A 57,671-nucleotide genomic window follows, 5' to 3' on the forward strand; every position below is an offset into this window, starting at 1 on the left:
GGTACAAGACAAGGGATGGAAATATCTTCACCCATAAAACCATCATGGACACTCTGACCAATGAAAAGTATATTGGTACACAGATTTATGGTAAAAGGAAATGGTTTAAGGATGAAAATGGTAAGAAGGTGTCAAAACCTGCTCCTGAAAGTGAATGGATAATTTACCCTAATGCCCATGAGCCTATCATCATTCCTGAGACTTTCCAGAAGGTTGCTGACAAGTTGAAGGACAACAGGATTGTGGATGTTAACTCCAGAAAGAGAACCTATGGTTTGACTAATGTTATCAAGTGTGGCATTTGTGTTAGGAACATAACATTCTATAAAGATAGCAATAATGGAAAAACCTACATGAAGCCATGTGCCAACATAGACTTTACTACTGGAAAAAGGTGTCCTAATGGTGCTGTTGCATTGAGTATTATTGATGATTTCATACATGACAAACTATTGAATGAGGTCAAACCAGTCATTGCATATTATAATATTGTTCAGGCAAGTGAACTAAAAATGATGGATACAACAACTGCAAAGATTAAAGACCTAAATGATGAAAAAAAGGAAATAAATAAGCAATTGGATAATCTTTTGGATTTACAGCTTGCAAGGGGTGTTGACCAAAGGTTAATTGACCAGGAAAACAAATTGAAGTATAGTCTGCAAAAGGTTGAGGAACAGCTTGCAAGCATAGATGTTGATACAGATAGAAATGGGTTTATGGAAAAACTGGTTGAACTACACAAAGACTTCCTAAATCAGCCTTACAACTGGCAGAGTGAGGATTGTGAAGTAAAGAATATGACCATCAAGAAATACATTGACAAGATTGTGTACACAAGAGAAATTAGTAACCTCAATAAGCCTAAGCTGGAAATCCACTATACAGATGAAGTTAAGCAGGGAATGGAACTTTTTAAACAGGCACAAGAGAACAGCAAGGCATCAACTAAGATTTATACTTTTGGGTAAAAAAGATTATTATGGGATGGGTGAAAGTTGCCTATCCTTTCTTTATGTTGTAAACTGTAGAATATGCTATATTAGCAGGTTATAGCAATATGTATTCAGAGGGGATGCCATCAGTGACAGGTGGAATAGCCGATACTTAAAAAAATTGGCTTATCCTCCAAGGTTGCTTTTTCAAATGCTTCGTTTCTCCATGGGTACCAATCCACAGGGTTATGGGCATGTTGGAGCAAGTAGCACTCCACTTAATATAACATATTTTAATATTATTTACGATAATAGTTGTATTAAACCTTTTTGTGAGGTCCATTGTATAGTCTATCCAGTATAAATACTGATAGATACATCCAGAAAATTTTTATAGTAGTGACAGACAAAAACCAGCCTTCTTTAATCCAAATTAAATTTTGTTTGTAACCAGTATAGTAAATTGCGTAAAGTATAAATATAATCAAAGATTTATATCTCAATTTAGGTTTCAAAAAATAAATCAACATCATAAAAATTGATGACAGTGAATAATACACCAAATATAAGCTGTAACGGCTAACTTTCGGATTATTAAACAATGTCGTAGTAAATTGCATAAATCCTGCTACATCTAAACCCCACAATAAGGTAACAACATAAAGTGTAAATAATCCCATGTAAATATATCCATAGTAAGTTATTGGTTTTATACCTTGCAAAATCTTTGAGTGCATCTTTTTACTACCCAAATGAGAATAGGAAAACCAAGCACAGTCATCCATGTCTGATACCAGTTATGGCTATATATACCTAATGCTATAAAAAGTTCTTCGATAATACCATAGATACAACCAAATATAAAATACCAGTAATACTTTAAATCAAGGATAGAAACTAAAAGAGCAGTTGTTGAGACAGAAAATTGTGAAAAAAGATTTCCCGCAAGTACATCATTAAATGGGTCTGAATGCTTTTCTATTATCATTGGGTAATAAGCATACGCTCTAAAAAAAATAAGAATTATCGTTTCAAAATATAGAGTTATACCAACTGTGGTTAGATAGAGGGCAAGTGTTAGCCTTCGTCTTTTCGCTTTAACCATAACAAAAACTAACTGGATTAAAGTCAAAATCCCTAAAAGAATATACCATATTGTGTTTGTCCAAAATGTTGAATTCATAAGTACTCCAAACTAATTTAATCAAGCAGATTTTTTTTAGTTTCTATAACGATTATTATTTGCGTTTTCTATGACTTTTATTTATTTTCATGAAAACATTTAATGCGACAGGCGAAAAATGCTGTTAAATTGATGACGTGGCACCAATGACAAGTTCTTTTAATACAGGTCAGCTATAACCAATAGACAGGAAGATAGGTTTATCTTCTGACTTAGCCTTTTTAAAAGCTTCATCACTCCAAGGAAACCAGTTTACAGGGTTATAGGCATGTTGTAATAAATATGGAGATTTCTCATGGATTAGTCTATTGGCTTGTTTATTAGTTGACATGTGGGCATCACCTTCCTTTCATAATTGTATAGTTTTTTGTGTATAGTAAACAGTTATTGTTATTTACCACCAAACTATTATTTGAAAGAAAGTAATTATATATTCAACTTTAGCTGTGATTGATTTAGGAAGCTCGAGGAGATAAGATATTTTAAAAGTGCCCAATGTTGTAATAATTCTCCAATACATGTGGCTCGCAAGCAGAAATATCGGAATGCACAGAAAGTTGCGAAACTGTTAATAGACCAATGTAATATTCACAATAACTGTTGATGCTGGAAAGTGCTTGATGATTGACAGTTATTTAGGGTATAATAATTCTGGAGGTTGATAATCTATGGAAGAGAAAATCTTAAAAGCAATTGAAGCTTTAACTGGAAAAGTAGATAATATGGCTAAAGATATTGAAGCTATGAAAACTGATATTAGTATGACGAATACTGATATTGGTATTATGAAAACTGATATTGATATGATGAAAACTGATATTGATATGATGAAAACTGATATATCAGTAATAAAGCAGAAGGTTGATGCTATCAATGACCAAACTGCTGACTTGACGGAATTCCGTACCGAAACAAGGCAAAAGCTAGAATTGATTGAAAACGGCATCGAAGTATTGGGTAAGGAAGATTTTAAAAACAAGGTTGAGTTAGTTGAGATAAAAAAGAAAATTGCTAAGTAATATTATATTTATTCATTTTTAAAATTGCTATTAATAACTGACATGTCATCAATGACAAGTCGACCATGTACCCTACTACGAATAGCCCACGGACAAGAATACAGCCTTGCACTTTGAGCTTTTTGATATGCTTCTTTACCCCATGGATACCAATCTACAGGGTTATAAGCGTGTTGGAGTAAGTAGGGCGACTTTTCATTTATCAATCTGTTAGCTTTTCTTGCCTTTGCTTGTTCTTTTTCAGGTAATGTCTTTATTAAATACTCCAATCTTCGTATTTGGTTTTAGTATACCAACATTCCAATGAGAGTATTCAGTAACAAAAAACACCAGCTTATTAGCCTGACGCTCTCTTATTTGTAATATCGCTAACAATATCATTAAATGTGCTGGCAAATTGTTTTAATGCTGTTTCAGAGTCTTAAGCTGGAAGTGATAATAAATCTACTTATCTTAATTATTTTTATTTCAATTAAGAATTTTTGTTGAGGGTTATAAAAAAATTTCAGTTTATAGGGCATACATAATAAAAAATAAGGCAATATTTTTTTCGGGTGATGCTATGTTTAAAAACCATCGAATTAAAAATACTAAAAATACCTTAAACAATAATGAAGCTACTAAAAATTCAGAAAAAGATTGTCTAGTTAAATCTCTAGAGTGAAAGATCAAACGAAGGTACACATAAAAAACAGCGGCATTATTTCAAAATCAGTTCAAGAAGGTGATTAGCAAATATGCTTATACTTGTCATTATAGTATATTCATTATTAGCATTTTTTGAATTTAGGTTCTTATACAAAAAAAACGGTGGAATGACTTTTGGACAAACATAGTATTGGGGAGAAAAAGTGAAGAACAGTGTTTTAAATGCATATTCCGGCACGGATGCAGCCGAAATACCCACTAAGGTTATCCAAGAAACTACAGGAAAAGCTGAATATAAAACAAATTATGTAAAGATAGTAAACATACAATAATGTCTTAATGGAATACTCTCAAAAATGTGAGGGTATTTTTTTAACTTTAAAGTTTTTCTTAACTAAAGAGGTAAAGTGCATATTTTTTAAAATTCAGATAAATAGCAGGTTTGAAGGTTGTTGCCTTTGCAGTATTTACACAAATGACATGTTCTTTGAATACAGGTCAGCTATAGTCAATAGACAGGAAGATAGGTTTATCTTCTGACTTGGTGCATACAAAACCTGATGATAGTACAAATGATTTTGAAAGAATTCAGAAGTCAGAAGTTCATCAATAGTGGCAGATTTATTGAAGTTGACAAAAAGGCAAAAGAGAAAAATAATTGCTCATACATTGAATATTTATAGAAAAAAGAGAAGAGAAAAAAAGATCTCAATAGAGAGTTACCCCTATTAAGACCTAATTTTATTAATTATTTACCACCAAACTATTATTTGAAAGAAAGCATTTATATATTCAACTATAGACAGGAAGATAAGTTTATCTTCAAACTTGGCTTTATCAAAGGCATTCTGACTCCACAGGTACCAGTTAACAGGATTATTTGCGTGTTGTAGTAGATATGGCAACTTTTCTTTCTCTAATCTATTTGTTTTTCGATATTCTTCATTTTTTCAATCATATTTTACCATCCACCAGAACAATGTTAATATCTTTAATCATATTATTTTACCCTGATAAACAGTATATATTAAGTTATATATGCATAAAACTTTCAGATGTTTTTATTAGGAATTTTTATTTAATTTCTCTTGTATCATATTTACATACTCATCTATTACATCTTTTTGGCCATATAATTCTATATATTGTTCCGCGTATAACTTTATCCATTTGATAAACTCTTCATTTGATACTATCGTTTTAATATCCTCATTAAAGAAAGGAGCATATCCAATAAATTCTATATTACCATCGCCAATATAAGATCTCTCTTTTTTTTCATCTTTATCATACCATTCCGACATTCTAACACAGCAATATTCACTAAGACCATATGAATATCTACCTTGCTTACTCAAGTGTCTTAATATTGTATCAACACAATCTAATGGTGAAAAATAATTCTCTATTAATTTTACTTTTTCAGTATCATTATTTATAATTCTACACATATTACCCTCCTATTTGATTACTGGATGAAAATTCGTCAAATTACCAGCATCATCTAAATACCCTAAAAATTTTATATTATTTATTGTTCCTGTAACATATCTTCCAGAAATATTTCCCTTTGCTATTTGATCTTCAAGAAGATGTTTTCCCATCGTATATATCTCTGCATCAGAATATATCTTGGGATCATATACCGTTTTTACATCATTTGCAGGTTTTGACTGTATTACCCCATCATCATATAAAACTTTTATTGGGTTAGTATTACCATTGACTTTAGGTATATCATATTCAACCTCATATATACCATCAACATTTAAATTTCTAGTAATTCTAATGTTATAAACTCCACCTACAGATTTACTTCCATCACCCACAGCTTCGCAAAATTCTTCATAACTACAAAAATCAAGGCCTAAGCTATTTGCATCTTCCTTGAGTGCTTTATAAAATTCCTCCATATTGTGAGCCCCCTTGACTTGGGCACTTTTTCTAATAAGACCTTCACCTTCAACTAGATGTTGATATCCTGGTAATACATTAGGATCAATACCAGCACTTACTAAATCATCAACAGAATATCCCATTTTCATCAAATCATTAGGTGTCTTACCACATTTAAGTAAATTTTTTATAGTATCATTTAAAATAGCCTTTACTATATCATCTATGTCTTTATCATCTACTTTAGGCAAAACCTCAGAAAATATGTCATTTAATGCCGCTTTCATCTGCACACCATTCATTACTTTAAGTCTTTCCTTAATATCTTCCTCCATACTTTTAATACTGCGTTGGTCTTTATTTTTATAAAGATCAGTCAATACTTCATTAAGGCGACATTTTTCTCCTGATACCGCTTGGTCTCCTACAGCCATATTATCCCCCCTAAAATTCGTCTTTTACTGCTACCTATTTTTTCCTCATATATTTTATCATAATGGCAATCTAAAACAAGATATATTAATTTTGGGGATTTGCTTTTATAATTATTATAGTAAATAAAAATAAAGATGTCGACAATTACGAAAAATGAATTTTTCTATATTTACTACTATATTTCTTGACCTCTCAATTTACATTTATTAAAATATCATTATAAATTTAACAATATTATATGTAAAATAAGGTAAAAGTGTTACAATAAATTGAATGGTAAACTGGTTATTGTAACACATATATATTAAAATCAATTAATCTTTTACATTTATCTATCGCAAAATACCGTTAAAACGTTCGTTATTTTGCTCTGCTAAATGTAAGATTAATAGTGATTTTAATATAGTTAATGAATAAGCTGCAGGTCATCCATAATTGCACAAGTTATGGTTTATAAAAAGGAGGGCTTAATATGAAGAAGTCTGAGGCTTTGCAACACTTTTACGACAATTATATTTTCAAAATAAGAGATAAAAAGTTAAATGAATTAAAACTTTATTTTGAAACAAATAAAGACACTCTTGCAAAAGAAATGACTGAAGCATTTAGAAGAATTTGCATTAAAGTTAAAAAATTGCAACTTGATAGCATTAAAGATAAAATTGCCCATATAGAGTTTTCTTTGTTGAGAATAAGGATATTGGAAAAGAGATATAGTTACCTTATTGATGCCTATAGCGGCTTATATTACCTAGATAAAATAGAATGTACATCAGAATATGATGTTACCTGGGCTTTTAAATATCTGGAGGAGTTTCTTGAGGAACTGGAGCAAACCAGGAAGCTCTATATGAATAAAATACTAAGGCCTGATCTCGAAAGAATCATGTTAAATGAAATATCCCATTACAATGAGTATATTGTTAAGCTGGCAAGATATGCACTTCCCGAATCTGTTAAAATTGCCGAGTATAATGATTTGGATAGAAAACAAGTAGTTAATATTTATGTTGGCGATTATAGAACATCTAATGCTATAGTATATCGGGAAGATAACAGGATTAAAAATTCTGGGGATATTAAGTCATGGCTTGAAGGAAAGTATGAAGACGGGTACGAAAGCGAAATTTTAAAAGAACTTGACCTATCGTACGGAGACTATGAGAGCATCAATCTAAGTAACTGTAATTTTAGCGGAAGCAATCTTTCAGCAAGCAATTTAAAAAACTCGTTATTGGTAGGTGCAATTTTTAATAATACTAACCTTGAAGGTGCTAAATTCGAAAACGCCAACCTTAGTTATAGCGATATGAGAGGAGCTATACTAAAAAATGTTGATTTTACAAGGTCAAATTTAAAAGAAGCCATCTTTCTTAGAAATGATATACAATCATTGACACTTGATGACGAACAGAAAAAAAATATAATTCTCGTTTAATAAAGAAACACTTTCTAGTAGTTGCCTTAAGTGACAGTTGGAATAACCTATTGATAAAAATTAGGTTATTCTCCTTATGGCATTCTTAAACTTCTTTTTCATTATTTTCTTGGCAATTCTAATCAAATCAAATATATAATTAATTTCTCAAATGAAAAATAAATTTTCATTAAAAACCATGTTGACATTGACGCTGCGTAAAGGTGTATAGTAATATTGTCAGGAGGTGAGCATATGGAATATACAGTGCAAAAGCTGGGAAAAATGGCTGGAATCAGCACCAGAACACTGCGGTACTATGATGAAATCGGGATTCTTAAGCCGGCAAGGATCAATTCTTCAGGGTACCGTATATATGGGAAGCAGGAGGTCTCACAGCTGCAGCAGATACTTTTTTACAGGGAACTGGGCGTTAGCCTGGAAAACATAAAAATTATTCTGTCAGCACCGTCATTCGACAGTAAAAACGCATTGAGAGAGCATCATAAAAATCTTCTGGCAAGACGGGAACAATTGGACTTGTTGATTGCTAATGTTGAAAAAACAATAGCGGAATCAGAAGGGAGAATTATTATGAGTGATAAGGAAAAATTTGAAGGTTTCAAACAAAAAATGATTGATGAAAATGAAGCAAAATACGGCAAAGAGGTCAGGGCAAAATACGGAGACGAGCAGGTTGAGAAATCAAATAAAATATTTAAAAACATGACAAAAGAACAATATGATGACTTTGAAAAACTCGGTGCAAGTGTTCTTGATACATTAAAGGCTGCATTTGAAACAGGCGATCCAGCATGCGAGCTTGCACAAAAAGCTGCAGATTTGCACCGTCAGTGGTTAAGTTTTGCATGGGGCAGCTATACAAAAGAAGCTCATGCAGGTATTGCTCAAATGTATGTAGATGATGAAAGATTTACAGCCTACTATGATAAAGAGCAGCCTGGTTTGGCAGTATTTTTAAGAGACGCTGTTCTCATTTATACAGGAATGAAAGAATAGAATAAGTATCTTTAGGCGATTGGTAAAAACCAGTCGCTTTTTTTGTACACTTTATTCCACTATTTCCAACCCAATTATTTCAGGTTGAATAAAACATCAATGTCACTTATAATCCTAAATCGAGACATGAACCTGATAGTTGCCTAATCCTTAAATAATCTAAGGAACGGGGGATGCATCTTTTCTTGGGGTTAATCAGCTTTAATTTAAAGCAGTAGGGATACCACTCATCCCGAACCCGTCAGCTAACCTCGTAGGCATTGAGAGGAGGAAATCATTGTGAAAAAGAAGTTTTTTATCATGTTGGCTTTTTTAGCCATGGTGTTGACTTTTACCATTAGTAAAGCTCACGCCGATTATTATACCAATAGCATTTTGCTTTATGAAGGAAAAAGCGGTATTGAGGTTACAAACCTGCAAAGGGATTTGAAAAATCTAGGATACTTTATTGGCGAACCAAACGGGTATTTCGGAAGTTATACCGAGCAAACAGTTATGAAGTTTCAGAAAGATAACTATTTAGCCCAGGATGGCGTTGTAGGACGTAAAACCGCACGAGAAATAAAGGTTGACAGAGTAGCACAGACTGCAAAAACGTATATAGGTGTCCCATATTTATGGGGCGGAACTTCTCCGTCAGGCTTTGACTGTTCAGGCTTCACACAATACGTTATGAAAAAAAACGGTATATCGATATCAAGAACTACCGCTATCCAATATAATGAAGGTATATGGGTTGGGAAAAGTAGTTTGCAGCCCGGTGACCTAGTGTTCTTCTCAACCTATAAGCCAGGCCCTTCACATGTAGGTATTTACTTGGGGAGTAACAAATTTATTCATGCAAGTTCAAGTATGGGAGTGTCAATAACAGATTTCAGCAACAGCTACTTCGCTTCGCGTTATATTGGTGCTAAAAGAATATTAACATAAAATATTCGGTAAGGAGTATGTATGCTATCATGTCTCATCTCCTTACCTTTTACATACTAAAGCTGTTTTTTATCATTTCATCTTTCTTTAGCTACATTTCATAGTAAATTTAATTCTCCGATGTCTTTGAATGTTATTATTTTTGTATAAACAATGATCAATAATGTTTTGTGGTTATGAGAGGAGGATTTAATATGGGAAAGGAAAATCTAGTCATTAAAGGTAAACTTGTTGGAAATAATATTGACTTTGCAAAGGACAACCTTTCTGTATTTGCAGTATCAGAGAAAAACAGAATAACCAGTGCAAAAGTAAATAAGGACGGTACATATGAGCTGACAGTATCAAAAGCTGATGATCTTGAAAGCCTTGAAATCAAAGTACTTCCCGAAAGCATGAAAAATACAGGAAATATAGCAAGCCTTAGCAAGACATTATCAATCAGTGATATTAAAAACCTTATTTCTCAGGAAGATAAGGTTCACAACCTTGATTTTTATATTCATGATAACCTCATTAATTGGTTCAGGCTGATTACCAGGAAATATCGTATGCACGGAACTGTATTCAGTACTGTATATGAGGATGATGGCAATGGTACACAAGTTCCAATTTCGGTAAATCCTGTACCTATGGTAAAAATTGAGTTTTATGAAGTTGATAAGCCTGTCATTAAATTTAAAGCTAGTGAAGAATATATAGGCGAAACTATAACTGATCCAAATGGAAATTATGAATTCAACTTTACATTTACTTCCTTCAGATATCGTAATAGAATTCTGCCCCTTTTGTATGATAGTGTTCCTGATATCCAGGCAAGATTCTATCAATTCATAAACGGATCATGGATCATAATACATGAGGATAAAGTAGACTGGAATATCGGCCAGGATTTCAACCGCTCATATTTTATCGATTCAAAGAAGGTAACACCAGTATCAGTTGGAGCTTCTACTAGCCCACAAAGCGGCTTCCGCTATTTACGGCTTGGACTTATTCCGATTGACGATGAACATTTTAAAGAAGGGTATGTAACAACCAAGCCTGGAGATCCTATTAAAGTTTCTCATCAGCCTTTTTGCGGCATATTGAGAATATATGGCCTTTTTGCAAAGAACAGTAATGTCGTTAAGTACAAGGTTATGTATGCAAAAGCAAGTACAACCAATGTTACAAGTCTATGGAACAATGTTACAGATACTGTTTACAACTGCAAATGGAACAGTTCTACTAGTATCTGGGATATAAAAGCGTTAGGTCCTGACCCGTTAACTGGAATGTATCAAAACATTGATACAGAACCTGAAGGAGATTGGTACGATCACGCCTTAAAGATAACTTGGAATTCTGCAAATCATGCAAACGGTTATTATAAACTTAAAATTATAGGATATGATTCTTCCGACAAACCTGTAGGAGAATACGAAATGCCTATAATAAGAATTGACAACAACGCCCCGGATATTTCCCTTGAGGCTTTGGGAACAAGCCTTGGTGGCGTTACACCTTGTGGATATCTAAAACTAAATCCCGCTGACAGAAAAATCAAGTTCCGCATTAAAGCTTTTGATATTGACGGACATGTTCTAAGATACAGCCTCTCAGGCTCAAGAGGCAAGGATGGACATCCCGCAGGCTCTTCTATTGTTAAGTACAGACCTGACACTAATGCGGGTTGGCAAGGCGAGAATTCAGCAGAGGTGGAATTTACTGTAGATACACTACCAAACGGAATATCAGCTTGCCCCGCTGTAGCATATGGCTTCTGGCTTGAGGTCTGGGGCTTGGCAACTAACGGTTATTCCTCTGTAGTCAATTCACAATACATAAACTTCCATATGAATCTGGTAGTAGCAGAATAAACCGGAATAGAAATTATAGATAGGGACATAGGGTAAGCACGGAATTTCCATTAGTAAGAAAGCATGATGGAAATTCTGTGCATTTTACAGTGTTTTAGAAATTATCATTTTGCCGATATAAACCCCAACCAAGCACAAAATTACATTTAAAAGTACGTTTAGAATACTTGTAATAGTTTTTCCCTTTAAGAATAATTCCACCGTCTCGTTGCTAAATGTTGAAAATGTCGTTAATCCGCCCAATATACCTGTTGTTAAAAAGACTTTCATATTGTCGGATATATTTCCATACCTATAGCTCATCTCCATTATGACGCCTATTAGAAAGCATCCTATTACATTTACAATAAAGGTTCCATATGGAAAGTTGCTTGGCAGTAGTTTTGTTGAGGCTATGGATATAATGTATCTTGCAGATGCTCCTATAAATCCCCCGCAGCCTGCCAGTAAAATTTTGTTCATTTTGTGCTCCTTAAAAATTGTTATACAATCACTGTAGCATCATAATATTTTAAACTATCTAAGTTTGCCTTAATATGCACTATAATAATATAATTATTGTATCAAAAAAGCTTATGAATTTACACCCATTTCTGTTCTTTGATCTTTGATCGAATCGAAGTATATTGATTTATTGATTTATGATTGATCTGGAAATAAAAAAGCACCTTATTTTTAAGATGCCCGTTTCTATAAATCAAGAACTTATTATTAACAGCTGGCTTTAACTTTACTATCTTGGTCCATATTCATTTTATACCACAAAATAAGTTTGCGAAGACCGTACTTCAAGCTTTCTGAAGGCTTAAATCCAAGTATTCTTTCTGCTTTTGAGATATCGGCAATTGAATGTTTTATATCTCCTATCCTCTCCGATTCATATAGTGGTTCTATATTAACTTCAAGGATATCGTTAAACAACATCACTAACTCATTTAAACTAATACTTTCACCCCTGCCTATATTTATCACTTCTGAATTACCTGTCCATTTGCATAAAAGTGCCTGCAAATTAGCAGTTACTATATCTTCTACAAAAACAAAATCCCGGCTTGTAGAACCATCTCCAAAAATAGTTGGTCTTTCTCCCCTAAGCATTTTTGATAGAAAAATCGAAACCACACCTGAGTATGGTGACTTTGGATCCTGCTTCGGGCCGAATACATTAAAATACCTCAACGAGACAATTTCAAGATCATATGAGCTATAAAAGGCTCTTGCATAATATTCTTGCATCAGTTTTGCAGCTGCATAAGGAGATACCGGCTCAGGTAACATATCTTCTTGTTTGGGCAGCTTGGGATTATTACCGTAAGCGGCAGCTGATACAGCTTGAACAATGCGTTTAGTGCATCCGCTTTCAACAGCAGCTTTAAAAAGGTTAACGGTTGCTGTAACCATGCTTTCATTCGCCTTAATTGGATTTTCTATAGAAAATGGCACTGAAGGAATTGCTGCCTGATGTATAATATATTCCATCTTCTCCACTGCTCTTTTGGCAACAATGAAATCTGCCAGGTCACCTTTAATAAATTCTATATCATTAATAAAATCATTTATATTCTCAATCTTTCCTGTGGCAAGGTTATCAACCACTCTTACCTTGTGACCATCTATCACTAACTTCTCTACAATATTTGAGCCTATAAAACCGGCTCCTCCGGTAACTAAGTAGGATGCCATATTTAATCCTCCTTTGTAAGTATGAATTAACTAAAACTCATCATCAACGTTGTATTATATCGGTATAATGACACTAACTAAATTGTTCATTTTATCACTATTCTCTAGTTTGACCTAAGAATTCAATTATACTCAAGCTATCAGTCCTGTGGTTATAAGACCTGACCCTATCTCTTTAAAATTCTTCTTATTTTGTTTTTCAACTTGTAAATAAAAGGCCTTTTTCTAAAATTTTCAACAGCTTTATTGTATCCTGATTTTTGGTATGAATTCCAAAAGCTAATTCTGTCATCTATAGAATAGCATGGTGTAGGTTCATACAATTGTGGTTGATTTACTTGTTCAGGTTTCACTTCTACTATAGTTAAACTTTCTTTATTTATATTTTCAAAGATTCTTTCTCCCTTTTCGGTATTAATTAGTACTGCCGATACACCTTTATTGTCATCAAAATTATCCAATACCTCTTCAATTCCCCAAAAATCTCCTAATGTTATATCTCCTACTCTATTTTTATTAGCAAATTTACATGAATGGCATACAGGTTTTGAAATTATACTGTCTAAGAATAATTGATAAAATTCATCACTTTTAGAAGAGTTTATATATGTTGCACCAGTTTCAAAATCTAATTTTATATTTGTAATTGCTTCATCATTTTTAAATCTGAAGTTAACATTTTTAATTTTTGACTTGTATTCTTTTTCAAACTTATTTATGTATTCCTTAAAAATTAGTGGACTAGGTGTACCGTGACATATTATATCGCAGGTTATTAAACCAGAAATATCTTTCCCTTCCAAAAAAGTTTCCAACCCATAAATTTGACAAGGTGTTCCACTATATAAAACTAGTTTTTTTTCATTTAAATATTGTTCTACTTCCCTATATGTATTTTTTGTATTGCTTTGTAAATACTTAGATCCACTAAATAATTTACATTCTTCTAAACTTTCTGCCTTATCATGAATAACAGAAAAATCATTATCAAATTTTGCTCCAAAAACTATGCCTTTATTGTCTATAACAAATTTTGCCAATGCCCTAAACACTCCACCTGAACTACTACTTTTTCTTATTTCTTCATCTTTATTTTTTATAGCATATGCAGCCTTTATAAAATTTTTATTATTATCTCTTTTCTTTATTGGACATACCTTTACACATAGTTTGCATCCATTACATAAACTTTCATTAATTTCAGGATGTAAAAATCCTTCTTCGTCTTCTGCCATACTAATTGCATTTTTAGGACATATATTTTTACAACCTCCACAACCATAACACTCTGTTTTTGAATTATAAACATTTTTCATTTAAAGCACCTCTTAAGAAATCAACAGATTTTTCTCTTTCAATTTCCAGCTTTTTATTCACAGTTTCATAATTAATATTAGGTTCTAGTTTATCATTAATTGAAAATATATCCCTATTAATTCCCAGTAAACTCTGTAATGAACTTGTTCTACATCCATATGCTTTATGCGGAAAACAATAATACTCTTTATTAAATATTATTGAAAAAGCAGTTCCATGAAAAGATACAGTACAAATAACTTCAGCATATTTTATTAAGCCTAGAAATTCTTTTGGACCTGTAGAATTTCGTACATTTATCATTCCATCTATATTTTTTGAGCTTAGTAATATTATTTTCAAATTTCTTTTTTTTGCAATTCTTTTAGCATAATCATAGATTAATTGATCTTCATCAAAGGCATAAATCAATAAATATTTATCATCCTTAGGCCTTACTGCTATTTTTCCCCATTCTTCTGACTTCAAAAGTAACGAAGGATCTAAAACATTAACTGCTTTTACTTTATATTCATTATTTATGTATTGTGATAAACCATTTTCTCTTATACCTATATAATCAAATTTTTTTATAAGCTTCCCTATTTTTGAATATAGTTCTTTTGGAATTTCATTTCTTCCATTGCTAGCAGCATATGCAATTTTTATTGCATCATTTTTTACAAAGTTGCAGAAATACACATCTTCAAATTCTCCAGTTAGAGATTCATTCCAAATCTGGTCGCTTCCACAAATATAATAATCATAAGTTAACTTTTCCAGCTCTTTTTTATCTCTATAACACTTTTGGGAAATTCCTATATCATTTAACATAAATTTGTGGTACTTCATAGCTTTATTTTGGGGATTATAATAAAATTTTAATAGTCGTTTGATGAACTTTAAATTTCCTTTTAGTACTCCAAACCTTTCAATTAAAAAATTATAATTTTCTATTCTACTCCATTGATCTATATATTCTAATCTATAATCTATTACTTCACTATCATATCCTAATTTTTCTACTTTTTCTCTTAAGGCATATGCTTGCAACATTGCACCATAATTGTGTGCCATATGGAAAGTTAAAATGCCCACCTTTTTATTGTTCATTTTAATAATTCCTCCACTGCATTTATTGTGTTTTTTAACTTATTATCTTTTGTTTTATTTATTAACTTTTCTTTATATTCTTTGATAATTCCAGGTTTCTCTAAAATTTCTTTCATCTGCTTATACAACCCTTCTTCAGAATTCTCTACAATTATTCCGTCTGTTTTTTCATCGAATATTTCTGCAGCCCCCGGACAATTAGTCATAATAACTGGAACATCTAGAGTTAATGCTTCCTGAATTGCCAATCCAAAACTTTCACTTATTGAAGCACATATAAAGCAATCTGCTTTTTTTACGTATGGATATGGATTTATTTTATCTCCCAAAAAAAATATACTATCATTATTGTTTTCATCAACCAAATCTATTAACTTTCTTTTATATTCCTTATTATTAGTACCACCTATAATATAAATTTCAAAATCATATTCCTTTATCAACTTGTTATAAACTCTAATTATTCTTTCTATTCCTTTTTCAACACATAATCTTCCGACTGTAATAAAAGTTAATTTGTCGATTGACGGATAAAAATCAACTTTTTCATTGGATTTATCCAAAATCATATTTGAATCTATTGGATTATATATAACGTTTAAATTTCCCGGATCACCTATTTTTTCTATAATACTGTTTTTTACCACATTTGTTACACATACTACACTAGAAAAAGTTTTCATACATTTAACCTCATTAATTGCATTTCCGAACACATATTCCGTCCAATATAAATCATGGTAGTTAACATGTACCCATCCAATTTTTCTTTCTATATTTAGCGTGGATACAAATTTCATACTTTCTCCTTCTTTTATAGAAATTGCAATATTATATTTTTCATTTTTTATTTTCTTAATTAATTTAGAATAAAGAATTTTTTTCAATATTCTGTTCACTTTCTTTATTATGTTTGATTTATTTTGCACATTATCAAAAAAATCCATATGCATATACTTTATAGTGTTAGGGTATGTTTCATAAAATCTATTATCTTTTATATCTGTTAAAATAGTTATATCGTATTTATCGGCGGGCAAATTAGTCGCCATATCAAACATTACTTTTTCTACTCCGCCACTTAATAACTTATCGTTAACAATAAGTATATTTTTTTTCATTTTTTTACTTCCTTTAATTTATTTATAACTATATTTTTGAAAAACACTCTTTCCTTTTTATCTAAAACAACAAAAATATTAATTAAACTACCAATTCCTGCAGAAGTACAACCATAAAATACCAGCTGCATCCAAGAAGTAATATTTACCAAAGAATTAAATAAAACACCACTTATAATAATAACTAAAAAAGCAATTATGCTTCTACCGATATCCGGGAAAAACGCATACCATTCCAATTCCAAACATTTTGCTCCAAATGGCAAATAAAAAAATATCGATACAACTAATGAACCTATTAAGCTAACACCAGCTATAGCATATAACCCTAAAGACGTATACTTAACAGCAAATAATGTAATTAAACAATTTACTACACCATACACTAACATAACTTTAGAACTTGTCTTTACTCTATTAGCTATTGTTATTATTGAATATATCGGTTGTAGTGGGCCAGTTATGCAACTGTTAACAACAGTTAATATTGATAAAACCTGAATTAACCCTGCATCCTGAGTTGGAACCCACAATGAAAAAAATTCATATCCAAAAGCAATAAGTGTAGCATTACTAATCGCAGTAGTCATAGAAATAAATTTCATAGATATTTTTATTTGCCCTACTAATTCTTGTTTTTGTTTTAATGCATATAATTTTGTAAGATCAGGGTTAAAAATATTAGCAAGTGTTGAATTTAACAAAATTATTACATTTGGAACTGTTTTAGCTATAGATAATACTCCCATTTGAGTTGCTCCAATTAACACATTGGACATCAACAAATCCAAACCTGAGGTCAATATCTGACTTAACTTTGTAATAACATTCCAAATTCCAACTGCCAATAATTCTTTTATTTTTGATATCTTAAAGTATTTTTTGTCTAAAACTACTTCAGGTAGATTCTTATTTTGAAACTCTATATTTTTTATTAGAGAATATATAGATGCTAACAAAACAGCTAAAACTGCAAAAATAATTTTTGGTTTAAAGCATAAATACAAAAAAATTATAACTACTGCTTTTAATAATGTAGACTTTATAGCTATTACAGAGCTTTTATCCAATCTATTTCTTATAAAAAACCCTATTGTGTACATTGATGTAAATATACTTATCCCAAAATTTATAAAGACTATTGCAAAAGTCAATTTTACTTCGCTAACTAAATTAGCAGGGATTTCAACTATTCTTTCCAGGTAAACAGTCAAAATTATTGCTACGCTTAAAAGTAGTGATACTAAGAATATATTTGCAAAGAAAGTTGAATTGTAATATTCATTTGCTGATTTTTTATCATCTCTGAATAAGTTTATAGCAATAAATCTACTTGCCATTGCATTTAATGCAAGTGTCATTAATGATGCGTAATTCACAAAATCATTAGCCAAACTAATAAATCCAAATGCTTCACTTCCCAATCTTCGAACAATATATGGTGTTAACAAAAAGCTTATTCCCATTTGCACTGTAAATGCTATGAAACTCGCTATTAAATTAATCATTAATCTCTTTTTATTGTTCATTAATTATGTGCCCCTTTTGCATTTTAACTCATTATAAAAATATTTGTTTCATTAAATACGCAATTGATATTTTAATTTAGTCTGTCCATAAAATATATTTTAGAACTATTATAAATGACATCAATATTTAATCCTTTGAAATTGGAATAATGCTTTTAATAAATAAAGAGACATTAATAAAAATTGCATTTTTAGTCTGCTTGCAATTACTGAATAAACACGTAAAAACCACAGTAAATTTACTATTGTAATCTAGGTATCATCTTAATTTACCCAACTTTATGACGCTTGCTATAAACAATATTAACTACTAAGATTTATGTTAAACACTTCGTTTTTCCACGTTTCCCTTTATTAACTTTATCGCCTTATAGTACATTTTAAAAGCAATATTCATTACATCAGGCATAATACAGCATAACTTATACCGAATTTTTAAATTAGAGTTATAATTTCCTTCTCGAAGTTTTAAGTTCAAAATTTTAAACTGGCTCAATAAGTCTTGATCATTCTTTAATTCATTATTCATTTTTTTATATTTAACAATCTGCAAATAGATGTATATAGCAGTTTTATATGTTTTATTCCTCAATTTAGTTAATCCAACTTCATTTAAGAAAGCTGCTCTTTCAATAATAGCATGGGTTGCATAAATTCTGTTACTAACATTAAACCCAACTCCCGTGATACTATCTTTTCGTTGCCAGTAATATAACATTTGTTCCGTAGTAAAAACAACCTTTTTTGCCTTAAATAATAAATGATGAGCAATATACTCATCCTCATGAACTTTACCAACAGGATATCTGATTGTCCTAAACAAATCCTTATGATAGATCTTTCCCCACGCTACAACTAATGGAACGTAAAATTTTCCTGTCAATTGTTCCAATGCCTCAATATTTGAAAACTCATGTATCTCTATGTTTGATGTATTTAGAGAAATGTCCTCCCTTGATGTACGAATGAAATTACATGCAGCTATGTCTGATTCTGTGGAAATAAGTAGATTGTATAACTTTTCAATATACTCTTCATGAACCCAGTCATCACTATCAAGGAATGTTAAATACTCTCCTGAAGCAATTTCAACTCCTGCATTCCTTGCATCCGAAAGACCACCATTTTTCTTATGGATTACTCTGACTCTTCTGTCTATTTTGGCAAATCCGTCGCACATTTCACCACAACAGTCTGGTGAACCGTCATTGACCAATATGACTTCCAGATTCCTGTAAGTTTGTGCCAGAACGGATTTAACACATCTATTTAGATACTCTTCTACCTTGTATACTGGTATAATGACACTAACTAAATTATTCATTTTATCACCATTCTCTATTTTGAATAATCACACAAATAATTTATAGAAAGTATATTTAATATGACTTATAAACCCCTGCTAAATAAGTTTCTTTTAAGAACTTTGTCCATTTTATATTTATTCTTATCGGACATATGACTTGCATAAATAACATCAAAAACCTTCCATAACTCATAAAATGTCTTTGATAACTTTGAATGGAAGAAATTATTTCTATTTAAAGTTTGATAACAAAATAACAACTTGATATTGCAAAATTCCACTTTTTGGCTAACTTCTATATAATTTCAGTCCCTGCATTAATCAACAATCATATATTTCAATTCGCACTATTTTAAAGTCTATATCCATGGTTATTATATTTGCCATTTGTAATAATTCCTTTTTTCAATGATATAATATGGTGCACATACTGTCAAGTCATATACCTAGCAGATTTGGACAAACAAATAAATGCGCATTTACATATATAGCTTTTAATTATTACGTAAGCCTTTCCACTAATTTCTTAACGTGACTTTTAAAAGTAAAGAATAAATAAATTGACAGATACTGTTTTAGATAAATCAAGGTGATAATAATTTTATATTGAATTCCTAACTTAGGTTTAAATCTAAGACTATTCTGAACCTGATTATCTGTGATTATCTCTTTGATTTGGATTACTTTATTTCTGAACGAAAGTTTACTATTGTTATGAAATAGGTTATTTAAACAGCAAAAAATACTCCTAATATAGTAGAATCTTATATTAACCTCATTTTCCATTGACATTTTATCATTCTCATGCAAAAACTGATAAAGTTTAGAAAATAATATTTGTTGAATACTAAAAAAATCCTTTTTATAGTTTAGCATTAATGAACTTTGATTATGATTGATGTAATTGTAATAAACTTCTTTAGTTATATATATCCTCGAAGATTTATTAATCACTTCGAGATTGAATATCAAATCTTCGCCTATGCTTATATTCTCGGGAAAACTTAATCTATAACCTTTTATTAAACTGGCGGAATATAATTTATTTACAGGCGAGTTAACAATTAAGTTATTTAAAAACTTACCAAAATTATTTACAAAATCATCCTTGGTAAATTGTCCCCAAAAAATTGGTTGGATTTCTTTTGAAAGAAATCTATTTTTGCCTCGTATTTGCTTAATTCTATATCCGCAAATAACCAAGTCAATATTTTTTCCCATTAATTGTACTAACCTTTTGGTCATATTTTCATCGATGGTATCGTCTGAGTCTACAAACTGAATAAAGCAACCTGTTGATACTTCAATCCCTTTGTTCCTTGCAGCAGACACCCCTTTATTTTGTGTATGTATAACCTTAATACGATTATCTATTGCACAAAAGTTGTCACAAATACTTCCGCTTTTATCCGTAGAACCATCATCAACTAGTATAATTTCGATATTCTTATATGTTTGCTTTATTAAACTATTTATGCAGTTTTCAATATATTTTTCAACGTTATATACTGGTACAATAACCGAAACCATTCCTACATCCATTTGAACACCTCTTTATACTTGATGAATTTATTGTATACATTTTTGTGCGAAATGTATCTAAAAAGCATAACAAAATAGGTAAACATCAGTTTGAATCTAAAGTTATTCCACTGAATAAACTCTTCATGGAAAAGCTTTAAAAATCTACCATTTTTAAAATAACTAGTTATTTTATCATAGATTCAAAAGCCGAATAATTTTTCAAGTTTGAAATATTAAGTTCCTTTAATGTATAATTATTGAGCTTGTCCTCTGAGAAACCTTTTGACGCTGCTTTCATAAACATAATTTTTATTGTCTGGAAAAATATCTTCAAATCCATTAAGATAGAATAATTTTTAATATATAACAGATCAAACCTCAGTTTATCCCGCGGAGTTGTAGTATATTTGCCCATAACCTGAGCTAATCCGGTTATACCTGCTTTAACAGCCAGTCGGTATTCAAAGTTTGGAATATCTTTTGTAAACTGGTCAATAAAGAATTTACGTTCGGGCCTTGGTCCAACAATACTCATTTCTCCTTTTAATACATTAAAAAATTGAGGAAGTTCATCTATCCTTGTGGCCCTAAGGAAAGCCCCAATAGGTGTGATTCTTGGGTCTCTTTCCGACGCAAGTACAGGGCCTGTCATTTGTTCTGCATTAATTACCATTGTACGAAATTTATACAAATTGAATTCCTTGTTCCAACGAGTAGTCCTTTCCTGTGAAAAAATCACAGGTCCACCATCATATAATTTTATAATAATATATGTTAGAAGCATTATTGGTAAAGATATAATAATACAGATTAAAGAAATAATAATGTCAGTAATACGTTTTATTAGCTGCTGTTCAACTGATAGCCCCAGTTTATCTACGCAAAATACCGGTAAATCATCAAATTGAGTAAGCCGGGCATTAAACATAGCAATTTCAAAAAGTTCAGGAATTATATAGACATTTTTGTTTAAAGCCATACATTTTGTGAGGATCTCTTCCTTTTGGATATTGCTTAGTTCTGGGCTTATAATTACTGCATCAACATTTTGTATTTCATCGTTGCAAAAATCTTTTTCAATATTTATGAGGCATTTCACTTTAAGCCTGCTCAATCCCTTTTCCAAAGCCTTTATAGCCACTGCAAGAGTTTCTTCCCCAACTCCAATAATAGCTACATCCTTAGGTTTATTAAATATAGGAAATGTCTTAAAAACCACCATCTTCCATATAAGTAGTAAAACAATTTGAAATATAAATGCAATTACAAAAGTAATTCTCGGTACATTAAATCCCTTTACAAAAAAAATCATAGCCACAGATGATAGATCTACAAAAAAGGCAGACAGAACTACTGAAAAGATTGTGTCTATAAAAGGTTTTTCTCCACACTTGAACACACCATAAACACTAAAGAAAATAAAGGAAGCCAAAGCAACCAGAGGTATTACTTCAAAATAAGGTTTGATATTTATAAACTCAATCCCAAAAAAGTAGTTATACACAATATACGCCAGATTGAATCCCAAACAAACAAGTGTAACATCGATAAAAGCCTGCACTGAAGAAAAAATTCTGCTGTCCCTCTTCATGCTTCTTCTCATCGTATCACCTCCAATGGTATATTAATTCTGTATTTGTAGATTTTTTATCAGTTATTTGTATTTACTGCATTAACCTGATCATTAAGATTTCGTTTTTCCCTTAAAAAAAGACTGTATACCAATTTTCTCAAGCTTACCGGAAGTAATCTTACCAAACCACGTGTTACGATATTGTACGTGAGTTCTAAAACTGAAATAAAATTGAGCTTTAATAATTCTTTTTGAAATCTTACCTCATTTATAAATACATTAAAGCCTCCCCTTCTTTTAAACATTGATGTACCAGTCCTTACATAAACCAAAACCTCAGGAATATTAACAGCTTTATGATTTTGAATAAGCATTCTAACCCATAAATAATAATCCTCGTACCATAAAAAACTCTTGTAATTTCCTGCTATTATAACAGCACTTTTCCTGAACATTACAGTTTGGTGATTAAAGGGATTTCTATATCTTGCTTTAGTTGCTATATCACCAAATTCGCAAGGAACTTTTCTAATAGACGTTATTTCATCAATCCTATTTTCAAATTCTGCAATAAATGACCCTGTAATATCAATTGAAGTATCTTTCTGCAAAACGCTCATCTGCTTTTCAAACCGAAGAGGCAAGCAAACATCATCTGAATCCATACGTGCAACTATTTCATATGTACAATGTAGTAAACCGATTCTTAAAGCCTCCCCTAAACCTACATTCTTTTCTAACGCTATAATTCTAAATATGTGTGGATATCGGCTTGAAAATTGACTGATTACTTCCTCAAGTTCGTTTGTAAGTTCTCCATCCTTTACTAATACTACTTCACTTGGCCTCAAGGTTTGTTCAAAAACGCTGTTTAGTGACTGTTTCAAAAAATCCGGGTTTTCCTTATAGTAAATTGATATAAGTACCGAAAATGTATTATCCTTCATAGTCTTCCCACCTTTTTTATCTTTAAAGACAAACTATCAATTCACTAAACCTCTACGCTTTGATATAAAATTCCTCTAGATTACTTACTTCTGACTTAATTTCATAACCGCTTTCTTCTATTTCTTTTTGGCAATTCTTTCTGTTATACCCGTTATAATATTTTAATATCTCGTCTGCCCAATATTCTGTGGAATTCTCCAGCGAAATAAAAGTGACCAAATCAGTAATTTTGGCTTCAGAAGGTATACTACTAGAAGCAAAACATTTTAATCCTGCAGCCTGTGCTTCTATTAATACTATACCAAGACCTTCATAGAGTGACGGTAGAACAAATACATCCATCCCTTGAAGAAGTAAAGGGATGTCCGATCGCACACCCATAAATATTACATTTTTATCTAATTTCATCTCGTGCACCTTTTGTTTTACTTCTTCCTCTAAAGGCCCTTTACCAATAAGCAATAATACTGAGTTACTCTTTCGGTTTACTATCTTTCTAAAGATATTAAGTAAATATTTATGGTTTTTTTGAGTTTCAAATCGTCCAATGTGACCAATTACAAATTTCCCTTCCAACTCCAAAACCTGTCTGATCATCTCTCTGTCTTTTTCATTATAAATAAATTCAGATGAATCAATAGCATTATTCAATACATTGTAACCTCTTGTGTTTATGATCTTTTCGCCAAAATAAAATTTTGCAGCAGCATCTGAACACGAAAAAAGCCTATCGGTATACTTGAGCATTAATTTCTTTGATTCTTTCTCTATAAATCCTTTTATATTTCGAGGAACATTAGTATTATGAGCATGTGCTATACAACACTTCACACCATATTTTTTTGCAATTTTTAAATACATAAATGCTGTTGAAGTTAGATGCCCGTGAACAATCTTGTACTCAGAATGCTCTTTAAAAAAATGTTCTAATGATTTTCTATAAATAAAATAGTTATGGGGAACCGTTTTCGGCATAATAAAAATCTTGCCCCCAAGACGTATTATTTCTTCGTCATAAGCCCCAGGTTCGTTGTAATGCACCAGAAAATCAAATTGCACCTTGGATCTGTCTATATTACGATAATAGTTCATAATCATCGTTTCCATCCCACCACGATTCATTTTTCCAACAACATGCAAAACTCGAACAGGCTCTATAATACTCACTCCCTTTTATTTACTTTATGTGGGGGGGGTAAAATTACCCAACAATCTCTCCAATATGCTTGAGATATAGGTTAAAACGTTTATCCCAGGTGTTCCCCGCAAGTAACTGATCAATATTTTCAAAATTCAATTTATAATCTATTAACTTAGCTTCAGATTCTATAAAAATAAATTTATCGTTTTTATATCGTTTTACCTCGGGAATTGGCGTGGAAATCACTGGTACACCAGCACCTAAATATTCAAAAAGTTTTGTGGGGTTTACACCTTTGGTGAACTCGTTAATTTTATATGGTATAAGCCCATAATCGATTTGTTTGAGGTATTTTGGTAATTCACTTTTAGGCACCTGTCCTATCATTTGAACATTGGAATAGTTGAATAACTTTTCTGCCGTCTTATCTACAATTCCACCAACTATCACAAATTCCAAATGTTGATTAATTTCTATCAATTTAAACAAGTAGTCATAATCTATACAATAATGTAAATTACCTATATAACCAATTTTTGTGGGGACATTACTTGATTTATCTTCTTTAGCTTTAATCAAATTGTGGTCATAGCCCTGTGGAATATAGAAAATTTTCTTAGCTGAAGTTTTATAATCATCATAAGTTGCCATATTGTCTACAATTACAACATCGGCTTCAGAAACTGCCTGTTTTTCCAACTGACGCATTTGACTGCTAATCTTCATATTGCTCTGACGTCTCTCTGCCAAATCTATAATTTTAAATTTTGATTTCTTAAAAAATCTATATATTGTTGGATTTATATATGTTGACCAAAAAAAGTTATTATCTGAAAGCTTAATTTTTCGTTTTAACAATTTATAATTCATAACAGAAGAAATAAGGTCAAATCTATGTATATACAGGGAATCAATAAACTTCATATTTGGATGCACTGCATTCCTATTATTTGTAGATACCTTTTTTTTGTGTCGTTCCAATACTTTGTTAAAAAACTCTTTTGAGAAAAAATTATAGCTAACAAGACCCAATGGAGAAAAAATATTGATTTCTCTATCAATTTCTTTTGCAAACCTATAGATCAGTTCATGCTGTCTTTCCCATGTATGAGACCACTGCTGGGCAGGAAAAAAAGTAAAACTTTCGTACTGCCTAAACATATATAACCACCTCTTAGTGAGTTATTAAAAGTTACTAACTGATTTTACCGATAAATTCTTTGAAATTCTTCTTTGTCTTAAGAACTTTGATATTAATACAAATCCATTCTGAGGCCTACTCGAAATAATATAAATTAAACCATACATCACATAAAGGTAAGATACAGCATGACCAGCAAGTGACATTCCATTTATAAGAAAAGGTACCATTACAACTAAGGCTTCAAAACTGGACTTTCTTAATATTTGTATCCAAAAAATACTTAAGAACAGTAATCCAACAACTCCTGACTCAATTAAAAATGCAATAATAAAGTTATGAGCACCTATACCAAAATACTGAACCGTATTGCCAAATCCTACTCCAAATAGAATATTGGTAACACTGGCATTTTTGTAAAAGTCAAAAGTTTTCTCGATAATATAAAATTTCGAAACAAAACTTCCATCTTTTGCAAAAAGCGTAAATACTAACAATGCAGCTAGTGCTAATATATTTATGGATACAAGATACATATATATCCTTTGTCCCTTTCTCATACTTCTGATGATTAAATTAAACCTGAATATAACCCAGAATACCAGTAATGCAACTATTGAAGCTCTTGAAGCTGTTAAAAAGCATAATACTAATAGTAAAAAAAGTGTTTTAAAAGACCTTTTTCCTGTTTTATGGTCAATATATAAAAGAAAAAAAAACATGGTTACAATAAATATTCCAACGAAATTTGAATCCTGATACATTATGCTATTAAATTTATATGCATAAAATTTTAAGTCTTCATTATTCATTGCTTTTTCACTGTAATTGAATACTGGATGAGTGATTCTCCAAAAAGCTTCTACCATCAGTAACAGTATAGAACATATGAAAAATCGGCTAATAATTATATACATTTTGGATACATCCATGCAATAACAAACGATAATAGTTAAAATCAAATACAGTATTGAAATAATCACATTAAGAATTACATTAAATTCTCCACCAACAAGTGCTTGGCTTATAAATAAATATATTATGTATGCAAATGATAAGCTAATAATTGAATTTTTAGGAAACTTACCAATTAATATAAATATAAACACAGAAATAAAAATTGCAGCACAAAAAGCAAAATATATAGGACTTAAGGCCAATTTAGTTATATAAAAACCTGAAAAAACAATTATAATATTAGCTACAAGATATCTCATTTAATTTATCTGCTCCTAAATAATAACTATACTATTTTGCTATTTTACTCCGTCTCTACTATATTATCCTTACTATAGTTTCTTTTCCAATACTCCATAAAAAAGACTACCACTAAACTCAAGATTAAAGCTGCTGCAAAAGCAATTAACAATTGAAATTTATATGAAAAACTAACATTTTGTGCAGTTGTAATCACTTTTATTGCATCAAATATAAAATATTTATTATAGTATTCATCAACTGTATCATTTGTAATATCAACCCAATTTTTTAATTTATCCGCAACATCCGGAATCATTTTTATTACCTGTTTCTCTGCGATAACCTTTTGAGATTGTGTAACACTGTCACTTTTAAATTTTTCTATTTCCTTTTGGTAATACTCAATATCGTGTTGAGCATTTTTAGATTCTACGCCGGAATTAGTATACCTTTCGGCAAGCTGGTTATAATAATCATCTGTTTTGTTAAATTCAAACATTCCTGTTTCACTATTCATATCTGCCGAACCAGGGAGCATCACCAAATTTTTATCCTTCTGGTATTTTCCCAACATATCAGATACAATTTTGGCTTCATCATCCTTTTTATTCTTCAGAAGCTCATTTTGCTTAATTCGATATTCATAAAGTTTTATAAGGTTATCCTTGTCTTTTGTAAGGTTATATGCCCCGATGATTGCATCCAATCTACCTATATCTGTTTTGTCTATAACATCAATGGTACCGATAATATCCGAAAATGATACGCCATGTTTTGTACTTCTGAAAATATCCCCATTCCTTTGTTTTAACTTTGCTGTGAGATAGTTTTCAAGTATATTAATCTGGTTATGCATAACCGCTGTTATTTCGGGATAATCATATTCATCATATTTTATTTTTCCGATAGAATTCGCAATTGCATTTCTGTCTGTGTATGTTTGAAAGAAATAATTTGCGTATTCATGTATAACCTCATCCAGTATACTTTTAGCTGTGCTTACGCTTATTTTTGAGTTTTTACTAACGTTGAAACTAACAATATATGTATTCGGGTAATAGACAAAATCTTGTTGATCCTTAATATTTTCACTTTTTGCTTGTTGAATTTTTTTTATTTTTTCAGAAATATCACCTGGAATAATAGGCTGTATATCTATGTTTGGCACTATGTTTCCGATATTTATACCTTTTTTATCTAATCCAATTTTTTTAATAACTTCATTTATAATAGAAGGTGACTTGATTATACTAACATCAAAATTCTTTCCATTAGGGTCCACTCCTTTTTCTATACCTTCAAAATTAAATGATATAATTGTCTTAGCAACAATTGGAGCAGTAAATTTTAAGTACCCAAAGACAACTGAAGGTATTAGAATAACAGCTACCACAATTATCCACTTACCTTTTAGAATGGTATTAATTATATCCCTTAAAGATATTTCCCCATCATCCTTTTGCTCAGTCTTTAAAATCAATTCAATTTTATCTTTTGAATTATTTATGTCCATTTTCTTCCCCCATTTGATATATTATTTCATATATCTTTTATAAATTTCCTTAATCTCATTTACTTCTTTCTCGGTCAAGCGTGAATAAACAATATTCTTTGCCCTTTGTTTTTCTTCTTCTGTTATACCACTCGTAATCATCCCTTTTAATTCATTTATATCATTAATTTCTAATTTACTTATAAGCATCAAGCTGACCTTCATTCTATCTGAAAAAGTAACACTATTCTTTATTTCTTTTAATTTTTTAACAGATATCACTTGTGCTTTGGTTGTTTGTTGCTTGGTATCATTTGTATCCCCTGTTTTTGGACTTGCATTTTTACTTGATGCATTATTACCGTTTTTACCAGATTGAGTTGAATTATTCAGAGGATGCCCATATTTACTTTTGCTGTCATCCTCCTTTTGCTCATCTGAAGAATTTTTGTTATTTTCTTCCTTACTACTATTTTTATTTAATTGCACTTGAATTTCATCATCGTTAATCAACTCATACGTTCCTTTATTAAGCTCTTCTTCAATAGCTGCTTCAATGCCCATATCAATTACCTTATTACTTAAATTATACAAAAATACACATGAGGATATTAAAATGATTAAAATAACTGCCGCACAAATAAAAAATACTTTTTTCATAGTTGCACCATCCCCTAAATATTCTCTTCCCCATGAGGTAATTCTAGATTAGTGAGTTTAAAGACGGGCAGATTTGCATCTGCCCATCTTTGAAACTATTAGTTATTATTGTACAATCTATAGATAACTGCAGCAGCCTCTGCTCTAGTCATCTTACCATTTGGATCTACTATATTTCCTGGTTTGCCTGATATTAAACCATATTTTACACAAAGTGCAATAGGCTTAACCGCATAATCTGCAATTGATGACTTATCATTAAAACCTACAAGCTTACCAGCATTGGATACTTCAGTTTCTTTTAATGCTCTTGCCATAATAACAGTAATATCCTGCCTGCTTATTGTTTCATTCGGGGCAAACGTACCATCCGGCCTACCCATTATAATACCCGACTTAACAGCAGATGCTATATATGTATAGTAACTGCTGTTTTTAGGAACATCCTTAAAGTTCGCAACAGCTGTAGGGTCTACCATATTCAATGCTATAGACATATACTTAGCAAACTCCGCTCTAGTTATATTGGCATTTGGCATAAATACATCCTGTGAATTTCTTCCTTCCACAATACCCTTTGCAGCTAATCCTTCTATATTGTCCTTAGCCCAATGATCAGCAGGTACATCTTTAAATTTAACAACATTACTTTTGATTACATATTTACTAAAGTGATCTGTTAAGAAAGTTACGGTTTTTAACTCACTGTCAAATTTTCCTGACATATTTGTTTCTTTTCCATTTACTCCAATATACATAACTGTAATCTTATCTGCATTTTCTCCTGCTTTAAGTGTATAAGGAACTTCTACCCTGATTTTATTCTGAAACTGGCTTAGCTGTTTTTGTTTCCCATTTGTATCTGTCATTGTTGCAGTTAAGTTAATTACTGTATTATTTCCTTCTAGTGTCTTACTTGCTTCGAGTGCAACGGATTTTGCAGAAGTCTCTTTCATGAAATTCGGCTCAACAGCCAATTTAGCTACCCCTGTTGCTATTTCCACCTTTTCTATACCCTTTGATTTTACACTGGTAAGAAGTAATGCAGGTAATTCAGCTTGTACATTATTTATTCCCTCTTTTACAGGTACATCAATTGTCACTTTTTTCTCTACTGTTTTATTAATACCGCTGTCTTTCATTTCTTTCTTTAAATCTTCAGCAACTTCTGCAGCTTTCTGAGCCTTTTCAATGATTGCTTTTGCTTTTTCCTCTGTAACTTGTGCAATTGCTTTATTTCCTTTCACATTTGCTACAACTTGCTCCTTGGAAACTTTTTCTACAACTTTTTCAGCAACCTTAACCAACTGGTCGGTTACTTTACGTGATTCGCTCCCTGCCATATCGGCACCTTCTGTCACCTTTACAACTGCTTTTGCAATACTGCTTACCATATCTATAGCTTTTTCAGGTGTAGTTATGTTTGATACCAGATCAACAGTTCCAGCAACAACTTCCTTAACCGATTTAGCTAATTTTTGAGCAACATTCTTGGTTTCAGCTGAAGCTAATACATCTGCGGTTCTATCAACTAATGCAGCTACCTGCATAGCAGCAGTAATTGCATTATCCTCTGATTTTACATTCTTGAGCATATTTGCTGTACTTGACAGAACATCTGCTGTTTTGTTCTGGATGTCAGTTTTCAATTCAGTACTTCCAGCAGCTTTTGCTACACTGTCAATATTATCAACAGACTTAATTACTGAATCAATGATCTGCAACGTTGAGGTTTCTGTTTTTGCTTTTCCAGCAACTACTGAAATTGAAGATAAAACATCTGATACTTTTTGAGCAACCTCTGCTTTTTGTTTACTATCAGCTGCTGAAAGTAAACTACCTGCATTATTTATCAAACTGCTTAATGAGTTTACGGCAGTAACAGCATTGGATTCTCCTGTAACACTTTTAGCAGCTTCGGCAATTTCAGCATATGTATTTGTAGCAGCTTTAATTATTTCTGTTTTTGAAGCCGCATCAGCTACTTTTTGTGTAATGTCAACTACATTGTTTATTGCAGCTGCAGCCGCCGCTAGATTGCCAGTAGTTGTATTTGCATCTTTATTTGAAATATTAGTCTGTATAGTATTTAGAGCACTTACAATTTTATCTGCCTGTTGGACTCCTATGCTATCCTGTTTAATTGTAGTGTCCAGTTCTACTAATTGACTGTTAATTACTTTATCTGCCGGAGGCGGTGTAGGTCTTGCTTCAACAGTAGGTTCTGCTATTTTGGTTGCCGTGGGTGTTACGGAAGTTGAAGCATTAACTGTTGGTGTTGCTGCTACTGCTGTTGGAGTTGCTGCTACTGTTGTTGGTGTTGCTGCTACTGCTGTTGGAGTTGCTGCTACTGTTGGTGTTGAAGATGCAGCTGGAACACCACCACCACCTGATGAATTACCGGATGTTGGTGTTGGTGATGCATATGGCGTACTTTGGAAATCTATTCCATTGCTAACAATGTATTTTTTAAAGTTATATATTTCATCGTTAGTATTTTTATTTATAAATTCCTCCAAGTAGTTCAGCAAAGTACCGAATGCATTAGGATCATTTGATGGAGAAGGTACATCCTCTCCTGTTATTAAATTTAATAGAAAATTTGCTTGATTTATTACATCTGTTGCCAATTCATTCATTGTACTGTTTTGTGCATCATAAACCAAATCAATCTTATATGGATTAATTGCATCATTTCTGCATATAGGTGAGTCAACACCAATCTGGGCCATTTTTATTGCATTGATCATAACATACAAGCCATCGTCGTCATTCATGTCATTTGCCAACATCATATTAACTGCTGTTCTGATTGTTGGAAATCCACTAGGTTCTATAGCTGTTAGTTGTGCAGTAACCATACTTATAACTGCTGGTTTTTTTGTATCGCTAATATTTGCAAATGTTTGTAGTGCCTCTTTAACCCCGCTTTTTTCCATTACTTTTAAGCAATTGATAGCATATGCTTCATCAACTAAACTATCGGATACAACACGAATTGATCCATCATAAATTTTTTGTAGAATGCCGCTAAACTGGTTCTTTTGAGCATCATCTGCATTCATTATACTTCTGAATACCTTTTGCAGCGAATCCTCACCTACCGCACTGCTGACTGGAGCTAGTGTTAAAATTATACACACAGCAACCAACACACTTAAAACCCTTCTACTAATACTCATAACATTATTACCCCTTTCATAGCATCATAAATTTTTATTATTTTTAATGCAATGCTAAATACAATTACTCCCACTTTTGAGCTTTTACTGTGTATTTCTTATTTATTTCCTTTTATAGGAAATCCACTAACATTTTGATAATTAATAGTGACACGCTTAATATCGTCAAAGCTTTTTAATAACTTAACAGTTTCTCCTCAATTTTATTTGTATTTTTTCAAGTAAGGGAATGAACCCTTTTGACAATAGGAGTAAGAGCTGAATATAAGAAGTAAAAAATTATTATAATTTCCTAGACATAAAAAAAAGCCTGCCCTTTTACAGGAAGGCTTCTGAATAGTTTCAATCATACCTTAGCTTCTTTTGTATAATATATAATACTCATCATCTGTGACAATCCTATAATTAATGTCTTTTCTAAGGTACTGATATAAATCATAATTTAAAGAAGGGTTAACCAGTATATATTGGAAGTCATACTTTTTAAATATTTCCTCATAATTCTCAGGATTTACCATTATCTCATCATAGTCCTTGAGCACTGTGCACCCAGAGTTGAATTGGGATGTATAAAGGTCCGCTCTTGAATCAATAAAAACCTTTATACCATTAAACATAAGAAATCCGCCATCGTCATAATCATTAAACAACCGGATATTCTTATAATCAAGGTTATTTTTTATATATTCAGCTGCTTTTACAGGATAAAGCTGAAATAATGTTGTTTGCCACATGCCTAAGACGGTTTTTATAGTAATGCCGGCAATAATAATAAGCACCAAAACTCCTGCGGCAGGCTTGGATTCCAGAACCCTTGCAGTCTTTTCTCCAAAAGTATTTTCCTCAGCTGCTTTTTTTGCCTTAATCCTTTTTGACTCTTTACCAAAATCAGTTCCTAACTTCTCCAACAATATCAATCCAACAAAAGTCATATAGTATGTGTAAAACCTAACAGCGTACAATGTCATTATTGTAAGTCCTAAAAACATAAGTATTGATTTTACTGTAAATCTCTTTTCAGTAAGAGCAAACTGTATAATAACAATAACGGTAACTATTATAAGGCTCAGGCTTATTATAGCACCTAAATTGGAGCCAAAGTTCGGTGATTTCCATTCAACTATATTTTTAGTAATTTCGGAATTGAACATGGAAGTAAAATAGAGTATTTTCTTTACACCATATGGGTTAAAAATACATAACGGAATCAATGGTATAAAAAACATCAACAGGGTTTTAAAAAGCTTGCTTCCATCTTTCTTAAAATATCCTAAACGGATCTTGAAAAAATCCGCTTTCACCAATGAGTCCGCCAAGTATGGTAGCATCAGTACAAAAAACATTGGAAATGCACCTATATGGAAATTGGCAAGAAGCACACACAAAACCGGTAAAAATAGCAGTGCTTTAAAGTTACGCTTCCTTAAATAAGTCTCAAGTATATATATCTCCAGTGCAAACAATAATATGGTAAAAATTTGCGGCCTGATTCTTATAAATGTATTTTGAAATAGCCATACCGATGCTATAGCAAGGAAAAGGGATAAATACCTTTTATTATCGCTGACAAGACAATTTATTTTATAAACAACAAATATTATTAAAGCTGCAACTAAAATCTGAAAAACATATAGACCGGTAAAACCAAAAAATTTATATATTAGAAAGAATACAACATCCGACAGCCATTGCTGTGATGAAAAATTCAATTTATGCATTGAAAAGGGATCAACGGTTGTAAACCCGTTTTCCATAATATCTCTTCCTACAGACAGATGAAAAAATGTATCTATATCAGTTACATGGGAAAAATTAAATGCCATTACAGCTGCTGCTATCCATAGTAATACAAATATAAGCCCTTTCTTTGCCTTTCCCTTTACACCGTTCATATCGGGTATATCATTAATAGTTTTCTTTTTCGGGTGGTTTTCCAAACCGATTTTAGCATTCTCATCCATACCCCAAAATCCCCCTAATAACATCATTTATTAAAAGTTCTTGATATTTACTTAGTCATGCTTTATCTTTTTTGAAATTAATTTTTCTAAAAGAGAAAAACTTTATGGCAGGATAGTTAAAAAACGTAGTCAATCCTATTGATGCAAGTCTTGTTAATGTCTCTGCCTGTTTGTCGGTAATAAAGCTAATATTCAGACTATAGTATGTAATCATAAGAATATTGGCTATTCCAGATGCTATTGCTACTGAAAAAACTAAAATCACAGCAAATTTAACAATCTGGCTGTAAATCTTTTCATCAAATGCTTTAAATGTAATAAGCCTGTTTAGTATAAAGCTTGATATACTCCCTGCCGTGAATCCAACCCAAATGCTTATAGTATAAAAGTACTTACCCGGAAAAGCTTGTCTAAATAGAAAACCTGTGAAAAAATTGAGAGTCGCCGACATTCCTCCAATAATAAGGAATACGATAAACTCCTTAGAAAGAAAAAGTTTTTTGACCTTTTCCAATGCAGTTTTTATCATTTTAATTACCTTTACCTTTAACCTAATTTTATATGGTGATTATCTGTCTGCGATAATCTTTATGTAAGCCTTTCTGCTTCTTGGTCCGTCAAATTCACAAAAATACACTCCCTGCCAGGTCCCCAGAAGCAGCTTCCCATTTTGTATAATGATTTGATCTGAAAATCCAAACAAACTTGCCTTAATGTGTGCAGCTGAATTACCTTCCATGTGCCTGTAACCATCATTAAAAGGTATGACCTTGTTTATTTCTTTCAGAATATCGGTCTTTACATCTTCGTCAGCATTTTCATTTATAGTAACTGCTGCAGTAGTATGAGGTATAAATATAACACATATACCTTCCTTAACTCCACTTTCACTGACAACCTTTTGAACCTGACTGGTGATGTCAATAAGCTGAGTCTGCATGTCCGTTTTTATGTTTAATGTAGAGTTCATAAATACCTCCAATATGCCTATAGATAGTAACAATAACAACCTATTTAATTCTCGCACAAAAAGTACGAACTTTCAATCACAAATTTAGCAATTATCAATGCTGGATAAACATTAAAGCCATATACAACACCTCACATGCAGAACAAAAACACACCGACCAAATTAAAGTAGCATTAATATGGACGATGTGTTTATATAATTTTCTAATATTTATTCATTACCTGCCTTTTACCGTCTCATAAGGCCAGTCAATTATTCCTCCCAGGTTATAAACATTCCTATAACCCATTTTTACAAGTGCCTCTGAAGCGGTTACACTTCTTCTGCCGCTTCTGCAGTATACAAATATATCTGCATTTTTGTCTGTGAGTTTTGATCCTGCATCCTTTTCTATTACGTCTACAGGTATCAGGAAGCTGCCGGGAATATGTTTTTCTTCATATTCCTCCTTAGTCCTTACATCAAGAAGCACTATATTTTTTTCACTATCAAGCCTTTTTTTAGCATCCTGGGGACTTATATTCATGTATGTTATATTTTCCATGCTATCACCTTTTGCTGCAGTATTATTATCCATTTGACTATCACTCCCAACCTTGCTGGAGCCACATGATACGGTAAAAACCAGTAACACTGTCAAAGCAATACCTATAAGAAATGTCTTCATATAGTATACCCTCCTAGAAAACATTATTTATGAGCTATGTAAACATAAAATAAAACGTATGTTATATTTTATGCCTTCCTATTCATAACATACCCCTTACAGGTATATCTTAAACCAAGTTTATAATAAAATAAAAAAACAGGCAATAATCACTACCTGGTTCAATTCACAGATTGCACCAAGAATATCTCCTGTAACACCGTCTATTTTACCTGACAAAAACTTGACAGTAATAAGTGCTGTAGCAATGGATAAGATACATAAGCCCATCCCATAAAACCTGTAGGCTATGCCAAAAATTATAATAGAAAAAAACAGCCCTAAAGCCAGCTGTTTCAACCCGCAGTAATCTACAAAAGATTTTCCAAGGCCATTGTTTCTTGCATAATTTGAAACAGATGCACCTATAAGAGTTGCTGTTCTGCCTGCTACAGGAAACAGTACCAACACCACTGACATATGTTCAGGTGGTATCTGTGACAAAAATCCGTAGTATAACAAAAGCACACTAACAATTGCCAACACTGCATTTGTTCCCAACCTGCTGTCTTTCATTATCTCAAGCATCCTTTCCTTTGGCCTGTTGGAAAAAAGCCCGTCAAATGTATCTCCAAGCCCGTCCAAATGCAGTCCTCCCGTCAAAAGGATATATTCTATTATAATAATAATTGAATTAATTGAGGCTGGAAATATAGACTCTGTAAAATAATAAGTTACAGCAAGTATCCCGCCTATAACAAGTCCAATTATGGGAGCAAATGCTAGCGCCTCTCCATAATCTTCCTCTGAAACATCTAAACTAATTTTAATTGGTATAGTTGTAAGAAATTGAATCATTAATACCAATCTCTTGATCACAATCACAATATCCACCCACCTGTAAATATGAAAAATAAGTATCTTATTAATAATTATCCTTTTATTTTTACCGGTATTCCCGATACACACAAATACACTTCATCTGCAGCTTTAGCAAGCTGTTGATTAACCCTTCCGGCCAAATCACGGAACACACGGCCTGATGGAAATTCGGGTACCACTCCCATTCCAATCTCATTGGTAACTAATACAAATGGTACATTGCCCTCTCTTATAACGCCTATAAGATTACCAATTTCCTTATTAACCATCGCTTCTATACTATCTATTTCTAAAATGGTCATGTTATTCCAGTCAGTGCATTCCTCATACATAATGTTTGCTACCATTATGGTTATACAGTCAAGCATAACTACATCCTTATCAGACATATGCGTATGAAGTATATTATCAAAATCCCTGAAAGCCTCAAGGGTTTCCCACGTTGAAGGTCTCTGCTCCTTATGTTTTTTGATACGATGCTTCATTTCATCATCAAAATCATTTGCTGTAGCTATATATAAAACCTTTTGCCCGGTTTTTTTGACTAGTTCTTCAGCAAAAGTGCTTTTACCGCTTCTCGCACCACCTGTAACTAAAATTAGATTTCCCATAAGCCTATCCTTCCCATCTTCATTTCATATGTCCATGTATCTCCATACTGCTATAGCTATTTTATCCTCTATAACAAAAAATAACAATAATGTTTATAATAAATTCCAAAAAAAAAAGCCCATAAGGGCTATTAGGGGAGTAAACTTTAACTTACTCATTATTATTATCGACAATAATTTAAGATACTTAACACTTATTTTAAAAATTTTTTTAAATTTTAGTATTAATCATATGAAAAAGTAATATGAATTTTTGAGATACTCAACATTCTGGGCCTCTGCACATTTTAACAAATGACTCTTAATTGATTTTAAGCCTTTGCCATTCTCGGTATAATCCTTTATAAGTCTATTAAACCTTCTTTTTTCAGCTTCCTTACAGTTTTTACCCAGATATCCCCATACATGCTGAGCTGCATTTATCTCTGCACCTTTATCCTCTGGCATATGTAAGGCTAATTCAATCTTTCTATAGAATTCGATTATATTCATAACCTTTTTGTCTTTCAAAAGTTCCCTTACCTCTTGATAAACTTTGGCTGACCGACTTAATACAAAATATTTATACTTTGCCCACTCCTCTTCAATATCCTTTATACTCGTTTTGTCACAAGTTGAATTAATACATTTTACGCAAGAAATATTTTTATCTTTTACCTCAAGCATTATGTCAATGCTTTTGTCGTTAAGATTGTTATAAAACTCCATAAACTCTTCTATATAAATTGTCTCTGAATGGGAACCCGCTGCTGCCCCTGTTTTTTGCTGGGAATAGTGTATCTTCTGTACCCCATCTTTCCCTTTCCACGTAGATGCACATATATCAATCCATTCCTTCTCAGATAGTTTTTCATGAGATGGATTCAATTTATTATGGAGATTGTCAAAAATAACAGGTATATCCAGAACCCTTGAAATACAAAGTGCATCCTCCAATGTATAATTTTTATCGTCATTTTCAATTACCATTCTTGCCTTTATGTTATCTGGAAGTTTTAAATAGTTTGATTTAAATACTTCTGCCGATTTTTCCTTATCGCCATATACTCCGCCTATGTGCAGTATTAACTTGTTACTTTCATTCACACCTAAAGCATCTAAAAATTTTGTATGATATATTAAGTCCGACACGGCATTATTAACCACTTCAGGTTTTGTGGAATTTAGTACGGTATATTGCCCTGGATGCATTGATACCCTCATCCCTGAATCAGCTATTTTTTGCCCAATTTCAAGCAACTTTTCACCATACTCATCCCACCATAAAAGCTTGTTTACAGGGTGTGATCCAAAGGGTATAATATCCGAGCTGATTCTGTAAAGCTTTATTCCCTTGGCAATGTTATAATCAATAGCTGCCATTAGTGCAGCAAGATTGTTATTGGTAATTTTCCTTAAGTTATCTAGTGTGGCATTACCAATAATGCATCGAGATACTTTTGTCCCCTCTACACCTATTGTTATACATGCATAGCCGATAGCCAAAATCTCATCTCCTTATAATTAGTAGTCTTAGTGGCCAAATGATATTATAGTATTACCCATTTTTACCGCTGCATAGCAGCTAAAATTTTAAAATAAAAGTTCTCCAGTTGAGAAAATTGTGATAAAATTTCAAGTTGAAGGATTTTATAAACCGTTAAGACAGATAAATATAAAGTGTTAAGATTTAATTATGAAAGGATGTGCTTATATTGAAAGTTTTTGTTATTCTAACAGATGGCTGTGAAGAAATAGAAGCTGTAAGTCCTATCGATATTTTAAGAAGAGCAGGAATTGATGTAACTACAGTATCAATAACAAAGAAAAAACAGGTCAAAGGTTCCCATGATATAATAATTGAAGCAGATGCAATGTTTGAAGAATGTGACTTTAAAAAAGGTGACATGCTGGTTATTCCCGGTGGACCTGGAACATCCAGCTATGGCATTCACAAAGAACTTATCGGTTTATTGACAGATTATTTCAATAAGGGAAAATGGATTGCTTCCATTTGTGCCGCTCCTACAATTTTAGGAAAACTTGGGCTTTTGAAGGGCAAAAAAGCAATCTGTTATCCAGGTATGGAATGTGATTTAGAGGGTGCAGCAGTTGAATATGATTCCAAAGTAGTGGTAGATGGCAACCTTATCACTTCAAAAGGCCCTGGAACAGCTGTTGATTTTTCACTTAAAATAGTTGAGTGCCTTCTTGGAAATGATGCAGTCAAAACACTTAAGGAGAAAATGGTTATAGGTTAGAAGCGTTTTTTCAAATTCCATGTATTATTTTCCTCAAATTGATAATAATAATGATATAATCGGAATTTGTAATTTAGAAATAACGCTAACAATTCCTCCTTATAAATATAGAATGAAATCAGGGGCAGGTATGTCCCTTTTTTCTGCCCCCATTAAATTTAATTTTACAGATCTTCTAAAACAATTTTCCACTTATCAAATTTTTCTAAAAACGCTGCAGTATAAGCAGGACTTGTGGAAGGAAGCCTGCGGTATTTCAGATCTCCCTTTTCAAACTTTGCTTTGACATACCTTTTAAAAAGAGTTTCTGCAGGAGATCCGTTAAAATAAATAGATTTGATCCGCGGATAGTCGTTAAATAAGCTTACAAAGTCATTTGCCTTTGGGTTCTTTATATCTGAATCAAGGCTTCCCTCCCTATCACATGCCTCAAGAACGTCCCACAGTGCTATATGATGCTCAAGAAGAAATTTCTTTTTCTCATTATAGTCAATAGCAAGCTCTTTATCAAATAGAGAATAAATTATCCGCCAAAATGCATTTTGTTTGTTCCCGTAGTACTCTTGTTTCCTAAGTGATTGTACTCCGGGCATTGTTCCTAAAATAAGTATTTTACAGTTTTCATTTATTATTGGTTCAAATGAATATATCATATTAAGCTGCTTCATTCCTCTTCAATTATTGCAACCGCCCTTACCCAACCTGCACTTGCTGCCTTTATTTTAACTGGAAAACAAGAAAATATGAATCCAAATGGTGGCAGCTGTTCCAAGTTTGTAAGCTTTTCAAGATGACAATAACCATGCTCAATACTTGCAAAATGCCCCTCCCATATTATAGATGAGTCACCTGTTTGAGCAAAGTCCCTTGCTATTATTGGAAGAGGTCTGTCCCAGCTCCATGCATCCGTTCCTACAACATTAACACCCCTTTGGCACAGCCAGAGCGTTGCCTCTTTTCCCATTCCACAGCCTTTAACAAGATATTCCGGTTTGCCCCAAAATTTATCTGCCCCGGTGTTAATAAGAACAATATCGCCCTTTTGCAATTGGTAATTTATATTATCAAGGGCCTCTTCCATATCCTTTGCTGTAACGAGATAGCCATCGGGAAAATGCCTGAAATCCAGCTTAACCCCATTACCCATGCACCAATCCAAGGGTATTTCATCTATAGTCAAGGCTTTCTGCCCATCACTCATTTGAGGATGATAGTGCCAGGGGGCATCCAAATGAGTCCCTGCGTGGGTTGCAAGATTAACCAGCTCAATAGCCCATCCTTTTCCATTCGGCAAATCCTTCTTGGTATCAATCCCAGGAAAAAATTCCGCCATTTGCATTGCCCCGACATTATGGTTAATATACTGTATGCTGGGTATCATTCCAGGAGGATCTGAAGGCAACCCATCTTCTATTGCAATGCTTAAGTCTATGAACTTTCTTTTCATTCCAATACCACCCTTTCTATTCATGTAAGGTATTTTGTATACTTTTGTTATTATTTCATATTATAACATTTCTTTATAAATATAGAAAACAAACTATGGATATCCAAGAAATAAAATCACTATTTATGTATACTTCTCATTAAATCTCAGGATAATCTGCCGACACCTTGTTAAAATGTTTGGCTGCAATAATTACATCACTCATATTTATTGCTCCGTCAGAATTCAAGTCACAACCGGCATCATACTTCACATCATTTTTTACAGAACTGAAAGTTCTGGCAATTTGTATTACATCCGTCATGTTAATTGTATTATCTTTTATACCGTTCACAGCTATATCCCCTGCCCACATGGAGATGGGAGATGTAACTGTTGAGATGTTTATGTTGCTTGTTACTTTTACATTGGTAAGCTCTCTTGTCAGAAAACCGTTTTTGCTTATCGTTAACTTATAGCCTAAAGAAGAAGCCGGTATACCTTTTATTTCAAATGCACCATTATTATCAGTCATAGCTGATAGACCGATACCTAAAATTTCAACATAAAACCCTGACAGCTGCTGTTCAGTTGCACTCTGTATGCTTACAAAATCAGGTGATATGTAACCTTTTATTGTATAACCTGAACCTGATGGTGTTGCTGTCGGCCGACCTGTTGGAGTAGGTGGCAGTGAAGAATTGGATACATTTGCTTTAAATGGAGAAGCAGGCAGTCCATCTTTATTATAAAGGTTACCAATAGGATTGCTTGCCCACGAATATCTCACTTCCACCGGGCTAGCCACTGAAGCTGCCGAAACTAAAACGGTACCGTCATCTATGTTTGCATCAGCCCAGACAAACTTACCATCGGAGCCTGCTACCGCAAAACCTTTTACTGCTGAACCTGAGCTAAACTCAACAGGATCTGTCCCAACTTTAGTGCCTGCTGCAAGCCCGCTTCCAGTATGATCAAATGATATCCTTATTTTACTTCCTTCTTTTGTTAGCGATCTAAAGATAGGACCTGAGTATTCTATTGTTTTTCCATAATACTTACCCAAAGCACAAATTGCAGCCCTAACACCAACATCCACCTTGTTCTTCGGATGTATATCCTCTTCCCCTATATCAGCTGTAACTATAAGTCCATTATTCTCATCCCCCTGAACAGTTTTTAGTTGTGCTTCCCTTATTGTGGCATAAGGTGCCATCTCTACAGGTAAAGTCTGAACTTTCTGATATCCGGGCAACTGCACTATCATAACAGGTATTTCACCTATGCCGTAGTTTTTACGCCAATCGGAAATCATTGTCGTAAGCATACTCTTATAAAGGTAATCAAATTGGGTATTTGATTCGCCCTGGTACCAAATAATTCCCTTTATATTAAATGGCATAACAGGTGCTACCATACCGTTATAGAAACCGTTTGGCGATGATGCCTGGAATCCTGCCGCCTCAGGAGTTGCCAAAAACGCTTTGTATGCTTCATTGCCTATCCAGCTCTCTATGAAGGAACCTCCCACTGCTGAACATACTATACCCACCGGAACATCCAGTTCCTGGCTAAGTTTTCTTGCGAAATAATATCCCACTGCTGTTAGATTTCCTACTGTTGTGGGGGTACATTGTGTCCAATAACTCACATATCCAAATACAGTCTGAGGATCTGATGAACTTTGGTAAGGTGTTGTAAAATATCTAATATTGGGATAATTTGCTTTTGCTGCCTCAGCAGTGCCATCACCTGCATTAGGCAGCTGCATTGCCATATTTGACTGTCCTGCACAAAACCATACTTCTCCAAATAGGATATCCTTCACAGTAACAGTTTTTGATCCGGTAACCTTCATCTCATAAGGTCCACCCTTTGGAAAAGGCCCGATCTTTACCTGCCATTTTCCAGAACCGTCCGCTACACCTGTAAATGTTTTTCCCCCAATCTCAATGGTAATCTTCTCCCCTGATGAGGTCCATCCCCATAATGTATCAACTGTATCTCTCTGCATAACCATATGGTCTGTAAACAATGGGTGTAAAAAGGGTTTGTCTGCAGCCTTGGCCACTGGCGGCAAAGTAAAGGTGGAAAACAGGAAAATAAAACTCAAAAAACAAATCATAATTTTTCGCAATCTCATGTACACATCCTCCTAAATTATCTCTATAGATACCGAACTGTAAAGTTATATATCAATTCGGTATCTATAACATGTCTATAATTACAGTCCATATTTAAATTATATAATACTAATTTGATCCAGAAAAGATTATGCTGTTGAGTTGAAAAAATTATACTAAAACTCCTATAATTTTATAAAGCCATACTTTCCATCTGATTTAACTTTTATAAGGTCTTTTGCAACAACTGCTGCCTCTTCGAAATTATAAGGTACAACTACATTCCCATTCTTGTCGATTACTCCCCACTTACTTTCCTTTTTCACTGCTGCCAAGCCCTCTTCAAACAAGGTTACTCCGTCAAATTCATCATAAAACTTTTGTTTTCCACACTGATCAACGCAAATCCATTTTCCATTTTCCTTAACCCAGGCATAATCCTCCCAAAAAGCAAATGATTCGCACTCATCATATTGGGGTGCTGCAAGCTCCCTGCCATCATTACCAATAAATCCAACCTTTCCCTTTTCAATTACAGCAAGGACTTTACCGCCCCGTCCAATCCCATCATATTCCCGGCTTACAGGTTTAAATGAATTTGTGCTTATAAGCTGCATCCGAGTTCCCTTTTGGACAATAGCATAGCCTTCCTCAGGTATTGGAACTATAGTTTCATATACGGGTTGCAACAAAACTTTACCATGTTTATCTATAAGACCTGCCTTATCACCCTTGTAACAAACAGCAAAACCATGATTGAACTGTTCTACCCGGTCATACTTGCAGGGTATGGCAACCTTAAAATTTTTGTCTGCAAAACCCCATATTTTTTTTACATTCCTGTAAGGCCTCATCCCTTCCGATAAATACTCATACATCTCCCCTTCCTCATCCCTGCTTTCCCATGAAAATATTTCGCGGCCTTTCTTATTTACATATCCCTCAGTCATATTTGGGCCAAATTGACCATCCTTGCCTTTATGTAGAATTACAAACTTTGCTTCCTCATCATAAAAGGGAAACAGATTGGTGTATTTAGGCTGTGCAAGAATTCTCACGCTACCGCTTTCAACCTTTATCATACCTACCAAATCATCTTTTATTATTTGTAAAATATTTATTTTTTCCCAGGAGCTATCATAACGCCCGAAATCAATTGCATCATATGCAGGTTTTATAATCCATTCTCCATTTTTACCGATGAATCCATATTTATTATTCAGCATAGCCGCAGCTACACCATTGTGAAATTCAGAGCAGTCATCATATTGTGGTGTAATAACAATTTCACCCGCTTTGTTTATATATCCGGATTTTCCGCTTACAACAACCCTAGCGAGGTCATCACTAAACCCAAAAGCATCGTCAAACTTAAAATCTATAACCGTTACCCTTGCATATCTATGTATCCCCACTTTCCGTTCTTCTTCACAGGTGCCAGACCTTGTGAAAATCCGGATGATGCACTTGATGCACCTATATAATACCTTGTCTCATCATACATGGCATCTGTAATAACTCTGCCATGGGTATCTATAAATCCATGCCCCACATTATCCCCATCAATCTTTTTGGTTCCTATTATGCCATCTACAGGCATATCGCACTGATCATATTGAGGATCTATAGTAAAGTTATAATTTATTTTTTCATTTAGCTGAACTTTGTCAATTTTTTCAACAACTGCTGTTTTTGAAGGCGTTAAACTTATACCTTGATCCTTGCTAGTATCCTGACATGCTGGAATATATAACAACATCACCATCATGATGGAAATAGTCCTTATTTTTTTCATCCCTAAAATCCCCCTTTTATGGTGTAAGAGGTCGTTTTTCATATATTTTCTTCACACATACTTATTATAATTTCTATTAGGCTCCAAAAGGTTATAAAATGGTTACAGATTCATAAACAAATTATTCTTCCTTTTATGGAACTTTTCTTATTATGTCTTCGTCAAATTTGATATTATATAGGTATGACTAAAATATCAATTCAGCTATAAAACAACACTATGATTTCCAAGTACCAAAGAGAGAGGAGATTTCTATGTTTAAAAGAATTATTTCAAACTTATTAATGCTGTGCATACTGGTATCCATAGCCATTCCCGCTACAGCAGCAGATAGAAGCAGCACAACCGATACATTTAAAAGCGGCTTTAGTTTAACACCGGTTGATACTGATTCTACAGGTATATCACCTGATACAGGTTTTACCCTTTCATCTCAAAATGATGTCTCATTGGAAGTGCTTAAGTCAGCCCTTTCAATTGATGGCGAACCGGCACCATTAATTACTGCATCAGGCACAAAAAAGTTTAACATCACACCATCAAGGCCTCTGTTTGAAAACAGCCTCTATATTTTCCGCCTTAAGCTTGAAAAGGAAATAACATGGTCCTTCCAGACCAGGCAAACCTTTAGGATACTAGGAACACTTCCTACCGATCAATCGGTTAATGTACCTGTAAACAGCGGCATTGAAATCAATTTCAGCCACGAGGACTTTAGTGATATCGGAAACTTTTTTGAAATATCTCCAAAAGTTGAAGGCAGGTTTGAAATACACAAAAAGACCGCTGTATTTGTCCCTAAAAAGCTTGAAGAGGGAATACTCTACACAGTAAGGATAAAAAAAGGATTAACACTAAAAAATACATCAAGATCCATTGATGAAGATTATGTATTTACATTTGAAACCTATAAAAAATCACAAGAAACAGATGAGACTAAATATAAGGGCCATATATCCTACATAAGAAATGTTTATGATTATAAAACAAATACTGCACCACAGCTCCCAATAAGCTTTTATGTCAACAATCGTGTTTATAAAGAAAAAACAATTGATGTTTCAACTAAAATATATGCTTATAAAAGCTTTGATTCATTTTATGATGCACTAAATAAAAAACTCAAAGCACCCGATTGGGCAATTTTTAACGGTAATTATACCAATTTTATACCGGTAGACAATCTTGATACCGTTCAAACCTTTAAGCAAACTCTTGAAGTAAAGGATTATGATTATGACAACCCTCAATATATTTCAGTGCCTAAAGAATTGCCTATGGGCTATTATGTAATTGACAGCTACTGGAATGATATGAGATTTCAAACATTTGTACAAATCACAGATACCTGTACTTATATTATGAAGAGTAATACGAAGACATTGGTTTGGGTAAATGACCTGTCAACAAAATTACCTATTGAAGGTGCTAAAGTCTCATATAGCGATAAAAGCGGCTCCTACCTTTCAGATGCAAAGGGTATCGCTCAATTTGATACACCTTTTGCAAAACCGAGCAATGATTATAAATACACACCTCAGTTAATTACAGTATCTACCAAGGAAGGAAACAAATCAGTGTTTGAGTGCAGTTCCTACGGCGGTGAAGCAAGAGAGCAATATTGGAGCTGTCTGTATACAGATAGGGCTATGTATCAACCGGAAGATACTATAAGTCTATGGGGCTTTTTGAAAAATAGGTACGAAAAAGAGACAATAAAGGAACTGACAGTAGAACTTAATAATGGCTATAGATCCCAGGACCCTATATTAAGGAAGACCATTGATGTTTCAAATGGTTTTTATGAAGCCAGTATTAAGCTTCCTATGCTCGATGCAGGAGGATATAACCTCCAGATAAAACATAAAGATTTATCAATTTCCAGTACATATGTCAGTGTTTATAAATATACCAAACCATCTTACAAAATAGATATCACAAAGGATAAACAAGCCGTTTTCCCAGGAGAAGAAGTAAATTATAGCATAAAGTCATCTTTCTTTGAAGGAACAGGGGTCTCAAATCTCAAATTAAATTATTTTATACAGGACTACAGCTTAGGCGGGGGCAATAAAACTGAGAGCGGTACAACCGATGCAAAAGGAATTTATAGCATCAAATATACTCCGGTTTTAAAGAACAAAACACAGGGTCAACAAGGCGTATCCCTTAATATCCGTGCACTTTTGCCCGAAAGCGGAGAAATATCCGAATCAGACTACCTTACAGTCTTTGTTAACGATATAAATGTAGATTTATTAGGCGAAATAAAGGATGGAAAAGGTACTGTCACTGCAGCTGTCAATAAGATAGTTCTTGATAGGTTAAACAATGGTACCGCAAAGGATAGCAGTGATTTTCTAGGTACTCCGGTTGGAGGAAAAAACATTTCAGGTACAATATATAAAAACACCTGGGTAGAAAAGGAAGACGGAGAATATTATGATTTTATAAACAAAGTTACTCAAAAAAAATACAGGTACGAAATGGTAAAGACCGCAGTTAAAGATTTATCCATGACAACCTCAGCTGACGGTAAAGCTTCATTTGCCTTTGATGCTCCTAAAATCGACAATTCGTATTATACAGCTGAATTAAAATGTATGGATAACTCCGGAAAGGAAATGAATTTTGAAGTTTATATTGGACAGCGTTATGAATTTAAGAGTTACCCAATGTATGACGGTTATAACTTTGACGGAGGCAAAGATTCCTACAGCATTGGAGAATCAATAGACCTTACTCTTAAAAAGGGTAAAGACAATCTTCCTGAAGGAAGTTACCTGTTCATTAAAGCACAAAACGGCATTAGAGAATATACGACTTCTACCAAGCCCTTATATAAAGGCTACTTCACCGAAAATGATATACCCAATGTATCTATAAAGGCAGTATATTTTGACGGCAGGTCATACAATATGTCAAGAGAGTTTTATGCACTATACAAGTATGAGGACAAAAAACTTCTCCTTGATGCTAAATTAGATAAGGACTCATACAAGCCTGGTGAAAATGTCACAATCAAGATAAATGTAAAAGATTTAAACGGAAAGGCTGTAAAAGCTTTTGTAAACAGCAGTATTGTTGATGAAGCATATCTAAAACTGGCAGACCAAAGTGCAAATCTTTTGGAAACCCTTTACAGCCAAGTTAGTTCAGGCATTAGTGCTGAAACCAGATCCCACATATTCGCATCAAATGTTGGAGGACTTGGCCGAAGTGACGAAAATGGTGCAGCCGCAATGCCTACATTAGATAAGCAATCATCACAAAAATCCGAAGCCAAAGCAGACATGGATGGCGGTCAAAGTTCAGGAAACTCTGCGACAGTCAGGCAGGATTTTCGCGATACAGCTCACTTTGAATCTGTTATGACAGACGAATCAGGTCATGCAGAGATTAAATTCAAGCTCCCTGATAATGTAACATCCTGGAGAGTCACTCTCGGTGCAATATCCGAGGACCTTCATGCGGGAAGCGATAAAGTAAATATGAACGTGTCACTGCCATTTTTCATAAATTACAGCTTCAACACCACTTATATTGAAGGCGACAAACCAGTAATCGGTGTTAACGCTTATGGCGATAGCCTTAAGGAAGATGATGTTGTGTTGTTTGAAGTATCAAGCACAAGAACCCCCAACCTAAAGGTTTCTGTTGCAGGCAAAGCCTTCGAAAGAGTAAATATTCCGTTATGGAATTTTACTGAAGGTATTCAAGATCTTATTATAAAAGCTTCTACCAATAGCGGATTGGAAGATTCACTAAAACATACTGTTAACGTGGTAAAATCTTACTATGAAATTGACAAGGCAGTTTATTTTGATGTTAGCCCAAATACAGGCATAACAGGAGGCAAATCAGGAAATACAAGAATTATTTTCAGGGATAAAAGTCAGGGAAAATTCCTTTCAGAACTTATAAGCAGTTTCTATTCCGGAGGTAACAGGATAGACCAGAAGGTTTCCCAAAAGCTTTCATCTGATTTGTTGTTAAAATACTTTAAGGATTATAAGTTTATGCCTTATAGTGAAGCATTTACTTTAGGAGATTACCAGAAATCCGATGGCGGGCTTAGCCTTCTTCCCTATTCTCAAAGCAACAGCGAGATTTCAGCAAAACTTACACCCCTTGTTAAAGATTATGTTGATGTATATAAGTTAAAAAGCTACTTCAAAACGCTTTTAGACAGCAGCAACATATCAGACAGAATTTACGCAATATATGGGCTGGCAGCTTTAAAAGAGCCGATTCTATTAGATCTGGAAAAAGCAGCTGCTATAGACAACCTTTCTTTGAAGGATAGCATATATCTGGCACTTTCATACTGTGAGCTGGGTGAAACAGATAAGGCAAAGCAGATTTACGATAGCAGGGTTTCAAAATATGTTGAAGAATATAAACCATTCTTCCTCATAGACACCGGAAACGATAAGGATGACATACTTGAGCTTACTTCAATATGTGCTTATCTTGCTTCAAAGCTTGGGATTACCCAGAAAAACGGATTGTTTGAGTACTGCATAAAAAATCATTCAAAAGAGGTTTTGTTAAGTATTGAAAAGCTGCTTTTCATCATCAATGAAATTGATAATTACAGTACTAAGGAAGCAACTTTTACTTACAACTATAATGGTGAAGAAAAAAATATAAACTTAAACAAAGGTGGCTACTACGTGCTTGAACTTCCATCCGCGAACCTGTCTGGTTTAAGGATTAGTGATGTTCAAGGTGATGTATCTGCAGTATCCATTTTTAAAGAAAATGTTATCGATATCACCAAGACCGATAAGTCAATATCTGTAGACAGAAAGTACTTTTTAATTGACGGAACTCCTGTTAAATCAAATAATTTCAAGCAGGGTGATATGGTAAAAGTAAAGATAACCTGGAGTTTAGGTTCAAAAGCATTTGATGGAGTTTATGAAATTACTGATTACCTACCGTCAGGTCTTAAGCCAGTAGAAAACTATACCGACTCACCTTACTATTTTAGAAATATGGACGGTCAAAAAGTTAAGTTCTATGTTTATGACAATCCGTACTTTAAAAACAACTATGCAGAATTTGAATATTTAGCAAGGGTTGTAAGTCCTGGAACTTATACTGCTCAGGGAACGGTAATACAGAGCGGTAAATCAAAAGAAAGCATAAACACAGGAAAAACTGAGATTGTAAATATAGATTCGAATGGTGAAGTAATATCTACCCCCATTGATCCAAACGGTATCAAGGTGCAAATTTCCGGAAGACCTGTTATATTCGATTCACAGCCTGTTATCAAATACAGCAGAACCCTTGTACCATTAAGGTCCATATTCGAAGTACTTGGAGCAGATGTAAAATGGGATTCAGAAACCCAGACAGTAACAGCTGTGAAGGAAGGTAAAACCGTAGTGCTTACCATAAATAAAAAGGAAGCATCAATTGACGGTAATAAAACGTCCCTGGAAGTTCCGGCAATGGTCATAGGCGGCCGTACCTTTGTACCGACAAGGTTCATATCGGAGAGCATGGGTGCTAAAGTCACATGGAATGCTGCAAAGAAGACAGTTTTTATAGATAAATAAGGATAAATAAATTTATAATAAAAATCCGGCTAGGATGATCAACTCATCATAGCCGGATTTTTATTTTAACTTTTAATCAGCCTTCCTTTAATCTAAAACAATGCTTTCAGTCTATTTAGTTGTATATTATAAATATAAATGGTAGAATAATTCCAACAAAATTAAGAGGTAAAATTCTATGAAAATTAAAAGGCCTAAAGCATTTATAACATTGTTTGCTTTATTGATTATATGCTTAATTTATTTCTATATTCAGAATAATTTTATACAGCTTACCCATATTGAGATACATTCACCTGACATACAAAACGAAATAAAAATAGCACATCTTTCTGATTTGCACGGCAAAGAATTTGGCAGCAATAATCATAAGCTAACAAGTAAGGTAAAGGATTACAATCCTGACATCATAGTTTTTACAGGCGATCTAATTGATAGAAGCGGAAAGAATATCAAAGAAAGCGTATCTTTTCTAAGCGAACTAAATAAATTCCGCCCGGTTTATTATGTGCCAGGTAATCATGAGCACTGGTCAGGCAAATCCGAACTTGTCTTTAAACTTCTGGAGGATAATGGAGTTAAAGTTTTAAGATGTGAAATGGGAAACATCAGTATAAAGGATACAAAAATTGCTATTTTAGGGTTGGATGAGACAACATTTAACAACAATACGATAGATGAAAGCCTCAATAAGCTTGAGAATACTAAAGCTTTTAAATTATTGCTTTCTCATTACCCTGAAAATTACTCTCACATCTATAAGTATCGCAAAATTGATCTTGTTCTATCCGGTCATGCACACGGCGGTCAGTTTATTATACCTTTTGCCGGCGGCTTATACGCACCAGGCCAGGGTTTCTTTCCAAAGTATTATAAAGGCATATACACTGAAAACGGAGTTAATCTTGTTGTAAGCAGAGGCCTTGGAAATAGTGCTATCCCTGTAAGGATATTCAATAGACCTGAAATAATAGCAATAAGCTTGAAGTCTTTATAAGCAAAGCATTTACCATTTTATTGGACACCCTGGATCACGGCTAAAAGGGTCCCCCGTCATTGCATAGGAAATACATTTTGCCCCACCGTCGCACAAGAAATAATATGAGCATCTCTCACAGCCGACTGGAGGCTTTCTTTGTTCCCTTAAACCTATCATGGTCCTGTTCTCATTATAAATCTTAAGTAGGGTATTTTCTTTTATATTCCCACATTCTATAGGCAATCTTCTGCATGGCAAAACAGTACCATCTTCCAATAATGTTATGAGGGACTCCCCTGCACTGCATCTGTAGGGTTCATTCCCTGCAGCTAAGAACTGCAAAGACCGCCTCATTTCCACAATTGTGTTTTGTGTCCATGGAAAAGTCTTTTGCCTTCTTATTTTGTCAATCATAACAAAAAACTCCACACCTCTTCAGGGCTTAAAACCTGCTGTTTTAGGGCTTCACCGGCTCCAAAAGGCACAATACGATCTGTCCATACCTTAAACACCTTATGTTTACGGCATAGCTCAACTACTTTAGGAAAGCTTTTATAATTGTCCCTGTGTGCTGTGAATGAAACAAGGGTTTTGATACCAAACTCAGATAAAAGCTTAAGAGCATTTAATACCCTCTTCAGGTTTCCGCTTCCCCTTATAGCATCATGTGTTTCTTCATCCCCTTCAATGCTCACCTGTAGAAAATCCGGCTGAAGAATTCTTAGCTTTTCAACTACTTCTTTATTAAGAAAAGTTCCATTTGTTAAAATTCCAAAGCTGAATAGTGAAGCATGCTTTTTACATTCACGTAGCAGGTCAAAAAAGTCTTCCCGTAAAAAAGGTTCACCGCCAGTAAAATTAATATGGCCTTTCCTGTTTAATGCAGTCAGCAGCTCCAAATATTGCGTCATAATGCCCAGTAGATTATTAAAGTCCAGCTCCGGATTCTCGTAATTATCTTGATAGCAGTGCTTACATCTTAAATTGCATCTTGAAGTTATATGCCATTGTAAAGTAAGCCTTCTACCATTTGAGCACCTCTCCATCTTATCAAGATCCTCCGCATCCGCCGCAGCCTCCACCGCCACAGCCACTGCCTCCACAACCGCTGCTACTACTGCAGCCACTGTTACTGCTGCAGCCACCGCTGTTATTGTTGTCTCCACTATTAGATGAGGAAATATAACCTGAATCACCAGCATAACTATAAGGACTAATTCCTATAGATCTTGATAAAACACCAAACTCAGGATATACATACATACTTGCAATACCAAACAAAGCTGCACCCATAACAGCATCATTTATACCTGATGGAAAACTGGAATTTCTTGTGCCGTTTCTTACCCATGAATATTCCACATCTTTTGCTCTTAAGTATTCTTTACCTTCCTGTGTTAAATAAAAGGTCTTATTTACAACGAAAAACACTATCGACACAAATATTATTTCCGCAACGAGGAAACCTACCGGTTTATTGTTTATGAGCCCCATAGTCAGCTTCGTTACACCCAATGAAACCAAAAGAATATATGCAATTGACCTGAAAGTTTTTTCTTTACTTAACTGCTCCTTAGACTTCATTAAGCCTAATTCAATAAGCCTTCTTGTAATTTCTTCCCCATGTAATTTAAGCTCTTCGCTTACTTTTTTATCAGTAAGCAAGGAAAAGAATGATTTAGGAGTATTAAAATGTTCTACAACACCTTTTTCAATCCGATCTAGTGTATCCACGGGCTTGGAAGTTTTCTGGAAAGTCATGCTTTTGTCAGCTGAATCCATTTCCAGATATTTATCGGCATAGAGTTTGAATACAATGGTTTGTGCCAAAGTATGAATAGAGCTTTTTGATTTAAGTATGGATACAGAATAACTGTCTAAGTTTGTATTCGATGCCAGTCTCCTGGTGTTGCTCATGCTGATATTAAGGATTTTAAATAAAAAGATTATAGCTACTGAATATAACATATATATAACTAGAAAATCCGGGCCTTTTATATTTCTGATGAATTCAAGCATAATTTTTTCCTCCAAAACTAATAGTTAATATAATTCTACCATTATTGATGCAAACTGTTAATATGGTATTTATATATAGTAGACCTATAATACACACAAATATTAAAATTGATGATATAATATTCTAAAAAAGATAAGGAATATAATTTTTATGAAACAATTTAAACTATCAGTTTTAGGAGCCATTGAGGACGATATAAAGGACGGGCTGCTGCACACACTAGTTGAAGGCTTTATAGTAACATTGATCATTTTAAATACAATTGCTGTTATTTTGGAATTGCTAATTGGTTCATCCATATATTTTGATATATTTGAAACCAGTTCAATAATTATATTCACCATTGAATATATCCTTAGAATTTGGACTTCTGATATAATATATCCTTCAAAAAATAAATTCATATCAATTATGAGGTTTATTTTATCTCCCATGGGGTTAGTTGACTTATTTTCCATTCTTCCCTTTTATGCCTCTAGAATTTTCTTTGGAGTAGACGCAAGAATTATAAGAGTCCTTAGACTCATGAGACTTTTAAGGCTGTTAAAGCTTACCAGACACCTTGAATCTATTAAGTTGTTAAAGACAGTCATCCAGAAAAAAAAGTATGAGCTATTTGTTACTGTTTTCATTGTTTTTCTGTTTCTTATAATATCATCAACATTAATGTATGAAATTGAACATGATGCTCAACCAGATAAATTTCCTAATGTATTGTCAGCTTTCTGGTGGTCAATTGCCACCCTGACAACAATAGGATATGGTGATGTATACCCCGTAACCAGTATGGGTAGGTTAATAAGTGCGATTATTTCATTAGTCGGCATTGGCTTTATAGCACTTCCGACAGGTATAATAAGTTCAGGATTTATTGACGAGTTCAGGAATACAGGCAAAGATGAAAAAGAAAAAGATGAAAAAGAAAAATATTCATACTGCCCTCACTGCGGAAAAAAACTAAATCACTAAATGTGATGTCAAGCCCAAACCTATTTTTTTAAAAATAATGCCTCTTTATAAATATTAAGGATTTAAAATTTCTAATTTCTTTAGTATAATATATATATAAATATTAAAATCAATAAGTCTTATCATTTGTCTATCGCAAAATACGTTTTAAGATCAATTGCCCTCTTCATTTGTATCAGAACACCATAAACTTTTTAGATCCTGCTCAGCCAAATGGAGGTTGAAGTTGATTTTGACCAAGTTGAAGCTTTCGTTATTTTCTCTGCCAAATGTTAGGGACCAATGATTTTAATATATAACAACTATACTAAAATTATTAGGAGGTAATTTATGAAGAAAATAATATTAGGTATGGTTTTAGGTTTTATTTTAGGCAGCACTTCCTTAATGCTGGTGGCAGCAGGTGTTATTACTGTAAAAGACAACGTATTTCCCATAATAATGAACGGCGAAAAAGTCAAGCTTGCTGCAAAAAACCTTAATGGCAGTACATATCTGAATCTAAGAGATGCCTCAGCATTATTCAATGCAGAAATCAAGTTTGAAAACAAAACAATTTATATTGAAAGTGCTAATACTGGTGGATCATTAGAAGAAGGGGGCTTAAGAGTATATTACATTAATAAGACAAAATATGTACTTTACTCAGACATAGAAAGGCATTTTGCAGTTGCAGGTATAAATGCCAGTGTTGATGAAGCCAGCGGTTCAGTTACACTTACTAAAAACGGTGTAAATGCATCCACTAAATATTTGGCGTATCTGGGTAAAAAATACATACCCTTTGATTTCTATGAAAAAAGCATTCAGCCATTACTAAAATAATCACCCAATTTCGGCTTAATATCAACTTCATTTGTTACATCTAATTAAAATTGTTAGTCTTATACATGGCAAAGCAAATAACGAAAGCTTCGATCAAGTATTTTGCATAAGACAAATGTAAAAGATTAATTGATTTTAATCAGGCCTATGGCATTCAAATAATTTCCATATACCAAATTTAAAAACAAAATCAGACCATAATTTTTCACACATAAAGAATTATAAATCGCACGTATTTTCTTTTATATTATGTCATACACTTATTACATATTAGTATGATGAATATATAAGTATGCGTGCGTTTTATATATGTTTATAAAGTTATGACTATACTCATTAAGAGTAGTTAAATACATCTTCCATAGCCTTCATTTTTTTGCCTCTTGGAGTATATGCCGGAATTCCAACCGGTATTATGCTGATAAATCTTTCCTCATTTGAAACTCCTAAAATTTTGTTTATCTCATCTCCACAAATAGCAGGCTCATTCATCCAACAAGCACCATAGCCTTTTTCATGTACTGCAAGAAGCAAATTCTGCACTGCAGCCCCAATAGACAACAAATCATAATTAGCAAAAAGCTTCATTATTCCGTCATCGTCGTATCCATTTTCCTTAAGTGCCGAAATAAATATCGGATCATAGTATTGGGCTTTAGTCATAAATACTGCAAAAACTAACGGTGCTTTTGTAAAAAAGCTTACCATTTTCTTCTTTGAGGCTAAGTAATCATCTGGCAAATCATTACCTTTAATCTTAAGAATACTTTCCACTTTTCTAGTTACAGCTTCTTCAATTCTCTTTAATATATTTACGTCCTGTATAGCTACAAATCTCCAGCATTGGCTGTTACAACCGCTTGGAGCACTGACGGCGGCATTTATAAAGTATTGAATATCTTCTTTTGGAATATCTTTATCCATAAACTTTCTTATACTTCTTCTAGATGCTGCAAGGCTTAAAAAATCTTCCATTATTTCTGATCTCCCGTTTATTAATATAGTGAATTTTTAATGTTTATCACTTTAATTCTGATAATAATTCAAATAATACTTGTTCCCTACTAGAATCGATGTCAAAAGTAATATCTAATTTAATAGTCCAATTATACCATTATTTTCTACTTTAGCAACCAGTTCATCAGAACTTTTAAATGTAAAGTCACTCAAATAAACCTTTGATTCATCTATAATCCATTCATTTTCCTTAAAGTACATTTTCGAAGGTTTAAACTTTCAATTGCAATAGCGTTAAATCTGCATTTGTAAAATAATCCGAGATATACTGATCATTTTGTATACTTATAGCCATGTCATGAGTATTATCTGCTCCATAAGCTGTTAGCCCTGCAAGGAACACAAAGTTAATAAATAATTAAACCAGTACAATAATTTTTTCATTTGTCTTCTCCCCCTAAAAAATATTATAAAATTGCTTTTTCCGGCAATAACTAAGAATTATATAAGCATCTGAATATAAACAATGTCTATTTTATTAAATCTACCAACAAAAAACAGCGAAAAAACTTTAATTAATAAGTTCGTTCGCTGTTTATATCTTTTATTCTTTTAATTTTTAATCATATTATTTTAATTTTCCTTAACCAAGGATAGCTTTCAAATCTTCTTCCGGTGTACTGATTGGCTTTAAACCAAACTTTTCAACAAGAACACCCAGCACATTTGAAGATAAGAATGCAGGTAGTGAAGGCCCTATATAAATATTCTTTATTCCTAATGCCAGCAATGTGAGCAATATACATACAGCCTTCTGCTCATACCATGAAAGCACTAGTGTAAGAGGAAGTTCATTGACTGAGCAATTGAAAGCACCTGCCAAAGCCACTGCTACCTGAATAGCCGAGTATGCATCATTACACTGTCCCATATCCATAATTCTTGGCAAACCGCCGATCTCACCTATGTCAAGATCATTGAATCTGAACTTACCGCATGCAAGAGTAAGTATTACAGTCTCCTTTGGAGCCTGCTGAACAAAATCAGTATAATAGTTTCTTCCAGGTTTTGCACCGTCACATCCGCCCACAAGGAAGAAATGTTTAATTGCTCCAGCTTTTACTGCATCTATAACTTTATCTGCAACACCTAGCACAGTGTTCCTTGCAAATCCTGTCATCAAGGTTGAACCGCCGTTTATTCCAGTAAAATGCTTATCTTCACTCCATCCGCCAAGTTCAAGGGCCTTATTTATAACCGGAGTAAAGTCCTTAACGCCGTTTGCACCATCAGGAATATGTGTAAGTGCAGGAAATGCTACTACTGAAGTGGTATAAACTCTGTCGGAATAGCTGGCTCTTGGTGTCATAAGACAGTTTGTTGTAAATAATATTGGTGCCGGTATTCCGTCAAACTCTTTCTGCTGGTTCTGCCATGCTGTAC

At 33.2% G+C, this 57,671-nt stretch carries 48 protein-coding genes, 4 pseudogenes and 1 riboswitch (2 of these 53 only partly in view); of the genes and pseudogenes, 12 read left to right on the forward strand and 40 right to left on the reverse strand.

What is annotated here, in order from left to right:
* Window positions 1–971: the 3' portion of a recombinase family protein gene (locus Bccel_RS09920; protein ID WP_154673544.1), read on the forward strand. The gene continues 472 nt to the left of window position 1, outside the view; 971 of the gene's 1,443 nt are visible here — the last part of the coding sequence; its start codon lies off the left edge, out of view; the stop codon is at window positions 969–971.
* Window positions 972–1,084: 113 nt separating this feature from the next.
* Here the strand turns inward: Bccel_RS09920 and Bccel_RS28805 are convergent.
* The 3 genes and pseudogenes from Bccel_RS28805 to Bccel_RS28810 all read right to left on the reverse strand — a co-directional run.
* A pseudogene (locus Bccel_RS28805) lies at window positions 1,085–1,213 on the reverse strand (DUF255 domain-containing protein); the annotation flags it as partial.
* 431 nt (window positions 1,214–1,644) lie between these two features.
* Complete coding sequence (locus Bccel_RS31430) at window positions 1,645–2,118, reverse strand: hypothetical protein (protein WP_242857006.1); 474 nt, start codon at window positions 2,116–2,118, stop codon at window positions 1,645–1,647.
* Between the two features lie 172 nt (window positions 2,119–2,290).
* Window positions 2,291–2,449 (reverse strand): annotated as a pseudogene (locus Bccel_RS28810) (DUF255 domain-containing protein); the annotation flags it as partial.
* A 337-nt stretch (window positions 2,450–2,786) separates the two neighbouring features.
* Between Bccel_RS28810 and Bccel_RS09930 the strand changes: the two are divergent.
* Window positions 2,787–3,137: a hypothetical protein gene (locus Bccel_RS09930; protein ID WP_050753333.1), complete on the forward strand. Its 351-nt coding sequence runs from the start codon at window positions 2,787–2,789 to the stop codon at window positions 3,135–3,137.
* Window positions 3,138–3,215: 78 nt separating this feature from the next.
* Here the strand turns inward: Bccel_RS09930 and Bccel_RS09935 are convergent.
* Window positions 3,216–3,394 (reverse strand): annotated as a pseudogene (locus Bccel_RS09935) (DUF255 domain-containing protein); the annotation flags it as partial.
* Window positions 3,395–3,988: 594 nt separating this feature from the next.
* Here Bccel_RS09935 and Bccel_RS32055 point away from each other — a divergent pair.
* Entirely contained in the window at window positions 3,989–4,117 is a 129-nt protein-coding gene (locus Bccel_RS32055; protein WP_276326185.1) for a hypothetical protein, read from the forward strand.
* A gap of 465 nt (window positions 4,118–4,582) precedes the next feature.
* On the opposite strand, the pseudogene Bccel_RS28815 reads toward Bccel_RS32055, so the two are convergent.
* From Bccel_RS28815 to Bccel_RS28820, 3 genes and pseudogenes are all read right to left on the reverse strand, one after another.
* Window positions 4,583–4,717 (reverse strand): annotated as a pseudogene (locus Bccel_RS28815) (DUF255 domain-containing protein); the annotation flags it as partial.
* A 132-nt stretch (window positions 4,718–4,849) separates the two neighbouring features.
* On the reverse strand, window positions 4,850–5,236 hold the full coding sequence (gene cdiI, locus Bccel_RS09940; protein ID WP_036947037.1) for a ribonuclease toxin immunity protein CdiI: 387 nt from the start codon (window positions 5,234–5,236) through the stop codon (window positions 4,850–4,852).
* Between the two features lie 9 nt (window positions 5,237–5,245).
* Window positions 5,246–6,115, reverse strand: coding sequence for a CdiA family toxin C-terminal domain-containing protein (locus Bccel_RS28820; RefSeq protein ID WP_152965973.1), 870 nt, complete (start codon window positions 6,113–6,115; stop codon window positions 5,246–5,248).
* Between the two features lie 473 nt (window positions 6,116–6,588).
* Here Bccel_RS28820 and Bccel_RS09950 point away from each other — a divergent pair, with 473 nt between their 5' ends.
* The 4 genes from Bccel_RS09950 (at window position 6,589) to Bccel_RS09965 (ending at window position 11,345) form a co-directional block, all read left to right on the forward strand.
* Entirely contained in the window at window positions 6,589–7,554 is a 966-nt protein-coding gene (locus tag Bccel_RS09950) for a pentapeptide repeat-containing protein (RefSeq protein ID WP_036947040.1), read from the forward strand.
* A 234-nt stretch (window positions 7,555–7,788) separates the two neighbouring features.
* A complete protein-coding gene (locus Bccel_RS09955) occupies window positions 7,789–8,553 on the forward strand; it encodes a MerR family transcriptional regulator (RefSeq protein WP_036947043.1) in 765 nt (254 codons plus the stop codon).
* 130 nt (window positions 8,554–8,683) lie between these two features.
* Window positions 8,684–8,828, forward strand: a riboswitch (cyclic di-AMP (ydaO/yuaA leader).
* A gap of 4 nt (window positions 8,829–8,832) precedes the next feature.
* Complete coding sequence (locus Bccel_RS09960; RefSeq protein WP_050753334.1) at window positions 8,833–9,483, forward strand: C40 family peptidase; 651 nt, start codon at window positions 8,833–8,835, stop codon at window positions 9,481–9,483.
* A gap of 194 nt (window positions 9,484–9,677) precedes the next feature.
* Window positions 9,678–11,345, forward strand: coding sequence for a hypothetical protein (locus Bccel_RS09965; protein WP_036947046.1), 1,668 nt, complete (start codon window positions 9,678–9,680; stop codon window positions 11,343–11,345).
* 84 nt (window positions 11,346–11,429) lie between these two features.
* On the opposite strand, the gene crcB is transcribed toward Bccel_RS09965, so the two are convergent.
* The 23 genes from crcB to uvsE form a co-directional block, all read right to left on the reverse strand.
* Entirely contained in the window at window positions 11,430–11,807 is a 378-nt protein-coding gene (crcB, locus tag Bccel_RS09970; protein ID WP_036947049.1) for a fluoride efflux transporter CrcB, read from the reverse strand.
* A gap of 249 nt (window positions 11,808–12,056) precedes the next feature.
* Window positions 12,057–13,028, reverse strand: coding sequence for an SDR family oxidoreductase (locus Bccel_RS09975; RefSeq protein ID WP_036947052.1), 972 nt, complete (start codon window positions 13,026–13,028; stop codon window positions 12,057–12,059).
* 167 nt (window positions 13,029–13,195) lie between these two features.
* Window positions 13,196–14,344, reverse strand: a complete 1,149-nt coding sequence (locus Bccel_RS09980; protein ID WP_036947056.1) for a Coenzyme F420 hydrogenase/dehydrogenase, beta subunit C-terminal domain — start codon at window positions 14,342–14,344, stop codon at window positions 13,196–13,198.
* Window positions 14,328–15,437 carry a polysaccharide pyruvyl transferase family protein gene (locus Bccel_RS09985; protein ID WP_036947059.1) on the reverse strand — a complete coding sequence of 370 codons (1,110 nt, stop codon included), beginning with the start codon at window positions 15,435–15,437 and terminating at the stop codon, window positions 14,328–14,330. Before Bccel_RS09985 ends, Bccel_RS09980 begins: the two co-directional genes overlap by 17 nt.
* Window positions 15,434–16,558 carry a glycosyltransferase gene (locus Bccel_RS09990; RefSeq protein ID WP_036947062.1) on the reverse strand — a complete coding sequence of 375 codons (1,125 nt, stop codon included), beginning with the start codon at window positions 16,556–16,558 and terminating at the stop codon, window positions 15,434–15,436. Before Bccel_RS09990 ends, Bccel_RS09985 begins: the two co-directional genes overlap by 4 nt.
* The gene (locus Bccel_RS09995; protein WP_036947065.1) at window positions 16,555–18,087 is read right to left on the reverse strand and encodes a lipopolysaccharide biosynthesis protein; all 1,533 of its coding nucleotides are present in this window, start codon (window positions 18,085–18,087) and stop codon (window positions 16,555–16,557) included. Before Bccel_RS09995 ends, Bccel_RS09990 begins: the two co-directional genes overlap by 4 nt.
* A gap of 322 nt (window positions 18,088–18,409) precedes the next feature.
* Window positions 18,410–19,411 carry a glycosyltransferase family 2 protein gene (locus Bccel_RS10000; protein WP_050753335.1) on the reverse strand — a complete coding sequence of 334 codons (1,002 nt, stop codon included), beginning with the start codon at window positions 19,409–19,411 and terminating at the stop codon, window positions 18,410–18,412.
* A gap of 483 nt (window positions 19,412–19,894) precedes the next feature.
* Window positions 19,895–20,935, reverse strand: coding sequence for a glycosyltransferase family 2 protein (locus Bccel_RS10005; protein WP_050753336.1), 1,041 nt, complete (start codon window positions 20,933–20,935; stop codon window positions 19,895–19,897).
* 166 nt (window positions 20,936–21,101) lie between these two features.
* Window positions 21,102–22,520, reverse strand: a complete 1,419-nt coding sequence (locus Bccel_RS10010) for a sugar transferase (RefSeq protein ID WP_050753337.1) — start codon at window positions 22,518–22,520, stop codon at window positions 21,102–21,104.
* Window positions 22,521–22,567: 47 nt separating this feature from the next.
* Window positions 22,568–23,437: a glycosyltransferase gene (locus Bccel_RS10015; RefSeq protein ID WP_050753338.1), complete on the reverse strand. Its 870-nt coding sequence runs from the start codon at window positions 23,435–23,437 to the stop codon at window positions 22,568–22,570.
* Between the two features lie 52 nt (window positions 23,438–23,489).
* Window positions 23,490–24,605, reverse strand: a complete 1,116-nt coding sequence (locus tag Bccel_RS10020) for a glycosyltransferase family 1 protein (protein ID WP_152965974.1) — start codon at window positions 24,603–24,605, stop codon at window positions 23,490–23,492.
* Window positions 24,606–24,639: 34 nt separating this feature from the next.
* On the reverse strand, window positions 24,640–25,740 hold the full coding sequence (locus Bccel_RS10025; RefSeq protein WP_036947068.1) for a glycosyltransferase: 1,101 nt from the start codon (window positions 25,738–25,740) through the stop codon (window positions 24,640–24,642).
* Between the two features lie 24 nt (window positions 25,741–25,764).
* On the reverse strand, window positions 25,765–26,637 hold the full coding sequence (locus Bccel_RS10030) for a hypothetical protein (RefSeq protein ID WP_160317709.1): 873 nt from the start codon (window positions 26,635–26,637) through the stop codon (window positions 25,765–25,767).
* A gap of 344 nt (window positions 26,638–26,981) precedes the next feature.
* On the reverse strand, window positions 26,982–28,433 hold the full coding sequence (locus Bccel_RS10035) for a GumC domain-containing protein (RefSeq protein ID WP_036947074.1): 1,452 nt from the start codon (window positions 28,431–28,433) through the stop codon (window positions 26,982–26,984).
* A gap of 21 nt (window positions 28,434–28,454) precedes the next feature.
* Complete coding sequence (locus Bccel_RS10040; protein WP_036947076.1) at window positions 28,455–29,072, reverse strand: hypothetical protein; 618 nt, start codon at window positions 29,070–29,072, stop codon at window positions 28,455–28,457.
* Window positions 29,073–29,170: 98 nt separating this feature from the next.
* Complete coding sequence (locus tag Bccel_RS10045) at window positions 29,171–32,254, reverse strand: S-layer homology domain-containing protein (protein ID WP_036947078.1); 3,084 nt, start codon at window positions 32,252–32,254, stop codon at window positions 29,171–29,173.
* Between the two features lie 353 nt (window positions 32,255–32,607).
* On the reverse strand, window positions 32,608–34,215 hold the full coding sequence (locus Bccel_RS10050; RefSeq protein ID WP_036947081.1) for a hypothetical protein: 1,608 nt from the start codon (window positions 34,213–34,215) through the stop codon (window positions 32,608–32,610).
* Window positions 34,216–34,270: 55 nt separating this feature from the next.
* On the reverse strand, window positions 34,271–34,744 hold the full coding sequence (locus Bccel_RS10055) for a GtrA family protein (RefSeq protein ID WP_036947084.1): 474 nt from the start codon (window positions 34,742–34,744) through the stop codon (window positions 34,271–34,273).
* Between the two features lie 39 nt (window positions 34,745–34,783).
* Complete coding sequence (locus Bccel_RS10060; RefSeq protein WP_036947087.1) at window positions 34,784–35,185, reverse strand: secondary thiamine-phosphate synthase enzyme YjbQ; 402 nt, start codon at window positions 35,183–35,185, stop codon at window positions 34,784–34,786.
* A 217-nt stretch (window positions 35,186–35,402) separates the two neighbouring features.
* Window positions 35,403–35,852, reverse strand: a complete 450-nt coding sequence (locus tag Bccel_RS10065) for a rhodanese-like domain-containing protein (protein WP_036947090.1) — start codon at window positions 35,850–35,852, stop codon at window positions 35,403–35,405.
* Window positions 35,853–35,972: 120 nt separating this feature from the next.
* The gene (gene cobS / locus Bccel_RS10070; protein ID WP_081927390.1) at window positions 35,973–36,716 is read right to left on the reverse strand and encodes an adenosylcobinamide-GDP ribazoletransferase; all 744 of its coding nucleotides are present in this window, start codon (window positions 36,714–36,716) and stop codon (window positions 35,973–35,975) included.
* A gap of 47 nt (window positions 36,717–36,763) precedes the next feature.
* Window positions 36,764–37,324, reverse strand: coding sequence for a bifunctional adenosylcobinamide kinase/adenosylcobinamide-phosphate guanylyltransferase (gene cobU, locus Bccel_RS10075; protein ID WP_036947093.1), 561 nt, complete (start codon window positions 37,322–37,324; stop codon window positions 36,764–36,766).
* A gap of 228 nt (window positions 37,325–37,552) precedes the next feature.
* Window positions 37,553–38,809 carry a UV DNA damage repair endonuclease UvsE gene (uvsE, locus tag Bccel_RS10080; RefSeq protein ID WP_036947096.1) on the reverse strand — a complete coding sequence of 419 codons (1,257 nt, stop codon included), beginning with the start codon at window positions 38,807–38,809 and terminating at the stop codon, window positions 37,553–37,555.
* A 209-nt stretch (window positions 38,810–39,018) separates the two neighbouring features.
* Here uvsE and Bccel_RS10085 point away from each other — a divergent pair, with 209 nt between their 5' ends.
* Complete coding sequence (locus Bccel_RS10085) at window positions 39,019–39,564, forward strand: DJ-1 family glyoxalase III (protein WP_409372145.1); 546 nt, start codon at window positions 39,019–39,021, stop codon at window positions 39,562–39,564.
* A 164-nt stretch (window positions 39,565–39,728) separates the two neighbouring features.
* Here Bccel_RS10085 and Bccel_RS10090 read toward each other — a convergent pair whose 3' ends face one another.
* From Bccel_RS10090 to Bccel_RS10110, 5 genes are all read right to left on the reverse strand, one after another.
* The gene (locus Bccel_RS10090) at window positions 39,729–40,232 is read right to left on the reverse strand and encodes a DNA-deoxyinosine glycosylase (protein ID WP_036947099.1); all 504 of its coding nucleotides are present in this window, start codon (window positions 40,230–40,232) and stop codon (window positions 39,729–39,731) included.
* Entirely contained in the window at window positions 40,229–41,011 is a 783-nt protein-coding gene (locus Bccel_RS10095; protein ID WP_036947102.1) for a cyclase family protein, read from the reverse strand. The genes Bccel_RS10090 and Bccel_RS10095 overlap by 4 nt, the downstream gene beginning before the upstream one ends.
* A 139-nt stretch (window positions 41,012–41,150) precedes the next feature.
* Complete coding sequence (locus Bccel_RS10100) at window positions 41,151–43,133, reverse strand: sialate O-acetylesterase (protein ID WP_050753340.1); 1,983 nt, start codon at window positions 43,131–43,133, stop codon at window positions 41,151–41,153.
* A gap of 165 nt (window positions 43,134–43,298) precedes the next feature.
* Window positions 43,299–44,528: a WG repeat-containing protein gene (locus tag Bccel_RS10105; protein ID WP_050753341.1), complete on the reverse strand. Its 1,230-nt coding sequence runs from the start codon at window positions 44,526–44,528 to the stop codon at window positions 43,299–43,301.
* Entirely contained in the window at window positions 44,501–44,908 is a 408-nt protein-coding gene (locus Bccel_RS10110; RefSeq protein WP_050753342.1) for a WG repeat-containing protein, read from the reverse strand. Before Bccel_RS10110 ends, Bccel_RS10105 begins: the two co-directional genes overlap by 28 nt.
* A 254-nt stretch (window positions 44,909–45,162) precedes the next feature.
* Between Bccel_RS10110 and Bccel_RS10115 the strand changes: the two genes are divergently transcribed.
* Both Bccel_RS10115 and Bccel_RS10120 read left to right on the forward strand, forming a co-directional pair.
* Entirely contained in the window at window positions 45,163–50,478 is a 5,316-nt protein-coding gene (locus tag Bccel_RS10115) for a stalk domain-containing protein (RefSeq protein ID WP_050753343.1), read from the forward strand.
* A 178-nt stretch (window positions 50,479–50,656) separates the two neighbouring features.
* A complete protein-coding gene (locus Bccel_RS10120; RefSeq protein ID WP_036947108.1) occupies window positions 50,657–51,475 on the forward strand; it encodes a metallophosphoesterase in 819 nt (272 codons plus the stop codon).
* Window positions 51,476–51,484: 9 nt separating this feature from the next.
* On the opposite strand, the gene Bccel_RS10125 is transcribed toward Bccel_RS10120, so the two are convergent.
* The 3 genes from Bccel_RS10125 to Bccel_RS10135 are packed head-to-tail and all read right to left on the reverse strand — an operon-like array spanning window position 51,485 to window position 53,476.
* Window positions 51,485–51,871, reverse strand: a complete 387-nt coding sequence (locus tag Bccel_RS10125) for an SPASM domain-containing protein (protein WP_050753344.1) — start codon at window positions 51,869–51,871, stop codon at window positions 51,485–51,487.
* Window positions 51,868–52,545, reverse strand: a complete 678-nt coding sequence (locus Bccel_RS10130; RefSeq protein WP_160317710.1) for a radical SAM protein — start codon at window positions 52,543–52,545, stop codon at window positions 51,868–51,870. Before Bccel_RS10130 ends, Bccel_RS10125 begins: the two co-directional genes overlap by 4 nt.
* Complete coding sequence (locus Bccel_RS10135) at window positions 52,508–53,476, reverse strand: TIGR04222 domain-containing membrane protein (RefSeq protein WP_036947114.1); 969 nt, start codon at window positions 53,474–53,476, stop codon at window positions 52,508–52,510. Before Bccel_RS10135 ends, Bccel_RS10130 begins: the two co-directional genes overlap by 38 nt.
* 151 nt (window positions 53,477–53,627) lie before the next feature.
* Here Bccel_RS10135 and Bccel_RS10140 point away from each other — a divergent pair, with 151 nt between their 5' ends.
* Together Bccel_RS10140 and Bccel_RS10145 are read left to right on the forward strand one after the other, a co-directional pair.
* Complete coding sequence (locus Bccel_RS10140; protein WP_081927396.1) at window positions 53,628–54,446, forward strand: ion transporter; 819 nt, start codon at window positions 53,628–53,630, stop codon at window positions 54,444–54,446.
* Between the two features lie 330 nt (window positions 54,447–54,776).
* Window positions 54,777–55,271 carry a hypothetical protein gene (locus tag Bccel_RS10145; RefSeq protein WP_036947117.1) on the forward strand — a complete coding sequence of 165 codons (495 nt, stop codon included), beginning with the start codon at window positions 54,777–54,779 and terminating at the stop codon, window positions 55,269–55,271.
* A 336-nt stretch (window positions 55,272–55,607) separates the two neighbouring features.
* Here the strand turns inward: Bccel_RS10145 and Bccel_RS10150 are convergent, their stop codons facing one another.
* Both Bccel_RS10150 and hcp read right to left on the reverse strand, forming a co-directional pair.
* Window positions 55,608–56,246 carry a nitroreductase family protein gene (locus tag Bccel_RS10150; RefSeq protein WP_036947121.1) on the reverse strand — a complete coding sequence of 213 codons (639 nt, stop codon included), beginning with the start codon at window positions 56,244–56,246 and terminating at the stop codon, window positions 55,608–55,610.
* A 625-nt stretch (window positions 56,247–56,871) separates the two neighbouring features.
* A protein-coding gene (hcp, locus tag Bccel_RS10155) for a hydroxylamine reductase (RefSeq protein ID WP_036947124.1) crosses the window boundary here: on the reverse strand, window positions 56,872–57,671 show its 3' portion. 766 nt of this gene lie beyond the right edge of the window; 800 of the gene's 1,566 nt are visible here — the last part of the coding sequence; its start codon lies beyond the right edge, outside the window; the stop codon is at window positions 56,872–56,874.

This window comes from Pseudobacteroides cellulosolvens ATCC 35603 = DSM 2933, assembly GCF_001262605.1.
Taxonomy (GTDB): domain Bacteria; phylum Bacillota; class Clostridia; order Acetivibrionales; family DSM-2933; genus Pseudobacteroides; species Pseudobacteroides cellulosolvens.

Bases quoted from the DNA above. Each gene is read 5' to 3' on its own strand.
- Bccel_RS31430 (WP_242857006.1), bottom strand. From the start codon at position 2,118: ATGAATTCAACATTTTGGACAAACACAATATGGTATATTCTTTTAGGG.
- Bccel_RS09930 (WP_050753333.1), top strand. From the start codon at position 2,787: ATGGAAGAGAAAATCTTAAAAGCAATTGAAGCTTTAACTGGAAAAGTA.
- cdiI (WP_036947037.1), bottom strand. From the start codon at position 5,236: ATGTGTAGAATTATAAATAATGATACTGAAAAAGTAAAATTAATAGAG.
- Bccel_RS28820 (WP_152965973.1), bottom strand. From the start codon at position 6,115: ATGGCTGTAGGAGACCAAGCGGTATCAGGAGAAAAATGTCGCCTTAAT.
- Bccel_RS09950 (WP_036947040.1), top strand. From the start codon at position 6,589: ATGAAGAAGTCTGAGGCTTTGCAACACTTTTACGACAATTATATTTTC.
- Bccel_RS09955 (WP_036947043.1), top strand. From the start codon at position 7,789: ATGGAATATACAGTGCAAAAGCTGGGAAAAATGGCTGGAATCAGCACC.
- Bccel_RS09965 (WP_036947046.1), top strand. From the start codon at position 9,678: ATGGGAAAGGAAAATCTAGTCATTAAAGGTAAACTTGTTGGAAATAAT.
- crcB (WP_036947049.1), bottom strand. From the start codon at position 11,807: ATGAACAAAATTTTACTGGCAGGCTGCGGGGGATTTATAGGAGCATCT.
- Bccel_RS09975 (WP_036947052.1), bottom strand. From the start codon at position 13,028: ATGGCATCCTACTTAGTTACCGGAGGAGCCGGTTTTATAGGCTCAAAT.
- Bccel_RS09980 (WP_036947056.1), bottom strand. From the start codon at position 14,344: ATGAAAAATGTTTATAATTCAAAAACAGAGTGTTATGGTTGTGGAGGT.
- Bccel_RS09985 (WP_036947059.1), bottom strand. From the start codon at position 15,437: ATGAACAATAAAAAGGTGGGCATTTTAACTTTCCATATGGCACACAAT.
- Bccel_RS09990 (WP_036947062.1), bottom strand. From the start codon at position 16,558: ATGAAAAAAAATATACTTATTGTTAACGATAAGTTATTAAGTGGCGGA.
- Bccel_RS09995 (WP_036947065.1), bottom strand. From the start codon at position 18,087: ATGAACAATAAAAAGAGATTAATGATTAATTTAATAGCGAGTTTCATA.
- Bccel_RS10000 (WP_050753335.1), bottom strand. From the start codon at position 19,411: ATGAATAATTTAGTTAGTGTCATTATACCAGTATACAAGGTAGAAGAG.
- Bccel_RS10005 (WP_050753336.1), bottom strand. From the start codon at position 20,935: ATGGATGTAGGAATGGTTTCGGTTATTGTACCAGTATATAACGTTGAA.
- Bccel_RS10010 (WP_050753337.1), bottom strand. From the start codon at position 22,520: ATGAGAAGAAGCATGAAGAGGGACAGCAGAATTTTTTCTTCAGTGCAG.
- Bccel_RS10015 (WP_050753338.1), bottom strand. From the start codon at position 23,437: ATGAAGGATAATACATTTTCGGTACTTATATCAATTTACTATAAGGAA.
- Bccel_RS10025 (WP_036947068.1), bottom strand. From the start codon at position 25,740: ATGTTTAGGCAGTACGAAAGTTTTACTTTTTTTCCTGCCCAGCAGTGG.
- Bccel_RS10030 (WP_160317709.1), bottom strand. From the start codon at position 26,637: ATGTATATAATTATTAGCCGATTTTTCATATGTTCTATACTGTTACTG.
- Bccel_RS10035 (WP_036947074.1), bottom strand. From the start codon at position 28,433: ATGGACATAAATAATTCAAAAGATAAAATTGAATTGATTTTAAAGACT.
- Bccel_RS10040 (WP_036947076.1), bottom strand. From the start codon at position 29,072: ATGAAAAAAGTATTTTTTATTTGTGCGGCAGTTATTTTAATCATTTTA.
- Bccel_RS10045 (WP_036947078.1), bottom strand. From the start codon at position 32,254: ATGAGTATTAGTAGAAGGGTTTTAAGTGTGTTGGTTGCTGTGTGTATA.
- Bccel_RS10050 (WP_036947081.1), bottom strand. From the start codon at position 34,215: ATGGATGAGAATGCTAAAATCGGTTTGGAAAACCACCCGAAAAAGAAA.
- Bccel_RS10055 (WP_036947084.1), bottom strand. From the start codon at position 34,744: ATGATAAAAACTGCATTGGAAAAGGTCAAAAAACTTTTTCTTTCTAAG.
- Bccel_RS10060 (WP_036947087.1), bottom strand. From the start codon at position 35,185: ATGAACTCTACATTAAACATAAAAACGGACATGCAGACTCAGCTTATT.
- Bccel_RS10065 (WP_036947090.1), bottom strand. From the start codon at position 35,852: ATGAAGACATTTCTTATAGGTATTGCTTTGACAGTGTTACTGGTTTTT.
- cobU (WP_036947093.1), bottom strand. From the start codon at position 37,324: ATGGGAAATCTAATTTTAGTTACAGGTGGTGCGAGAAGCGGTAAAAGC.
- Bccel_RS10090 (WP_036947099.1), bottom strand. From the start codon at position 40,232: ATGAAGCAGCTTAATATGATATATTCATTTGAACCAATAATAAATGAA.
- Bccel_RS10095 (WP_036947102.1), bottom strand. From the start codon at position 41,011: ATGAAAAGAAAGTTCATAGACTTAAGCATTGCAATAGAAGATGGGTTG.
- Bccel_RS10100 (WP_050753340.1), bottom strand. From the start codon at position 43,133: ATGAGATTGCGAAAAATTATGATTTGTTTTTTGAGTTTTATTTTCCTG.
- Bccel_RS10110 (WP_050753342.1), bottom strand. From the start codon at position 44,908: ATGAAAAAAATAAGGACTATTTCCATCATGATGGTGATGTTGTTATAT.
- Bccel_RS10115 (WP_050753343.1), top strand. From the start codon at position 45,163: ATGTTTAAAAGAATTATTTCAAACTTATTAATGCTGTGCATACTGGTA.
- Bccel_RS10120 (WP_036947108.1), top strand. From the start codon at position 50,657: ATGAAAATTAAAAGGCCTAAAGCATTTATAACATTGTTTGCTTTATTG.
- Bccel_RS10125 (WP_050753344.1), bottom strand. From the start codon at position 51,871: ATGATTGACAAAATAAGAAGGCAAAAGACTTTTCCATGGACACAAAAC.
- Bccel_RS10135 (WP_036947114.1), bottom strand. From the start codon at position 53,476: ATGCTTGAATTCATCAGAAATATAAAAGGCCCGGATTTTCTAGTTATA.
- Bccel_RS10140 (WP_081927396.1), top strand. From the start codon at position 53,628: ATGAAACAATTTAAACTATCAGTTTTAGGAGCCATTGAGGACGATATA.
- Bccel_RS10145 (WP_036947117.1), top strand. From the start codon at position 54,777: ATGAAGAAAATAATATTAGGTATGGTTTTAGGTTTTATTTTAGGCAGC.
- Bccel_RS10150 (WP_036947121.1), bottom strand. From the start codon at position 56,246: ATGGAAGATTTTTTAAGCCTTGCAGCATCTAGAAGAAGTATAAGAAAG.